The sequence below is a fragment of the Pseudoalteromonas sp. SR43-2 genome (assembly GCF_014163885.1).
In the GTDB taxonomy this organism is placed as follows: Bacteria; Pseudomonadota; Gammaproteobacteria; order Enterobacterales; family Alteromonadaceae; genus Pseudoalteromonas; species Pseudoalteromonas distincta.
The window spans coordinates 1-57,671 of sequence record NZ_JACJED010000022.1 but is presented as its reverse complement, the minus strand read 5'-3'; the positions used below and the strand labels follow the sequence as shown (position 1 = coordinate 57,671).

The 57,671-nt window shown below is 39.8% G+C and carries 54 protein-coding genes (1 of these 54 running past the window's edge); 31 read left to right on the top strand and 23 right to left on the bottom strand.

From position 1 onward, the window contains the following. Positions 1-492 carry the 3' portion of a hypothetical protein gene (locus H5120_RS16845; RefSeq protein WP_182675573.1) on the top strand. Its footprint begins 24 nt before the window's first position, so the window shows 492 of its 516 coding nt (coding positions 25-516); the start codon falls outside the window, past its left edge; it ends in the stop codon at positions 490-492. Between the two features lie 10 nt (positions 493-502). Here the strand turns inward: H5120_RS16845 and H5120_RS16840 are convergent, their stop codons facing one another. The 7 genes from H5120_RS16840 to ampD all read right to left on the bottom strand — a co-directional run bounded on the left by H5120_RS16840 (position 503) and on the right by ampD (position 10,140). Next, the gene (locus H5120_RS16840) at positions 503-1,183 is read right to left on the bottom strand and encodes a tRNA-uridine aminocarboxypropyltransferase (RefSeq protein ID WP_182675572.1); all 681 of its coding nucleotides are present in this window, start codon (positions 1,181-1,183) and stop codon (positions 503-505) included. A gap of 136 nt (positions 1,184-1,319) precedes the next feature. Next, on the bottom strand, positions 1,320-2,744 hold the full coding sequence (lpdA, locus tag H5120_RS16835; protein ID WP_002957761.1) for a dihydrolipoyl dehydrogenase: 1,425 nt from the start codon (positions 2,742-2,744) through the stop codon (positions 1,320-1,322). A gap of 205 nt (positions 2,745-2,949) precedes the next feature. Then, positions 2,950-4,851, bottom strand: a complete 1,902-nt coding sequence (aceF, locus tag H5120_RS16830; RefSeq protein WP_182675571.1) for a pyruvate dehydrogenase complex dihydrolipoyllysine-residue acetyltransferase — start codon at positions 4,849-4,851, stop codon at positions 2,950-2,952. A 10-nt stretch (positions 4,852-4,861) separates the two neighbouring features. Beyond that, the gene (gene aceE, locus H5120_RS16825) at positions 4,862-7,528 is read right to left on the bottom strand and encodes a pyruvate dehydrogenase (acetyl-transferring), homodimeric type (RefSeq protein WP_182675570.1); all 2,667 of its coding nucleotides are present in this window, start codon (positions 7,526-7,528) and stop codon (positions 4,862-4,864) included. A gap of 90 nt (positions 7,529-7,618) precedes the next feature. Next, a complete protein-coding gene (gene pdhR / locus H5120_RS16820) occupies positions 7,619-8,368 on the bottom strand; it encodes a pyruvate dehydrogenase complex transcriptional repressor PdhR (protein WP_002957764.1) in 750 nt (249 codons plus the stop codon). A 352-nt stretch (positions 8,369-8,720) separates the two neighbouring features. Beyond that, positions 8,721-9,572: a beta-lactamase regulator AmpE gene (gene ampE / locus H5120_RS16815; protein WP_182675569.1), complete on the bottom strand. Its 852-nt coding sequence runs from the start codon at positions 9,570-9,572 to the stop codon at positions 8,721-8,723. Between the two features lie 13 nt (positions 9,573-9,585). Continuing rightward, complete coding sequence (gene ampD / locus H5120_RS16810; RefSeq protein WP_182675568.1) at positions 9,586-10,140, bottom strand: 1,6-anhydro-N-acetylmuramyl-L-alanine amidase AmpD; 555 nt, start codon at positions 10,138-10,140, stop codon at positions 9,586-9,588. Positions 10,141-10,466: 326 nt separating this feature from the next. On the opposite strand from ampD, the gene nadC reads away from it, so the two are divergent. The 7 genes from nadC (at position 10,467) to yacG (ending at position 17,467) form a co-directional block, all read left to right on the top strand. Further along, a complete protein-coding gene (nadC, locus tag H5120_RS16805; protein ID WP_182675567.1) occupies positions 10,467-11,312 on the top strand; it encodes a carboxylating nicotinate-nucleotide diphosphorylase in 846 nt (281 codons plus the stop codon). Positions 11,313-11,800: 488 nt separating this feature from the next. After that, positions 11,801-12,259, top strand: a complete 459-nt coding sequence (locus H5120_RS16800) for a pilin (protein WP_220487123.1) — start codon at positions 11,801-11,803, stop codon at positions 12,257-12,259. A gap of 159 nt (positions 12,260-12,418) precedes the next feature. Continuing rightward, entirely contained in the window at positions 12,419-13,648 is a 1,230-nt protein-coding gene (locus tag H5120_RS16795; protein WP_182675566.1) for a type II secretion system F family protein, read from the top strand. Between the two features lie 147 nt (positions 13,649-13,795). Next, on the top strand, positions 13,796-14,689 hold the full coding sequence (locus H5120_RS16790) for an A24 family peptidase (RefSeq protein WP_182675582.1): 894 nt from the start codon (positions 13,796-13,798) through the stop codon (positions 14,687-14,689). A 1-nt stretch (position 14,690) separates the two neighbouring features. Further along, positions 14,691-15,332, top strand: coding sequence for a dephospho-CoA kinase (coaE, locus tag H5120_RS16785; protein WP_182675565.1), 642 nt, complete (start codon positions 14,691-14,693; stop codon positions 15,330-15,332). A 126-nt stretch (positions 15,333-15,458) separates the two neighbouring features. After that, positions 15,459-17,135, top strand: coding sequence for a type IV-A pilus assembly ATPase PilB (pilB, locus tag H5120_RS16780; protein ID WP_182675564.1), 1,677 nt, complete (start codon positions 15,459-15,461; stop codon positions 17,133-17,135). A gap of 101 nt (positions 17,136-17,236) precedes the next feature. Continuing rightward, positions 17,237-17,467, top strand: coding sequence for a DNA gyrase inhibitor YacG (gene yacG / locus H5120_RS16775; RefSeq protein WP_024597564.1), 231 nt, complete (start codon positions 17,237-17,239; stop codon positions 17,465-17,467). Positions 17,468-17,538: 71 nt separating this feature from the next. Here yacG and H5120_RS16770 read toward each other — a convergent pair whose 3' ends face one another. Beyond that, positions 17,539-18,027, bottom strand: coding sequence for a periplasmic heavy metal sensor (locus H5120_RS16770; protein ID WP_182675563.1), 489 nt, complete (start codon positions 18,025-18,027; stop codon positions 17,539-17,541). A 428-nt stretch (positions 18,028-18,455) separates the two neighbouring features. Here H5120_RS16770 and H5120_RS16765 point away from each other — a divergent pair, with 428 nt between their 5' ends. The 3 genes from H5120_RS16765 to H5120_RS16755 are packed head-to-tail and all read left to right on the top strand — an operon-like array spanning position 18,456 to position 21,489. Continuing rightward, positions 18,456-19,145, top strand: a complete 690-nt coding sequence (locus H5120_RS16765) for a response regulator (protein ID WP_182675562.1) — start codon at positions 18,456-18,458, stop codon at positions 19,143-19,145. Continuing rightward, a complete protein-coding gene (locus H5120_RS16760) occupies positions 19,123-20,538 on the top strand; it encodes an ATP-binding protein (protein ID WP_182675561.1) in 1,416 nt (471 codons plus the stop codon). Before H5120_RS16765 ends, H5120_RS16760 begins: the two co-directional genes overlap by 23 nt. Positions 20,539-20,541: 3 nt before the next feature. Continuing rightward, positions 20,542-21,489 carry an alpha/beta fold hydrolase gene (locus H5120_RS16755; protein WP_182675560.1) on the top strand — a complete coding sequence of 316 codons (948 nt, stop codon included), beginning with the start codon at positions 20,542-20,544 and terminating at the stop codon, positions 21,487-21,489. On the opposite strand, the gene H5120_RS16750 is transcribed toward H5120_RS16755, so the two are convergent. Then, on the bottom strand, positions 21,452-22,315 hold the full coding sequence (locus tag H5120_RS16750; protein WP_076914922.1) for a cation diffusion facilitator family transporter: 864 nt from the start codon (positions 22,313-22,315) through the stop codon (positions 21,452-21,454). The genes H5120_RS16755 and H5120_RS16750 overlap by 38 nt on opposite strands. Before the next feature lie 160 nt (positions 22,316-22,475). Between H5120_RS16750 and trmL the strand changes: the two genes are divergently transcribed. Further along, complete coding sequence (gene trmL, locus H5120_RS16745; RefSeq protein ID WP_182675559.1) at positions 22,476-22,940, top strand: tRNA (uridine(34)/cytosine(34)/5-carboxymethylaminomethyluridine(34)-2'-O)-methyltransferase TrmL; 465 nt, start codon at positions 22,476-22,478, stop codon at positions 22,938-22,940. A 68-nt stretch (positions 22,941-23,008) separates the two neighbouring features. Here the strand turns inward: trmL and gpsA are convergent, their stop codons facing one another. From gpsA to H5120_RS16725, 4 genes are read right to left on the bottom strand one after another with little or no spacing between them, the layout of a single operon-like run. Further along, positions 23,009-24,016 (bottom strand): NAD(P)H-dependent glycerol-3-phosphate dehydrogenase, encoded by a 1,008-nt coding sequence (gene gpsA / locus H5120_RS16740; protein WP_024597561.1) that lies wholly within the window; start codon positions 24,014-24,016, stop codon positions 23,009-23,011. A 3-nt stretch (positions 24,017-24,019) separates the two neighbouring features. Then, the gene (gene secB / locus H5120_RS16735; protein ID WP_002957782.1) at positions 24,020-24,505 is read right to left on the bottom strand and encodes a protein-export chaperone SecB; all 486 of its coding nucleotides are present in this window, start codon (positions 24,503-24,505) and stop codon (positions 24,020-24,022) included. Between the two features lie 34 nt (positions 24,506-24,539). Next, the gene (grxC, locus tag H5120_RS16730) at positions 24,540-24,797 is read right to left on the bottom strand and encodes a glutaredoxin 3 (protein ID WP_002957783.1); all 258 of its coding nucleotides are present in this window, start codon (positions 24,795-24,797) and stop codon (positions 24,540-24,542) included. Positions 24,798-24,828: 31 nt separating this feature from the next. Then, on the bottom strand, positions 24,829-25,260 hold the full coding sequence (locus H5120_RS16725; protein ID WP_182675558.1) for a rhodanese-like domain-containing protein: 432 nt from the start codon (positions 25,258-25,260) through the stop codon (positions 24,829-24,831). 338 nt (positions 25,261-25,598) lie between these two features. On the opposite strand from H5120_RS16725, the gene gpmM reads away from it, so the two are divergent. Genes gpmM through H5120_RS16705 form a run of 4 tightly spaced genes read left to right on the top strand, consistent with a single transcriptional unit; the run spans position 25,599 to position 30,397 of the window. Further along, the gene (gpmM, locus tag H5120_RS16720; RefSeq protein ID WP_002957786.1) at positions 25,599-27,143 is read left to right on the top strand and encodes a 2,3-bisphosphoglycerate-independent phosphoglycerate mutase; all 1,545 of its coding nucleotides are present in this window, start codon (positions 25,599-25,601) and stop codon (positions 27,141-27,143) included. Positions 27,144-27,146: 3 nt separating this feature from the next. Beyond that, on the top strand, positions 27,147-28,286 hold the full coding sequence (locus tag H5120_RS16715) for a murein hydrolase activator EnvC (RefSeq protein WP_182675557.1): 1,140 nt from the start codon (positions 27,147-27,149) through the stop codon (positions 28,284-28,286). A 34-nt stretch (positions 28,287-28,320) separates the two neighbouring features. Next, a complete protein-coding gene (locus tag H5120_RS16710; protein ID WP_182675556.1) occupies positions 28,321-29,586 on the top strand; it encodes a S41 family peptidase in 1,266 nt (421 codons plus the stop codon). Between the two features lie 49 nt (positions 29,587-29,635). Then, positions 29,636-30,397, top strand: coding sequence for a divergent polysaccharide deacetylase family protein (locus H5120_RS16705; RefSeq protein ID WP_024597557.1), 762 nt, complete (start codon positions 29,636-29,638; stop codon positions 30,395-30,397). 343 nt (positions 30,398-30,740) lie between these two features. Here the strand turns inward: H5120_RS16705 and rpoH are convergent, their stop codons facing one another. The 4 genes from rpoH to ftsY form a co-directional block, all read right to left on the bottom strand. Then, a complete protein-coding gene (rpoH, locus tag H5120_RS16700) occupies positions 30,741-31,604 on the bottom strand; it encodes an RNA polymerase sigma factor RpoH (RefSeq protein WP_002957791.1) in 864 nt (287 codons plus the stop codon). Between the two features lie 314 nt (positions 31,605-31,918). After that, positions 31,919-32,905: a permease-like cell division protein FtsX gene (gene ftsX / locus H5120_RS16695; protein WP_182675555.1), complete on the bottom strand. Its 987-nt coding sequence runs from the start codon at positions 32,903-32,905 to the stop codon at positions 31,919-31,921. Then, on the bottom strand, positions 32,902-33,579 hold the full coding sequence (gene ftsE, locus H5120_RS16690; RefSeq protein WP_002957793.1) for a cell division ATP-binding protein FtsE: 678 nt from the start codon (positions 33,577-33,579) through the stop codon (positions 32,902-32,904). Before ftsE ends, ftsX begins: the two co-directional genes overlap by 4 nt. An 87-nt stretch (positions 33,580-33,666) precedes the next feature. Then, the gene (gene ftsY, locus H5120_RS16685; protein WP_182675554.1) at positions 33,667-35,733 is read right to left on the bottom strand and encodes a signal recognition particle-docking protein FtsY; all 2,067 of its coding nucleotides are present in this window, start codon (positions 35,731-35,733) and stop codon (positions 33,667-33,669) included. 207 nt (positions 35,734-35,940) lie between these two features. Between ftsY and rsmD the strand changes: the two genes are divergently transcribed. From rsmD to H5120_RS16615, 14 genes are all read left to right on the top strand, one after another. Continuing rightward, positions 35,941-36,546 carry a 16S rRNA (guanine(966)-N(2))-methyltransferase RsmD gene (rsmD, locus tag H5120_RS16680; protein ID WP_182675553.1) on the top strand — a complete coding sequence of 202 codons (606 nt, stop codon included), beginning with the start codon at positions 35,941-35,943 and terminating at the stop codon, positions 36,544-36,546. A 145-nt stretch (positions 36,547-36,691) separates the two neighbouring features. Continuing rightward, the gene (gene rpsU, locus H5120_RS16675) at positions 36,692-36,907 is read left to right on the top strand and encodes a 30S ribosomal protein S21 (protein ID WP_002957797.1); all 216 of its coding nucleotides are present in this window, start codon (positions 36,692-36,694) and stop codon (positions 36,905-36,907) included. Between the two features lie 19 nt (positions 36,908-36,926). After that, positions 36,927-37,373, top strand: a complete 447-nt coding sequence (locus H5120_RS16670; protein WP_007376027.1) for a GatB/YqeY domain-containing protein — start codon at positions 36,927-36,929, stop codon at positions 37,371-37,373. A gap of 244 nt (positions 37,374-37,617) precedes the next feature. Further along, positions 37,618-39,369 carry a DNA primase gene (dnaG, locus tag H5120_RS16665; RefSeq protein WP_165744708.1) on the top strand — a complete coding sequence of 584 codons (1,752 nt, stop codon included), beginning with the start codon at positions 37,618-37,620 and terminating at the stop codon, positions 39,367-39,369. A 124-nt stretch (positions 39,370-39,493) separates the two neighbouring features. Then, complete coding sequence (gene rpoD / locus H5120_RS16660) at positions 39,494-41,344, top strand: RNA polymerase sigma factor RpoD (RefSeq protein ID WP_002957800.1); 1,851 nt, start codon at positions 39,494-39,496, stop codon at positions 41,342-41,344. A gap of 67 nt (positions 41,345-41,411) precedes the next feature. After that, positions 41,412-42,293 carry a 50S ribosomal protein L11 methyltransferase gene (prmA, locus tag H5120_RS16655; RefSeq protein ID WP_182675552.1) on the top strand — a complete coding sequence of 294 codons (882 nt, stop codon included), beginning with the start codon at positions 41,412-41,414 and terminating at the stop codon, positions 42,291-42,293. A 282-nt stretch (positions 42,294-42,575) separates the two neighbouring features. After that, on the top strand, positions 42,576-43,547 hold the full coding sequence (gene dusB, locus H5120_RS16650) for a tRNA dihydrouridine synthase DusB (protein WP_024603689.1): 972 nt from the start codon (positions 42,576-42,578) through the stop codon (positions 43,545-43,547). Positions 43,548-43,566: 19 nt separating this feature from the next. Continuing rightward, entirely contained in the window at positions 43,567-43,857 is a 291-nt protein-coding gene (fis, locus tag H5120_RS16645; protein ID WP_002957804.1) for a DNA-binding transcriptional regulator Fis, read from the top strand. Positions 43,858-44,182: 325 nt separating this feature from the next. Further along, positions 44,183-45,769, top strand: coding sequence for a bifunctional phosphoribosylaminoimidazolecarboxamide formyltransferase/IMP cyclohydrolase (purH, locus tag H5120_RS16640; RefSeq protein WP_024603688.1), 1,587 nt, complete (start codon positions 44,183-44,185; stop codon positions 45,767-45,769). Between the two features lie 106 nt (positions 45,770-45,875). After that, on the top strand, positions 45,876-46,697 hold the full coding sequence (locus H5120_RS16635) for a class I SAM-dependent methyltransferase (RefSeq protein WP_182675551.1): 822 nt from the start codon (positions 45,876-45,878) through the stop codon (positions 46,695-46,697). A gap of 15 nt (positions 46,698-46,712) precedes the next feature. Next, positions 46,713-47,996, top strand: coding sequence for a phosphoribosylamine--glycine ligase (gene purD, locus H5120_RS16630; RefSeq protein WP_165744701.1), 1,284 nt, complete (start codon positions 46,713-46,715; stop codon positions 47,994-47,996). A gap of 112 nt (positions 47,997-48,108) precedes the next feature. Beyond that, the gene (locus H5120_RS16625; RefSeq protein WP_182675550.1) at positions 48,109-50,649 is read left to right on the top strand and encodes an EAL domain-containing protein; all 2,541 of its coding nucleotides are present in this window, start codon (positions 48,109-48,111) and stop codon (positions 50,647-50,649) included. Positions 50,650-50,671: 22 nt separating this feature from the next. Then, positions 50,672-51,481 (top strand): DUF2797 domain-containing protein, encoded by an 810-nt coding sequence (locus H5120_RS16620; RefSeq protein WP_182675549.1) that lies wholly within the window; start codon positions 50,672-50,674, stop codon positions 51,479-51,481. A gap of 6 nt (positions 51,482-51,487) precedes the next feature. After that, the gene (locus H5120_RS16615) at positions 51,488-51,781 is read left to right on the top strand and encodes a hypothetical protein (RefSeq protein ID WP_182675548.1); all 294 of its coding nucleotides are present in this window, start codon (positions 51,488-51,490) and stop codon (positions 51,779-51,781) included. 13 nt (positions 51,782-51,794) lie between these two features. Here H5120_RS16615 and H5120_RS16610 read toward each other — a convergent pair whose 3' ends face one another. From H5120_RS16610 to H5120_RS16585, 6 genes are all read right to left on the bottom strand, one after another. Next, on the bottom strand, positions 51,795-52,712 hold the full coding sequence (locus tag H5120_RS16610; protein WP_182675547.1) for a histone deacetylase family protein: 918 nt from the start codon (positions 52,710-52,712) through the stop codon (positions 51,795-51,797). Between the two features lie 118 nt (positions 52,713-52,830). Further along, on the bottom strand, positions 52,831-54,372 hold the full coding sequence (locus H5120_RS16605; RefSeq protein ID WP_182675546.1) for a serine hydrolase: 1,542 nt from the start codon (positions 54,370-54,372) through the stop codon (positions 52,831-52,833). 15 nt (positions 54,373-54,387) lie between these two features. After that, positions 54,388-54,882: a gamma-glutamylcyclotransferase family protein gene (locus H5120_RS16600; protein ID WP_039488239.1), complete on the bottom strand. Its 495-nt coding sequence runs from the start codon at positions 54,880-54,882 to the stop codon at positions 54,388-54,390. A 27-nt stretch (positions 54,883-54,909) separates the two neighbouring features. Next, on the bottom strand, positions 54,910-55,548 hold the full coding sequence (locus tag H5120_RS16595) for a LysE family transporter (RefSeq protein ID WP_182671445.1): 639 nt from the start codon (positions 55,546-55,548) through the stop codon (positions 54,910-54,912). Between the two features lie 11 nt (positions 55,549-55,559). Beyond that, positions 55,560-56,333 (bottom strand): hypothetical protein, encoded by a 774-nt coding sequence (locus tag H5120_RS16590; RefSeq protein ID WP_002957816.1) that lies wholly within the window; start codon positions 56,331-56,333, stop codon positions 55,560-55,562. A 47-nt stretch (positions 56,334-56,380) separates the two neighbouring features. Then, positions 56,381-56,866: a CreA family protein gene (locus H5120_RS16585; protein ID WP_002957817.1), complete on the bottom strand. Its 486-nt coding sequence runs from the start codon at positions 56,864-56,866 to the stop codon at positions 56,381-56,383. Between the two features lie 207 nt (positions 56,867-57,073). Here H5120_RS16585 and H5120_RS16580 point away from each other — a divergent pair, with 207 nt between their 5' ends. Further along, on the top strand, positions 57,074-57,403 hold the full coding sequence (locus H5120_RS16580) for a 5-carboxymethyl-2-hydroxymuconate Delta-isomerase (RefSeq protein ID WP_002957818.1): 330 nt from the start codon (positions 57,074-57,076) through the stop codon (positions 57,401-57,403). Positions 57,404-57,671 lie beyond the last annotated feature (268 nt).

The following is a 57,671-nucleotide window of genomic DNA, read 5'->3' as shown; positions in this document are numbered from 1 at the left end:
CAAAATAATACCTTTTTATGTAAAGTATCAGACGCAATTACAGCAAAACCAATTGGTGTTTTTAGTGCCCGAACTCCCGACGAAAATCCCTATAAAGCTTTATTTAACCCCAAAGGTTATAACTTTTTAAATATGCCAATGAGTGAGTTTAAAAATATACTTAACGAAATTATTCAGTTAGAACGCGACATTCGTATTAGCAAGTGGGGTGAAGGTGCTCGACCTGATGAGTTTAGTTATCAACTTAATAGAATAGCAGACGCAATTGCAACGACTCAATTTAATGGCAAAATAGACATTAGCTGCTACTTTTTAAAACGAGTTGAAGAAGCAAAAGAAATGATTGGTGCAGACTGTATCTCGTTTATTCAAGTGCATAATAGTATAAGTCAATTGTATAATACTGTTTTACAATTAACATCTGAAGAAGGCTTCAGAGCAATTCAAAATAAAGCACTTGCTCACTTAAAAAATCAGCAAGCATTTGCTTAACTTCGTAAAATTAACCTTCTAGCGGTCGGCCTTTATTGCGCTTACCCAATAAATACGCATCACGAAACTTAATAAAATGCTGCTCTAATTTTGTCGATGCATCCATTTCGCCCGCAAGTGCTAATACCATAATAGCCACTTCAGCGGTGCCTAGTTGATGTGCATGAGGGGCTACACGTAATCGGTAATCAGATAGTTTATCAGCAGTAACAGAAAGTACAGGCAAGTTATCTAAATAAGGGCTTTTGCGAATCATTTTTTTAGCTTCGCGCCACGTACCATCTAAGAATATAAATAGCGGCTTTTTACCTGATTCAATACTCACTTCTGTAATGGCTCTGCCCTCTTCTACATCTTCTGCGGGAAAGACGACCATAGGCTGATACTGCGAATCACTTATTAAAGCTAAAAGAGCGGGGTTAGGATCTGTTCTATCCCATCTAAATGCGTGGTTATCTGGCACTATTTCAGCAATTAAACGCCCTGTATTAGAAGGTTTAAAGCTTTCATTATGATACATCAGTAAGCATACAGCGGCCTTACAATCTGCATGCTCAACACCTTTACAAATACAGTAGTGCTTAGCAATCAGGCATTGTTCACAGCGATCTAATTTACCGCCTCGAGCATTAAACTCTCGACGAGATTCACTTATTTGTTGAGCGCGTAATGCTAAAACTGAGTTTTTCACTGTATTTACCTTCAATTAATTAAGCGCGCATTGTAACGACTTCTTGTTATTTAATCTTATATTTATCTAGGTTAAAAATAGACATAAAAAAACCCAACCGAAGTTGGGTTTTTCAAGCAAATACTAAAAAGTTAAATTACTTCTTTTTAGCTGCTTTTTTGTTTGGTAAATCAGTGATTGAACCTTCAAAAATTTCAGCTGCAAGGCCGATTGATTCATTCAATGTTGGGTGAGCATGAATTGTAAGCGCTAAGTCTTCTCCATCAGCACCCATTTCAATACCTAAACCGATTTCGCCAAGCATTTCGCCTGCGTTAATACCGATCATAGCACCACCGATTATACGGCCACTTTCTTTATCAAAGATAAGTTTAGTAGAACCTTCAGTACGAGCAGATGCAATTGCACGACCAGATGCTGCCCACGGGAATACCGCAGTTTCAACTTTTAAGCCTTGCTCTTTTGCTTCTTTCTCAGTAACACCTACCCAAGCGATTTCTGGGTCTGTGTACGCTATTGAAGGAATACATTTAGGGTCGAAGAAATGTTTCTGACCAGAAATAACTTCTGCAGCAACATGACCTTCATGAACCGCTTTATGCGCAAGCATAGGTTGACCAACTAAGTCACCAATTGCAAAAATATGGCTTACGTTAGTACGTAATTGCTTATCAACATTAATAAAGCCACGCTCATCAACGTTTACGCCCGCTTTTTCAGCATCAAGTAAGTTACCGTTTGGAGTACGGCCAACTGCAACTAGTACTTTGTCGTAACGTACTGGTTCTGCTGGTGCGTTTTTACCTTCAAACGTTACGTATAAGCCGTCTTCTTTAGCTTCAACACCAACAACTTTAGTTGAAAGCATTACGTTGAATTTTTTGCTTACGTATTTTTGGTAAATTTTGATAATGTCTTTATCAGCTGCTGGTACTAATTGATCAGCAAATTCTACAACATCAATTGCAGAACCTAGCGCACGGTAAACCGTACCCATTTCAAGACCGATAATACCACCACCAAGTACAAGTAGCTTTTCTGGTACGTCTTTAAGTTCTAATGCACCAGTTGAATCAATTACACGGTCATCTTCTGGGATGAAAGGTAAGTTAACTGGTTTAGAACCTGCTGCAATAATCGCGTTATCAAACGTGATAGTTGTAGCGCCGTCTGCGCCTTCAACTACTAAAGTATTGCTGCCAGTGAATTTGCCGTATCCAGATACAACTTTCACTTTACGCATTTTGGCCATGCCTTCTAGTCCACCAGTTAACTGGCCAACTACAGAATCTTTCCAAGTACGAACTTGGTCAAGATCGATTTTTGGTGCGCCAAAAGTAACACCGTGAGATGACATTTCTGCTGCGTCATCAATCACTTTAGCTACGTGTAAAAGTGCTTTAGAAGGAATACAACCAACATTAAGACATACGCCACCTAATGTTTCGCGAGATTCTACTAATGTAACTTCTAAGCCCAAGTCAGCAGCACGGAAAGCCGCAGAATAACCACCAGGACCACCGCCTAGTACAACAACTTGAGTTTTTAATTCGTTGCTCATGCTTTTACCTTAATTGTTTGAACGGGACACTGCCCTAAAATTTAACTGCCATGTTTCTGCAAGGCAGAAAGAGTGAGCAGCGCACAAAGTGATGCAATTCGTACAAAGATTGTATCATTGCAAATGGTAAAAATCCCAGCTAAAAACAACTGGCTGGGATTTGATTCTATTTATTTTATTGCGTATACCAATTTTACTAAACTGGTTACATCACCAACTGGCGAATATCGCTCATGTAACTTGCAAGAGTCACAGTAAAGCGTGCAGCTAATGCTCCGTCAATAACCCTATGGTCGTATGACATAGACAGCGGAACCATTAGTTTTGGTTCAAACTCTTTGCCATTCCATTTAGGTTTCATTTCAGATTTAGATACACCTAAAATAGCAACTTCTGGCGCATTAACAATCGGCGTAAATGCCGTACCGCCGATACCGCCAAGGCTAGAGATAGTAAAACAGCCGCCTTGCATATCAGACGATGTAAGCTTACCGTCACGTGCTTTAACAGATACTTCCATTAGTTCACGTGATAATTCAATAATGCCTTTTTTATCAACATCTTTAAACACTGGCACTACTAAACCATTTGGCGTATCAACAGCAACACCAATGTTAATGTACTTCTTAAGAATTAAACTTTCGCCGTCGTTAGACAGTGAAGAATTAAATGTTGGGAAGTCTGCAAGTGCTTTAGCTGCTGCTTTCATCACAAACACAAGTGGTGTGATTTTAACGCCAAGCTTTTTCTTTTCGCTAAGTGCATTTTGCTCTTTACGGAATACTTCAAGGCTTGTGATATCAGCTTCATCAAACTGTGTAACATGTGGGATTTGTACCCAGTTACGGTGTAAGTTTTTACCTGATAGCTTTTGAATGCGAGACAGTTTTTTCTCTTCAATTTCACCAAATTTAGCAAAATCTACTTTAGGCCATGGAATAAGACCAAGCTCACTACCACCTGCACTACTACCTGCAGATAATTGACCAGATTCAACTTGCTTAACTAAGTTTTTAACGTAGTTTTGCACGTCTTCTTTAACTATACGGGCTTTGCGACCAGTGCCTTTAACGTTAGCTAGGTTAATACCAAACTCACGCGCTAAACGGCGAACAACGGGTGATGCATGAGCATACGCGCTGTTCTCTGTGAAGCTTTCATTACTTGCTTTTGCAGGTGCCGCTTGAGCCGGTGCTGACTCAGTTTTAGCCGCTGCTGCAGGTGCTGATTTTTCAGCTGGCGCACTGCCTGCAACTTCAAATACAAAAATTAATGAACCAGTCGATACTTTATCGCCTGCAGCTACTTTAATTTCTTTAACTGTACCTGCAAATGGAGCTGGTACTTCCATTGCAGCTTTGTCGCCTTCAACGTTTAAGATTGATTGATCTTCTGAAACCGTATCGCCAACGGCAACCATAATTTCAGTTACTTCAACTTCATCGCCACCAATATCAGGTACATTAACTTCTTTAGTGCTTGGTGCTGAACTTGCTGTTGAGCTCTCAGCTGGCGCTTCTACAGGAGCCGACTCTTTAGCCGGTGCTGCAGATTCACTTCCTGCTACTTCAAAAACAAACACTAACGAGCCAGTTTTAACTGTGTCGCCAGCGGCTACTTTAATTTCTTTAACTGTGCCGGCAAATGGAGCTGGAACTTCCATTGCTGCCTTGTCGCCTTCCACGTTTAAGATAGATTGCTCTTCTTCAACAGTGTCACCAACAGCAACCATGATTTCAGTTACTTCAACTTCATCATCTCCAATATCTGGTACCGTTACTTCTTTAATAGAAGAACCTGTAGAAGCAGCTGGTGCTGCATCTTCAGATTTGGCTGGAGCAGCGGCTGATGTATTTTTCTCATCAGTGCCTTCACTCTCGCCTTCAAACAAAAATACTAAAGAGCCTGTTGTAACGGTGTCTCCAACGTTAACTTTAATCTCTTTTACAGTCCCCGCTTGAGAAGCAGGTATTTCCATTGATGCTTTGTCGCCTTCAACATTTAGTAATGATTGGTCAACATCTACTTTATCGCCAACGCTTACTAATATTTCAGTTACTTCTACTTCATCGTCACCAATATCAGGTACTTTAATTTCAATACTCATTGCAAACCTCTTATGCGTACAGTGGGTTAAGTTTGTTAGTGTCGATGTTGAACTTTTTAAGTGCTTCAACAACTACTGACTTCTCAACTTCACCGCGTTTAGCAAGTTCAGATAACGTAGCAACAACAACGTAGCTTGCGTTAACTTCAAAGTGACGACGCAGGTTTTCACGGCTATCAGAACGACCGTAACCATCTGTACCTAACACTTTGTAGTTGCTGCTTGGAATGAATGAACGCGCTTGTTCTGCGTAGTTTTTCATGTAATCCGTTGCTGCAACAGTCACAGAGTCGTTTAATACGCTTGTGATAAATGCTGTTTTTTGCTCGCTTTCAGGATTAAGCATGTTGAAACGCTCAACATCTTGACCATCACGCGTTAGCTCATTGAAAGATGTTACTGAGTAAACATCTGATGCAATACCATATTCTTCGCTTAAGATTGAAGCAGCTTTGCGCACTTCAGTCATAATAGTACCTGAGCTTAATAGCTGTACGTTGGCTTTTTTACCTTCGTAACTTTCAAGCTTGTAAATACCTTTACGAATACCTTCTTCAGCGCCTTCTGGCATAGCTGGCTGATGGTAGTTTTCGTTCATAAGCGTTAGGTAGTAGTAAATATTTTCTTGGTCGTCACCGTACATACGACGAATACCGTCTTGTACAATAACTGCAACTTCAAACGCGTAAGTTGGGTCATAAGAAACACAGTTAGGAACCGTGTTTGCAAGAATGTGGCTGTGACCATCTTCGTGTTGTAAGCCTTCACCATTTAGCGTTGTACGACCCGCTGTAGCACCTAATAAGAAACCACGTGCTTGTTGATCGCCCGCCATCCATGCCATGTCGCCAACACGTTGGAAACCAAACATAGAGTAGTAAATGTAGAATGGGATCATTGGTAAATCGTTAGTGCTGTATGAAGTTGCAGCAGCAACCCATGACGACATTGCACCTAACTCATTGATACCTTCTTGCAATACTTGACCTGAAGTTGCTTCTTTATAGTAAGAAACAATATCACGATCCTGTGGCGTGTAGTTTTGGCCATGCGGATTGTAAATACCGATTTGACGGAATAAACCTTCCATACCAAATGTACGCGCTTCATCTGCAATAATTGGTACGATATTTTTACCAATGCCTTTATCTTTTAATAAGATATTAAGTGCACGAACAAAGCCCATAGTAGTAGATATATCACGCTTTTGCTCTTCAAGTAGTGGCTTAAATGCATCTACTTCTGGCAACGTAAGTTTTTCACTAAAACGTGGGATACGCTTAGGTGTGTAACCTTTAAGCTCATCACGACGCGCATGTAGGTACTTGTACTCTGGTGAACCTTTTTCAAGCTCTAGGTATGGTAATTCTTTTAATTGCTCTTCAGATACTAAGTCATCAAGACCAAGGCGTGAACGTAAATGTGCAACATGCGACATGTCCATTTTTTTCACTTGGTGCGCAATGTTTTTACCTTCAGCGGCTTCGCCCATGCCGTAACCTTTTACAGTTTTAGCAAGAATTACAGTTGGACGACCTTTTGTTTCTTCTGCTTTTTTAAATGCAGCAAATAGTTTTGATGGCTCATGACCACCACGCTTAAGCGCAAAAATTTCGTCATCTGTCATATCTGCAACAAGGGCAGCTGTTTCAGGGTAGCGACCAAAGAAATGCTCACGCACGTATGCACCATCTTTAGCTTTATAAGTTTGGTAATCGCCATCAATTGTTTCGTTCATCAATTGTAGTAATTTACCTGTTGTGTCTTTAGCAAGCAGAATATCCCAACCGCTGCCCCACACTAGTTTAATTACGTTCCAGCCAGCGCCTTTAAACAAGCCTTCTAACTCTTGAATAATTTTACCGTTACCCATAACTGGGCCGTCTAAACGCTGTAAGTTACAGTTAATTAAATAACAAAGGTTATCTAGTTTTTCACGTGCAGCAAAAGAAATAGCACCACGTGATTCTGGCTCATCCATTTCACCGTCACCTAAAAACGCATATACACGTTGGTTTTTAGTGTCTTTTAAGCCACGACCATCTAAGTATTTTAAGAAGCGTGCTTGATAAATTGATGAAATAGGACCTAAGCCCATTGATACCGTAGGGAACTGCCAAAACTCAGGCATTAACTTAGGGTGTGGGTACGATGGTAAGCCTTCGCCATCAACTTCTTGGCGGAAGTTATCTAGTTGCGCAGCCGATAAACGACCTTCAACAAATGCTCGTGCATAAATACCTGGAGAAATATGACCTTGGTAATAAACTAAGTCACCACCGTCTACATCATTTGGTGCTTTAAAGAAGTGGTTAAAACACACTTCATAAAAAGCAGCAGATGATTGGTAAGACGCCATATGGCCGCCTAAGTCGAGATCTTTTTTAGATGCACGTAGAACGATCATAATCGCGTTCCAACGTATAATTGAACGAATACGACGTTCAAGATTTACATCACCTGGGTAAGCAGGCTCTTGATCTACAGGAATAGTATTAACGTAGTTCGTGGTAATACCCGTTGGCATATCAACGCCGTCTAAACGGGCTTGCTCTAATACTTGCTCAAGTAAAAACTGAGCTCGTTCAACACCTTCTTCGCGCACAACTGATTCAAGAGCTTGTAACCACTCTTGTGTTTCTAGCGCGTCTACGTCAATTTTATTGACTTCAGACATATGGAGGTTTCCTTATGTTTAAAATACGAATATTGTTAATTTAATATCACAGCTACTTAATTTGTGTGTTCAAAGTAGTTATGTACTAACTTAATTTTGTTTAGTGCGTCTTAAACTACGTTCAATTCGCGAATGTTCTTTGCCTGCTTCAAGTAGTGCTTCTTCGATAAATGCTAAGTGCGCATTACTTGCTAAACGGGCTTGTTCTGGATTACCGTCAATAACGGCATCCATTAATAAACGCCTGTGTTGGGCTAACTGACTGCTAATATCTGACTTTTTTAATAGAACAGTTAAATTTTGCAATACATTTTGCTCAAGCAGCGCTTTCATACCTCTAACTAAATGCAGTAACACCACATTGTGCGAGGCTTCTGCCACGCTAAAGTGAAATGCATTAATTGCTTTTGCTTTTTGCTGTAAATCATCATTAACTAAGGCAATTTCATCAAAGCTTTGTTTTACTTTGCTAAAATCGTTGCTGGTCCCGCGCAGTGCTGCGTAGTAAGCAGCAATCCCTTCTAATGCATGACGAAATTCGAGTAAATCAAACTGCGACTCAGGGTGCTTACTAATCAAATCAAAAAGTGGATCAGTAAGCCCTTCTTCGAGCTGATTTTTTACAAACGTGCCGCCACCTTGGCGACGCGTAACTAAACCTTTCGCTTCTAATTTTTGAATTGCCTCACGCAGTGACGGGCGAGACACTTCAAACTGCTTTGCTAGTTCACGCTCTGGTGGCAACTTTTCACCTGGTGCTAACGAGCCTTCAAGAATCATATTCTCAAGTTGCTGTAAAATAACATCAGATAATTTTGCTGCTTTAATCTTTAAAGACATGAATCAACGTCCGCGTTGTATAAATACCAAGAGCCCATAAAACGGGGCTTTAAGTAGTATGATTTACCCAAAAGGTAAATTGGTCATACCAAAAATTTTCAATACGGTATCAAAAACACTATTAGCTGTCAATTTACAGGTAGTTTGAGCAATTAAAGTAGCGTAACGCATTTTGAACGAAGATCAAACAATGCGCAATTTGCAAAAATTGTTATAACGTATTTGGGATGAAAACAATTGGTCTGACCAGAATGAATTAGAATATTAGCTCTATTTTATTGAATTTAAAAACTGCAGGAAGAGATTAAAGCACCTTACATTGCATAAGGTACTTTATTAAAAAGGCATCAACTTAAGACAGCCCACCAAATAATGTAAGCAACGCTATAAGTACTAAGTAAAATAATACATTGCGCTTAACAAGTTTAATCATACACGTGGCTTCGTAGGTACAGCCGTAATAACGCTTTTCAACTTGCTCTGCAGCAAGTGCAGTACACGTTACTACTTCGCGATTTGGAGATTTAAAGTTAAGTACGTAACGTAGCCAACAACTTGTGCCTTTATTAAAGTTACCTATTACTAAATAACCAAAGCTGGTGATGCGTGCAGGCAACCAGTCAAGCCAGAACAGTAGTTTATGTATAAGTTTAAAACGCTTAGCAAATATTACTTTATGATCATCTCGTACTAAATCAGCTAAAGTACGTACCAGTGCATATAAAACCGCGCCTGGCGCACCTAAAACAACAAACCAAAAAATCACCGCACAGTAAAATCTAAAGTTTACCCACGCCAATGTTTGCCCAAAGGTTTCGCCACCCTCTTGATCATCAGTACGCTTTTGACCTATTTGCAACGCATATAAAGATGCAGCAGTACCGTCATCTCGCGTTAAGGCATTTAAGTACGACTTATATAAAGCACGCTGCTTGGCACAACCAAAGCAAACCAAAAGCACGGCAATATTAATAGCTAACTGCCATAGTACAAAATCAGATAAACAATAAATAAACGCTATTGCTATTACTGGGAGTAAAAGCCAAATTAAAAAACCCGGTGCAGAACTAAATAAGCCTTTGTCACCTAGTAGCTTACTAGAGCGATTTAAATAACCATTTGTGTAATAGCTTATCTGCCAGTAATTAGACCGAGCCCCTAAACGCTCCAGTATTAATGCAATTATTATAGAAACTAAAATCATGGGAATAACTCTCTTAACTTAGTTGTTCAAGCATATTAAAAAACAATGGCCAATTAAAGCTACTGCCAGGATCGGTTTTACGTCCCGGGGCAATATCGCAATGGCCAACAATACGCGAAGGGGTAATTTTTGGATAGCGCTGTATTATAGATTTACTAAGTGTAGCTAATACTTCGTATTGCGCTAAAGAGTATGGCGTGGTGTCGGTACCTTCAAGCTCAATGCCAATGCTAAAGTTATTACAAGCTGGTACGCCCTCAAACTTAGATTGGCCAGCATGCCAAGCACGCTTTTCAAAAGGCACGTATTGTATAACCTCACCGGTGCGCTTTATAAAGCAATGGGCCGACACACGTAAATTTTTTAAGTCACTAAAACTCGAGTGAGCATTACAGTCAATACTACCCATAAATAACTCATCAACAAAAGAGGTACCAAACTGCCCTGCTGGCAATGATATATTGTGAATAACCAATAAAGAAATATCAGCCTCATCAGAGCGTTCATCAAAATACGAACAAGGCCGCTGCGCTACAGTACTTAAAACACCGTTTAAATCTATTTTCATGATACGTTTATTATATAAATATCAAGATATACATAGCACTGATGCTAAAGGATTTATTAAAACAATGATAGTAACAAACAGGTATAAAACCCTACCTGCAAATAATTCAAACCCACACGTAGGTACTAATTTACGTCCGCTCATATAACGTAAATTTTGAAATTAAAAGCGAGGTATAAAACCTCACCTACAGATAATACAAACCTACACGTAGGTACTAATTTACTATACGCGCTTATCTTTATATTGGTGAAAAGGCAATCCCTTCTCTTTCTTTTATAAACATAGTAAAATTTGCTTAATTTATTAACGCTTATGAGCATTCCATGTCTATTTCGCACACTCTTATTACTCAGCTTGTTACTCTAGCACTTGACGAAGATTTAAATTATCAAACCGCACAAGAAGGCGATATTACCGCGCAATTGATCCCTCAAAATGAGCAAGCAAACGCCAAAGTAATCACCCGCGAAGACTGTATTTTTTGCGGAAAAGACATCATCATTGAAGTATTTAAACAAGTAGACCCAAGCGTTAAGGTTAATGTACTTATTAATGATGGCGACGCAGTTAAAGCAAACAGCACATTATTTACAGCCACTGGTTCAGCTCGTTCAATATTAACTGCCGAGCGCACTGCACTTAACTTTGTGCAAACGTTATCGGGCACAGCCACTACTACAGCACATTATGTAAAAGAGCTAAGCGGCACAACAACGCAACTACTCGATACACGTAAAACCATACCAGGTCTGCGCGCTCTTCAAAAATACGCAGTAAAATGTGGCGGGGGTGCAAATCATCGTATTGGTTTATTTGACGCATTTTTAATTAAAGAAAATCATATAGCGGCTTGTGGCACAATAAACAAAGCAGTAGCTCAAGCTAAACAAAATCACCCAAACAAACCTGTCGAAGTAGAAGTAGAATCACTCCCAGAACTTAAGCAAGCAATTGAAGCTGGCGCCGACATAATTATGCTAGACAACTTTAGCGTAGAGCAAATTAAGCAAGCTGTAATTTTAACCAATAAGCGCGCAAAACTAGAGGTTTCAGGCAATATGACCCTAGAAACGCTCAAAACTTATTCACAAGCAGGTGTCGATTTTATATCAAGCGGAGCATTAACAAAAAACTTACAATCAATCGATTTATCGATGCGTTTTGAGTGATTTTAAAGCAATAATGGGTAATTAATACCGCTAATTAATTGACAAGTTAAGTAAAAAAGCATTAAATAACCCAAAAGGCTTACTTTGTAACAAATTGTTAAATAAAATCGCTTTTTTATAAGAAGATACGTGCTAAACACTAAAATAAAATGGTAGACTAATTCTGTTGTACTATTTTATTAAAAAAGGTAGTCATAAATAACTAGTGCCTTTAGTTTTTAAAGACATAATTAAAAACTAAAGCAACTAAACTACTTACTTTATGCCTATACTATTTGCTGCTACAACATGTAGTGCACTTAGTAAACTTTTATAATTAGTACTAAACATAATGAATCCACATTCGGCTTTTGTGTTTCATACTCTAAAGCTAAAGTGTAATAAAATTAATTTTAAGTAAAACTGTAAAGTAAATCAGTTAAATTAAGTGAGGCATTTGCCGCTTAAGTGATTTAAGTTACAAAAATCTATCCTTTAGGAGAGGAAACATGAAAACAATGACTCAAAAACAACAGGGTTTCACCCTAATTGAATTAATGATTGTAGTAGCAATCATCGGTATTCTTGCTGCAGTAGCGTTACCACAATATCAAAATTACACAGCTAGAGCACAAGCAGCTGAAGCAGTATCTTTAGCAGCAGGTTCAAAAACTGCAATAGCAGAGTTTTACCAATCTAATGGAAGTTACCCAGCAGCAACTACGGCTCCAAAACATACAGAATTATCAGTAACAGGAACTTATGCAAGTTCAGCAGTTACGGCTGCTACTGGTGTTATTGTGGTAACCATGAATACCACAGATGTCTCATCAAAACTACAAGGGAAAAAGTTTACATTTACCCCTGATCTTACAAATAATGCATTCAAGTGGACTTGTACAAATAACCTTGCAACTGGTGACGAAAGTATCGCACCTAAAGGCTGTACAGGAACAACAACTCCTTAATAGTATTAATAGAAAGAGGGGTTCTACCCCTCTTTCTGATACACTCGAAATCTAAGGCTACTTCTTAACCTACTAATACCAGTAACTGTCTTGAAATCCTAAAGTAACAAAAAACCTGTAGTCAAAAGAAAAATCAAACTATTTTTGAGGCTTTATATTGTGGCAAAAAAGCAAGAAAGCAAGGGCTTGGATACTTTTCAATGGGTCGGTGTAAGTGCTCGTGGTAAGAAGCTGGAAGGAGAGTTGACAGGAAATAGCATAGCACTTGTTAAGGCTCAGCTTCGTAAACAAGGCATAACACCTTCTAAAGTAAAGCGTAAGGCAAAGCCTCTTTTCGGTATTCAAAGCGTACAAAAAGTCACCCCTAAAGATATTGCTTTAGTTACTCGGCAAATAGCAACCATGCTAATGGCAGGTGTACCTCTTATACAGGCAATTGAAATGATAGGCTCTGGGTCTTCCAATAAAAGTGTATCCAAATTAATGGAGACTATTGCTGATGAAGTAAAAGCGGGCCAACCATTATCTACAGCTCTTAGAAAACACCCCCGCTATTTTGATGATTTATATTGCGACTTAGTTGCATCAGGCGAACAATCTGGCGCACTCGATAGAATTTTTGACCGTGTCGCAATTTATAAGGAAAAGTCTGAAGCATTAAAATCAAAAATCAAAAAAGCAATGTTTTACCCTGTAGCTGTTCTAGTGGTAGCACTTATTGTGACTTCTATATTACTTATTTTTGTCGTACCACAATTCCAGGATATCTTTAATGGTTTTGGTGCTGAACTACCTGCATTTACTTTATTTGTAATTGGTATATCTGAATTTATGCAAGCATATTGGTGGATGATACTAATAGCGATTGTCGCTTTTGGCTATACCTTTAAAGAAGCTAAATTAAGAAGCTTAAAGCTCAGAGATGCAACTGATCGGTTAATATTAAAAATGCCTATTGTGGGTATGATCTTAAATAAAGCCGCAGTTGCTCGTTATGCACGAACCCTTTCGACCACGTTTGCTGCTGGTGTGCCACTTGTTGATGCGCTTGACTCTGCCGCAGGCGCTTCAGGTAATGCTGTTTATCGTTATGCCATTTTAGATATCAAAGCAGAGGTTAGCTCAGGTAATCAGATGAACTGGGCTATGCGTAACTCTAAAATATTCCCTGATATGGTTATACAAATGGTCGCGATTGGTGAGGAATCTGGCTCACTAGACGGCATGCTTGCTAAAGTAGCGACTATTTATGAGCAAGAAGTTGATGATGCAGTAGATGGCCTTTCAAGCCTGCTTGAGCCACTTATCATGGCTGTACTTGGCGTACTTGTTGGTGGTTTAATTGTTGCGATGTATTTACCTATTTTCCAACTTGGTGCTGTTGTTTAATTATCAAAAATAACAATTTACAAGAAATAAAAGAGAGGCTTACTTTTTGGTAAGGCATAGCTATTAATGTCTTCTCATTTACTCTCTTTCACTTCTCTTTGTGATGAATACTTCACTTAATTTTTAAAAGAATTTTCAGGTAATATGATGCAAAGTATTATTGAAGTAATGCAAAGCCAATTGTGGTTTTATTTAACCACCGTTGGCTTAGTCAGTTTGTGTATTGGTAGTTTTTTAAATGTGGTTATTTACCGCTTACCGCTGATGATGCAACGTGAGTGGCAAAGCGAATGCAGACTACTGTTGGAAGATGAACTTACAGCTAATAAATCTAAACAAGCCAATATCAATAAGCCTTTTAACTTAGTAAAACCCAATTCTACCTGCCCTAAATGCAAAACTGCCATTAAGCCTTGGCAGAATATTCCTATTATTAGTTGGTTAATACTTAAAGGTAAATGTGCAAGTTGCAGTAATCCTATTTCGGCCCGATACCCTGCTGTAGAGCTAATTACTGCCCTATTAAGTTTAATTGTTGCCTACAGCTTTGGTACGACCGAGCAAGCCCTTTTATATATTTTTGTAACGTGGACTTTAGTAGCACTGACCTTTATTGATATTGACCACATGTTACTGCCAGATCAACTTACACTTCCGCTTGTTTGGCTTGCACTTATTACCTCGGTAATGGGTTACACAATTACACCTACCGATGCCATTATTGGCGCAGCTTGTGGTTATTTAAGTCTATGGAGTGTGTTTTGGCTATTTAAGTTATTAACCGGTAAAGAAGGCATGGGTTATGGCGACTTTAAACTACTCGCTGTATTTGGTGCTTTACTTGGCTGGCAGTCATTACTTACTATTATTCTGCTTTCGAGCGTAGTGGGTGCCATTATAGGTATTGCGCTGTTGAGCATACAAGGTAAAGACAAAGCGACCCCTATCCCTTTTGGCCCTTATTTAGCGATAGCAGGCTGGATCACAATGCTTTGGGGCAACCAAATTCAAGGCACTTATTTTAATTTAATTGGTTATTAAAATGAGTGAGCAAATTACTAAAGTAAACAGCTGGGTACTAGGTTTAACTGGTGGTATTGGCTGTGGTAAAACGGCCATAAGTGACATGTTTGAAGGGCTTGGTATTACAATAGTTGATGCCGATATAATTGCGCGCGAAGTCGTACTCCCTAATAGCAAAGGGCTAAAAGCGATTACAGCCCGCTTTGGCAAAGATATTTTATTGCCAGATGGCACATTAAATAGATCAGCGCTGCGCGCAAAAATATTTACTAACAACAGTGACAAAGAATGGCTTAATGCGTTGCTACACCCTCTTATACGGATAAAAATACTAAACGATTTAAATAATGCAACTAGCCCTTATGTTGTTTTAGTAGCGCCTTTATTGTTTGAAAACAACCTTGATAAATATTGCGACCATACCTTACTTATTGACGTACCAACCTCTGTACAAATAGCGCGTACAGCAAAACGTGACAACACAAGTAGTGAGCAAGTTAAAAGTATTATTGCCTCGCAAATGTCACGTGCCGATAAGCAGCAAAAAGCGGATGATATTTTAAATAACGACCGTAGTTTAAACCTAGTGCATATAGAACTTGTTGATCTTCATAAAAAGTACCTACAATATGCATTACGCAACAAAACTAACTCACATTAACACAGTCCTAACTCACACAAACTCGTATTTTAGTTAGTAAAATCACAACAAAGAATGAAAGGTGATGTAATCACCTTCTTTTTTCTGATAAATTGCTTACTATTGAAGGAATAAAACAGGTGCGCAATGAATATTAACTCACCGTTATTGAGAAAATTTATAACCCTTGGCCGCATTGATGCCGACACGGTTAAAAACAAACAAAATGAATTTGCCTCAACAGCTGAGCTTATTTCTAAATGTGGAAAAATCGATAGTAAAGATTTAGCTGAACAATGTATTGATTTGTTTCGCGTACCTTATTTTGATTTAAAAGACTTTGATCCTACAAGAATCCCGGCCGACCTCGTAAAAGAAAAACTCATACGTAAACATCACATTTTACCGCTTGTTCAAAAAGATCGAAAAGTTTATATAGCAGCATCAGACCCAACAGATTACGGCGCATTCGAAAACTTTGAGTTTAGTACCGGTCTTTCATGCGAAATTGTTGTTGTTGATTATATTCAACTCGATACCAAAATTGAGCAGTTGCTAGATGCCACTGGCAGCTTAAATCTAACTGATGACGAGTTTCAAGAATTTGCTGATTTAGATTCAGAAAGCCAAAGAGATACAGCACCACAAGATGACGACAAAGATGATGCGCCTATCATCGTATATATCAACAAAATTTTAATGGATGCCATTAAAAAAGGCGCCTCTGATTTACACTTTGAACCGTATGAGCACAAGTACCGTATTCGCTTTCGTATTGATGGCATTTTGCATGAAGTGGCAAGCCCACCTAATACATTAGCAACCAAGCTTTCTGCGCGTATTAAGGTTATGTCGAGACTCGATATTGCCGAAAAACGCAAACCACAAGATGGTCGTATAAAGCTAAAAATTACTGAACGCAAAAGTATCGACTTTCGTGTAAGTACCATGCCTACCTTGTGGGGCGAAAAAATAGTAATGCGTATCCTTGATTCATCAAGCGCTATGTTAGGCATTGATGTATTAGGCTATGAGCCTGAGCAGAAAAAGCTCTACATGGATGCGCTTGCCCAACCTCAAGGGATGATACTAGTAACAGGGCCAACGGGTTCTGGTAAAACAGTATCGCTATACACAGGCTTAAATATATTAAACCAACCTGAGCGTAATATTAGTACTGCGGAAGATCCGGTTGAGATTAACCTTGAAGGTGTAAACCAAGTACAAATAAATATTAAAGCCGACATGACTTTTGCCAACGCACTGCGCGCATTTTTACGTCAAGATCCTGATGTAGTTATGGTAGGTGAAATACGTGACTTAGAGACCGCAGAAATATCAATAAAAGCGGCGCAAACAGGTCACTTGGTTTTATCAACATTGCATACAAACTCAGCGCCGGAAACAATCACTCGTTTATTAAATATGGGTGTACCCGCTTATAACGTAGCAAGTTCGATTAGCTTAATAATAGCCCAGCGTTTAGCGCGTCGCTTGTGCCCTAAATGTAAAACGCCAGAACAACTTCCGAGTGAAGAACTTGCTCGCCAAGGATTTAGTGCCGAGCAAATTGAAGAAATGACGTTATATATGCCTAAAGGGTGTGATAGCTGTACTGATGGTTACAAAGGGCGTGTGGGTATTTACGAAGTAATGCAAATTACTCCTGAAATTGCCCAAATTATTATGCGCGGTGGTAATTCGCTTGAAATAGCAGAGGTATCACTTAAAGCCGGTTTTAATAATTTACGTTTATCGGGTTTACGCAAAGCAGCCGATGGCCTTACATCCCTTGGTGAAATAAACCGCGTAACCAATTTTTAAAGGCCCACAGTAAAATATATGAGTCTCTAGCTTTAAGCTTAGAGCTAGAGACTCATATTTAAGTAATGTAATATGCACCAAAAATTTGTAGAGAGTAATTTATGCCTACTGTTGTAAACTGCCCAACCTGTAAAACTAAAGTTGAATGGTCAGAGCAAAGCCCATTTCGCCCTTTTTGCTCAAAGCGCTGCCAACTAATTGATTTAGGTGAATGGTCGTTCGAAAATAATAAAATTTCTGCACCAATTACCTCGGCACAAGAGTTTAGCCAAGACATGATTGAAGATATTGAAGCAATGATGGCTAAAAATGAAGATGACTTTTTTAAGTAATTTATCTTCATAATGCCCTAATACAAAAACCAGCATTACGCTGGTTTTTTAGTATTTACAAAAAAGTAAAATTAGCTTTTTTGTTTACGGTGCTTTTTATTCATACGCTTTTGCATTTTAGCAAACTTCTCTTTTTGCTCAGCGTTAAGCACTTGCATTACTTGGTGTTGTGTTTTTAGTTTAATTAAACCAAATTGCTCACCTTTTGCATGACGTTCATTTAATAGCTCTTTTGCTGCATTTTCGTCAAATGTTGCAGCAGAAAGTAATGCATCCATTTTTGCTTTGTGCGCTTCACGCATCGCTTTACGGGCTTCTTTATCGTCGCCACGCAGTGCTTTCATTTGTGTTTTTTTCGCTTCAAAAATAGCCTTTAGCTTAGTTTGCTGCTCATCTGTTAGGTTTAATTTTTCAACGCCTCGCTCAGAAAGTAAAAAACGAGCTTGAGAATGGCCTTGCTTATGTCCGTCGCCTTTAGCTAACACGCTACCAGCACCAAGCGTTGCTGTTGCTAAGCCACAGATAAGTACTAATTTTGAAAGTGTGTTTAATTTAGTCATAATCATTACCTTAATATTGGGTTGGTTGTGGCTAACATACCCAATCAACCGCAAGAAACGAGTTTCAGTTGGAATTAAAAACTATTTAGGCAAGGCATTGATTGTAACCAATGGTTGCTCCCTTGTTAAAATCTATAACGCAGAATAAATCGTTTTAAAACCAACCCTTTGGGCGTTTCACAGCAACTAGCTCTCGGTGTTGTGACTTTTTAAAAGGGAATGCCATTCTTGCAAAGTCACGCCTTGATAGCCAGCTGCTGTGAAACGCTGAACTCTGTATCTTGAGGCTGACTGGGTATACGCCAGTGAGTTAACTATACCTAACTCAACGCAAAGTAACGCAAAGCAGTGTAAAGGTTGTGTAAAGATTCACCTTTGCACTATTTAGCGGGTAAAATAACGCTATAAACAACTCTAAGGGTTTGTAAATGAAACTATTAATGATTGATGACGACACTGGCCTTTGTGAGCTATTAAGTGAATATTTAACTGCCCAAGGTTTTGAAATACAAAGCGTATACGACGGTGAACAAGGCCTTAAACTAGCACAAGCAAATGACTACGCCCTGATATTGCTAGATGTAATGTTACCAACGCTTGATGGTTTTGAAGTACTTAAACAACTTAGGCAAACAAAACTCACACCGGTAATAATGCTTACAGCAAAAGGTGAAGACTTTGACCGTATTTTTGGTCTAGAGCTAGGCGCTGACGATTACATTCCAAAGCCTTTTAATCATCGTGAATTACTTGCCCGCGTAAAAGCGATAACTCGCCGTATAGAGCACATTAATAGCTTAAATGTAGCTACAACGAGTAAGTTACTCGTTAATGGCATTACTGTTAACCTTGCAGCTCGAGAAGCTTCAATAGACGGCTCTACACTAACGCTTACTGGTACAGAGTACGAAATACTCACGCTATTGTGTAAAAATGCAGGTGAAGTGGTTAGTAAAGAGCAAATTAGTGAAGAAGTACTAGGTAGGCGCTTAGCTTCTTTTGATCGCTCTATCGATATGCATGTAAGTAATATCCGCAAAAAAATAGCAGAGCATATTCCAGGTGAGCGAATTAAAACAATGAGAGGTACGGGTTATGTCTTTATCCAAGGCGAATAAAAGCACTTACTTTGCTTGGTTAAAACACCCTGGGCACTACCTGTTTTTTAAAATATTTATTTGGTTTTGGTTAACTATAATCGGCACCGTTGCAGCGCTTATATTTTTAAGTAACATTACCGCTATTAACGCGGTAACTAACGAGCCGCTTTATGGCCCTATGAAAAAAAACTTAATATATACCGCCAAAAGTATTGAGCGCACTGCTATTAAACATAAGCGCAGCCTAAGCGATGTATTAGTACACCCTCGCCTATCAAAGCGTAAGCTTTTATACTTAAGCGCAGCTCAAAGCGAGGACTCTCTTAGCAGTAAAGAGGTGCCAGAGAGCATCGACTTAAGTTTATTAAACTTTACTCAAAATATGTCACCACAAATTATTTTTACTGAAAAATATCAAGCCTTCGGCCCTGTTAATATAAACGTGCCTGAAGGGAGTTTTTATCTTTATGAAATAGATATTAACCATCAACCGCCGCTATTAATGCGCTTTAAGCTTATGCCTAATTGGATGAAAATAGTCATCGCAATTGTTGCCTCTCTTATTTTAAGCTTTGTATTTAGCCGTAACTTAATAGCCCCTATAAATAGTCTTAAAAAAGCAGCTATTAAACTATCAGCGGGCAACCTAAGCGCAAGAGCCGACATTTCTGTAAACCGAAAAGATGAACTGGGAATACTTGGGCGAGACTTTAACAGTATGGCCAATCAGTTAGAGCTTTTAATTAGTTCACAAAAACGCTTATTAGCCGACATATCACATGAGTTACGCTCGCCCCTTACGCGTTTAAAAATGGCTACCGGTCTTGCACAAATGCAAGCTAACGACGCTAGCCAATCGTATTTATTACGCATAGAAAAAGAAGCAAACCAACTTGATAAGATGATTGCCGACGTGCTGCAAGTTTCTCGCTTAGAAGCAAAAAGCCAAGCGCTTTCACTGCAAAAACAATCATTACAAATAATTGTAGATCACGTTATTAACGATGCGCAGTTTGAAGCAAAACAAAATAATAAGCAGCTCAATATAGTGGGCACTGTAGACGTAAATATTAATTGCGACGAAACACTTATTGCCAGTGCGCTTGAAAACCTACTTCGTAACGCTATTAAATATGCAAACAATACAATTAGCATTACTCTAAAGCACACAGATGCCATTTATATAGAAATATGTGATGATGGCTCTGGTGTGCCCGATGACCAACTGAGCAAGCTTTGTGAGCCCTTTTTTAGGCAATCAGATGCGCGGGATCGCGTAAGTGGCGGCACGGGTTTAGGGCTGGCGATTGCTAAAAATGCTATTACTGCGCATGGCGGCAGTTTAGTATTATCAAATAAAGAACTAGGTGGCTTGTGTGCTAATATAACCTTGCCATTAATAAAAGAGTAAAGCATGTTTTATAGTTCAGAAGCCCAGCTTGAGAGCAATCAAGAGGCCATTAATGTTTTTTATACTGAAAATTTAATTAAAAGCTACTTAGATACGCCATCAGGAAAGCTATTTTACGCATACGCAATCCCTAAAAACGCGACAATCGCAATAGTAGTAAGTACAGGGCGTATTGAAGGCCTAGAAAAATATAAGGAACTGCTATGGGAGCTGTATTGTAATAATTTTGCTGTGTTTATTATGGATCATCAAGGTCAGGGTCGCTCTTACAGGCACCTTAAAAATAAACATAAAGGCTTTGTAAAACATTATAATAACTACAGCAGTGACCTAAATAACTTTGATCAGCAAATAGTTTCAAAGCATTGGCAAGGTAAAAAAGTCATGCTGGCTCATTCAATGGGTGGCGCCATTGCTATTGATTATTTAGCAAATTTTGAAAATAGCTATAAAGGCGTGTTTTTGTCTGCTCCTATGTTTGATATTTTTACAAAAGACGTACCAAAAATACCAACGAAGTTTATTGTTAAATTAGCCACTTTACTTGGTTTACACTCTTGCTATGCATTTGGACAAGGCAACTACAACCCGATCCCATTTACCGAAAACGTACTTACTAGCAGCGAGAAGCGTTACACCTACTTTAGGCAAACCTATAAATTAGAACCTAACATACAATTAGGTGGCGTTACGTTTGGCTGGTTAGCAGCTACAATATCGTTTTTAAAGTCTGTTGATAACCTAAACGTACCAATCCCTTTGTTTATAGCAAGTGCAGCTAGCGATACAGTGGTAAACAACGAAGCACAGTACAGTCTTGCAAAAAGGCATGCTCATGCAACGATTGAGAGTTTTGAAGGCGCTAAACACGAGCTACTTTTTGAACGTGACGAAATTCGAAAGCCGCTATTAACTAACTTTTATCAATTTTGTGAGTCGGTGACGGCTTAACAAGTACTGACAAAGGGTCGAGGTGGATCAGTATATCTACCTCAGACTCAAAACGTTCTTTGAGCATTGCCTCTACTTCATCAGCCACATTGTGCGCGCGAATCAAACTTAAATGATCATCAAGTTCTAAGTGCATTTGAATAAACTTAACTTTTCCGCCTTGGCGAGTACGAATATCATGCACGCCATGCACATCAGCATGGGCTCTGGCTATGTCAAATATGCTTTGTTTTTCATCATCAGGGAGTTCTTTATCCATTAAATGATCGGCACTATCGCGAGCAATATCCCAACTGTTATAAAGTAAGTAACCCGCTACACCTATTGCAAAAATAGGATCTGCATACAACACGCCATAATAAGCTAACAAAATAGCTAACAGCACCGCAGCGTTTAATATTAAATCGCCTTTGTAATGTACTGAGTCGGCTTTTATAGCAATTGAATCGGTATACTTAACCACTTTGTTTTGTACAAATACAATGACGAGCGTACACGCAATAGCAAAAATACTTACCCACACACCTAATAAAGAATGGCTTAACTGTATAGGGTTAAATAATCGCTCAATACCATGAAAAGCTAGTAGGCAACCTGAGCCTGCAATAAATGCGGCTTGGCCAAGTCCTGCAAGTGCTTCAGCTTTTCCGTGCCCAAACCTATGGTCATCATCTGCTGGGCGCAGTGCGTAACCCAATACTAAAAAGCTCATAGCGGTGGCAGTAATATCCATTAACGAATCAGTTAACGAGCCAAGCATTGAAGCCGAGCCAGAAGCCAGCCAGGCCCATGTTTTTGCGCCGATCATTAAGCTAACCATGACCATGGTAACAATGCTGGAAGTTTTAACCCAAAATTCGTAGCTACGGTTATGCACGCGTGTATCCATTAATCACTGTATTGAATGTGTTGAGTATATCATTTTTTTAAAAGGTTTCGTGTATACTGCCCTTCGTCAAACTACAGATTATTTTATAAGGCTCATTATGCTGGATATTGTTTTATACCAACCTGAAATACCGCCTAACACAGGTAATATTATTCGCCTATGTGCCAATACTGGCTATGCATTACATTTAATTGAGCCATTAGGTTTTGAATGGGACGATAAACGCGTGAAACGTGCGGGCCTTGATTACCATGAATTTAGCCATGTTCAACGCCATGCCTCATTTGAGGACTACCTTGAAAAATGCAAACCTAAAAAAGTGTATGCCTGTACAACTAAAGGCAGTCAATTTCACCATGAAGCAAGTTACGAAGCTGGCGACTGTTTGGTATTTGGTCCTGAAACACGCGGCCTGCCTGATGAAATGATTCAAGCATTACCAAAAGATCAGCGTGTACGTATTCCTATGCAAGCAAATAGTCGTAGTATGAACCTGTCAAATGCAGTCGCGGTGTTTGTCTACGAGTCGTGGCGTCAGTTGAGCTTCCCTAACGCCCAGTAAATATAATCCGTTAGGCAATAAAAAACCGACATAATGTCGGTTTTTTAGTTAAGGCCTAGCTCAAGCGCTTATTCAGCGCGTTGTTCTCGTCCTAAAAGAGCCATAGCGGCTTCTTTCATGTCTTTATTTTCATAAAGTACTTTATAAATTTGCTCTGTGATTGGCATTTCTACGCCCGCACGCTGCGCTAGTAAATACACTTCTTTAGTGTTTCTAAAGCCTTCAACTACTTGGCCAATAGACTCAATAGCAGCATCAACACTCTCGCCTTTACCTAACGCCAAACCAAATCGACGATTACGTGATTGGTTATCTGTACAGGTTAGTATTAAATCACCAAGGCCTGCCATTCCCATAAAGGTTTCTGGCTTAGCACCCAGAGCACAACCTAAACGAGTGAGCTCTGCAAGGCCTCGGGTAATGAGCGCGGTACGCGCATTAGCACCAAAACCTACACCGTCCGAAATACCGGCACCAATTGCAATTACATTTTTAACCGCACCACCGAGCTGTATACCAATAAAGTCATCATTGTTATACACACGGAATGAGCGACCACAATGAAGTAAATCAGCCAGCTGCTGAGCAAATTCAGGTGACGTTGAAGACACTGAAATAGCTGTAGGTGACCCCATCGCCATTTCTTTTGCAAACGTAGGACCCGAAAGTACCGCAAGTGGAATGTCATCACCCAATTCTTGCAAAGCAACTTCTTGTAACAAACGTCCAGTATTAGGCTCAAGCCCTTTAGTTGCCCACGCTACTTTAGCACCCTCTTGCAGTGCAGGTTTTATCTGCGCAAGCGTGTCGCCAAAAGCATGGCTTGGCACAACAACAAGTACAATAGCACTGCTAGCAACGGCATGTTGTAAGTTAGCTTCAAGAGTAAGAGTATCTGGGAAAGGAGCATCAGGTAAGTAACGTTGATTTTTCCGCTCAGCTGCAAGCGTGGCAACGTCGTCGCTATTTCTTCCCCAAAGTGTCACCTGGTGACCATTTCGGGCTAAACAAATAGCAAGGGCGGTGCCGTAAGACCCCGCCCCTAATACAGTAACAGCTGTAGTTGCTGTACTCATAAGTTATGCGTCTGCTGAAGCCTGGTCAGCTTGCGCAGTACGTTGTTGCATGTATTGTGCAAATAACGCATCAAAATTAACTGGCGCAAGGTTAAGCTGTGGGAAAGTCCCACGGTTAACAAGGTTTGAAACAGCTTCACGTGCATATGGGAATAATACGTTAGGACAAAATGCACCTAGCATGTGCGCAAGTTGCACTTCTTCAACTTCAGCAATAGTAAAAATACCTGCTTGTTGAATTTCACATAAGAACGCAGTTTCTTCACCAATAGATGCAGTTACAGTTAGCGCTAAAACAACTTCAAATACACCTTCGTCCAACTTGTTTGAGCGTGTATCTAGGTCTAGCTTAACTTCTGGCGTCCATTCTTTTTGAAAGATGGCCGGAGAGTTTGGCGTTTCAAACGATACATCTTTAGTGTAAATGCGTTGGATAGTAAATTGTGCGCCAGCTTCTGCAGCTGCTACGTTTTGATTTTCTTCGTTCATTGTTATTCCTAACTTGTTCGTTATTATAATTAAATTAAGCGTTTAGCTTAGCATCAAGTTTACCTTGCGCTTCAATAGCCATCATGTCGTCGCAGCCACCGATATGTTCATCATTAATAAAAATTTGCGGTACTGTGCTTGCACCACCTGCTTTGGCAATCATTTCATCGCGTAGCTCAGGCTGCACACCAATATCATAATTTGTGTATTCAACGCCTTTGCTGTTTAAAAGCGAAAGAGCACGCTGACAAAATGGACAATACGCCTTGGTGTATAAAACAACATTACTCATAATAAATCCTCTATCGGCCTAGCTAAACTGATTAGCGACCTGTTGTAGTTGGTAAGCTGGCAGATTGCCACGCACCCATGCCACCTGCTAATAAGTAAACTCGTTCAAAACCAGCTTTACTCATAGCGGCTGCAGTACCTTGGGCAGTCATACCTGTAGTACATACAACTATAATGGGTTTAGTCTTGTACTTTTCAAGGCTTGAAAAGTCAGATTTTTTCGCATTCTCTGGGCTTAAGTGCTCAGCACCAGAAATACGCCCTGCATTAAACTCTTTTTGCGCACGTATATCGATTACTTGACCGTCATCACGGTTAATAAGTAACGTAAGCTGCTGGGGATTTATTTGACGAACAGCTGAAAGCTTACTTTTTATCCAGCCACTAACAATAAGGAAAACAATACCAACCCAAGCAAGGCTTAAAATGGGATGATTTGTAACAAATTCAATATATTGATCCATTCTACTTCCACTATGAAATTATGTTTTAAAACGTGATGTTTTAAATGTTTTGTACTTTAGCCACGCAAGTATACCCAAACCAACCTAAAATGCGAGTTTAGGAGCACTTAGAGACGTTTAAAAAACGATAAAGCCCCCCATATATAGTTAACAGAACTCTGGATAATAAATCTATCTCAAGCAGAGTTCATGTTAGTCAATAAGGTATAAGTAAAAATATTTAATATCTTGTTTTCAATGCTGATCCTAGCTTAAAAACACGGTATGCTAAAACCACGCTAATAAACCTTTTTAGGTGCACAGTATCCATCAACAGATACTAATTTTCAGGAGCTATTATGACAGAGCATAAAAAACCACTGGTATTAATGATTTTAGACGGTTGGGGACACCGCGAAGATACGCAAAGTAATGCTATTCTTGCAGCTAACACACCTGTATTAGACAACTTATGGGCCACCCGCCCACACACATTAATATCTGCTTCGGGTTTAGATGTTGGTCTTCCTGATGGTCAAATGGGTAACTCAGAAGTTGGCCATGTAAACTTAGGTGCTGGGCGCATTGTGTATCAAGATTTTACCCGTATCACCAAGGCAATTAACGATGGCGAGTTTGATTCAACCCCAGCCTTAGTTGAAAACATAGACAAAGCAGTAAGTGCTGGTAAAGCGGTTCACATAATGGGTCTTTTAAGCCCAGGTGGTGTGCATAGCCATGAAGATCATATAGTTGCAAGTATTGAGCTGGCGGCAAAACGTGGTGCTAAAGAAGTCTATTTCCATGCATTTTTAGATGGCCGTGACACACCTCCACGTAGCGCAAAAGCATCAATAGAACGAATTGAAGCGTTATTTAGTAAACTTAAGTGCGGACGTTTAGCATCACTTATTGGCCGTTACTACGCAATGGACAGAGACAACCGTTGGAACCGTGTAGAAAAAGCTTACAACGTAATGACGCTCGCCGAAGGCGACTTTAATTTTGATAATGGTGTTGAAGCACTTAATGCAGCGTACGAGCGCGACGAAAACGACGAGTTTGTAGCAGCTACGACTATTACGCCAACAGGTGCCACTCCGGCTTCAATAAACGATGGCGACACCGTTATTTTTGCTAACTTTAGAGCAGATAGAGCCCGCGAAATTACCCGCGCTTTTGTTGAGCCTGAATTTGATGGTTTTACTAAAAAAAGAACGCCAGAGCTTAGCGCATTTGTAATGATGACAGAGTATGCAGCCGATATAGACGCACCTGTTGCATTTGGACCTACACCACTAATAAACGTACTTGGTGAATGGTTTGAAAAAAATAATAAAACACAGCTTCGTATTTCAGAAACCGAAAAATACGCACACGTTACATTTTTCTTTAGTGGCGGACGTGAAAGCGAATTTAAAGGTGAAACACGCGAGCTAATTCCTTCGCCGCAAGTAGCAACCTACGACCTACAACCTGAAATGAACTCAGAAATGCTAACCGACAAACTAGTAGAAGCAATTAAAAGCGGTAAATACGATGCTATTATTTGTAACTACCCTAATGGCGATATGGTTGGTCACTCAGGTGTATTTGAAGCCGCGGTTAAAGCTTGTGAAGCTGTAGATAGCTGTATCGGACGTGTTGTTGATGCACTTGAAGAGTTTGGTGGTGAAGCACTAATTACAGCCGATCATGGTAATGCTGAGCAAATGGCTGATCTCAAAACAGGCCAAGCACATACTGCCCACACTAGCGAACCGGTGCATTTTATTTATGTTGGTCGCGATGCAGAGCCAATGCAAGGTAAAGCCTTGAGTGATGTAGCCCCAACAATGCTTCACTTAATGGGTATGGAGCAACCAAAAGAAATGACTGGTACGCCTATCATGATGTTGAAATAACACATGAACAAACGTATTAACCGGTTAATTAAGTGCGGTTTGATACTAACTTCATTAGTGGCTGCATCTGCAGTTGCTAATGAAGATCGTACTAAAAAAGACTTATCAGAGGTTCAAAATGCACTTGAGCATAGCCAAGCTGAATATAACGCCCAAAGAAAAAAAATAGCGTCGCTACAAAAAAATCTAAAGAGCCATGAACTCGATATAGCTAAAAATGCTAAAGCACTTAACATGGCAGAGCAATCCGTAAAAGAGACCAAAACACAGCAAAAAGAGTTACAAAGTAAAGCCGATGAGCTTGATAAAAAGCACACTCAGTTTCAGAAAATTTTAGCCGCGCAACTCAAAAGTGCCTATATGGCCGGTGGCGACGACTACTCTAAAATGCTGTTGAATCAAGAAGACACAGCCAAGTTTGAGCGCACACTTAGCTATTACAATTACTTAAATAAAGCCCGTATTGAACAAATCGAAGATCTAAAAGCTCTTCAACAGCAAATAGTACAAAACCAAGAAGAGCTCGTTAAAACACAAGAAAAACTAGAGCTTTTATTTGATGAACAAAAAAGGCGCCAAACTGCATTACTTAATGCACAAAGTGAACGCCAAGCTAATCTTAAAAACTTACAAGCTCAGCTCAACAGCACTAAAAGCTCGATAAATTATTTAAAAGAAAACCAACAGACTTTAGTAACAACGATTAAAGAGCTCGAAAAAGAAAAAACACAAAAAATAGAATTACTTGGCCTAAATAAGAGTAAGGGCAAATTAGACTGGCCGAGCAAAGGCAAGTTAGAGCACACATTCGGCCAACGTAAACATGGTGGTATTGATTGGAAAGGCGTATTAATTGGTGCAAAAGAAGGCACTAATATTAATAGCGTGCAGAACGGGCAAGTTGTATTTGCCGATTGGCTAAAAGGTTATGGATGGGTAATTGTTGTAGACCATGGTGAAGGTTTTATGAGCCTATATGGCCACGCTCAAACGCTACTAAGAGATGTAGGGGATATGGTACGTGAAGGCGAAACCCTCGCTTTGGTAGGCCAAAGCGGCGGACAGGCAAGTTCTGGTCTATACTTTGAAATACGCCACAAAGGACGCGCAGTAAATCCTGTAAAATGGTGCAAACGTATTTAATTAGATAAATCGCTGCACCGCCCTGGAGCAGCTGATGACAACTAAAAAACACACAATATATACAGTTAATAAAAAAAGTGCAGGCTTTTATATAAGTCTGTACTTACTTGTGTTACTAACCCTAATTACCTTTACTAGTAATGCACTAGCAAGCTCAATTAAAGATCTTAAAAGACAACAAATAGACGAAATACTCTTTAACATTCATACCTATTACGTTGAAGATCTCACCTTACAAAATAGCCACCATATTAAATATAACAACCAGCAGTTTGAGCGTTTATATTCAAAACTTGACTCCTATTCTAAGTACTTAAATGAGTATGAATTAGCCTCATTATTTGATAACACAAATGGTCGTTACACAGGTATTGGTATAGAAGTTAAGAACATAGACGAGAATATGACTATTGTTAACGTGGTTAATAATTCGCCCGCAAAAGCGGCAGGTATTTTACCAGGCGATATTATTGTAAGTGTAAACAACAACGCAGCCCAAAACCGTACTATCGACGAAGTAGCAACACTAATAAGAGACAGTAAATTTTCGAATATAGATATAATTGTAAATCGCGATAACAATAAAAACCCACTCACTTTTCATGTTACACGTCGCCAAATAAACCTCGAAAGTGTAACAAGCGAACTTTTAGATTTTGGAACTGGCTACATAGCTATCAATAACTTTTCTAACCACACATTACATGAAGTTGCACTACAAGTTGCCGCCCTGCAAAGCCATTTTGGCTACCCACTTAAAGGCTTAGTAATTGATTTACGTGATAACCCAGGGGGGACATTACAAAGCGCAGTGGCGGTATCAGACCTATTTTTACAAAGTGGCACTATAGTGACGACTAAAGGACGTTTTTACGATGCCAACCAAGCATTTTATGCAAAGCGTGGAGACATTCTAAAAAATGCGCCCATAGTTGTGCTTATAAACGAAAATTCAGCCTCTGCAGCCGAAATACTTGCAGCAGCACTTAAAGATAATAAACGAGCAACCATTGTTGGCAGCCAATCTTTTGGGAAAGGCTCTGTACAATCACTCATTCCACTCGGTGATGGCAATACCGCATTAAAGCTCACCACAGCGAAATACTTCACACCGTTAGGTAAATCGATTGATGGAATAGGAATAACCCCAGATGTGGCGGTTAATCAAACAAACCTTTCACAAAGTAATAAAGCCGTTATAATAAAAAATGAACACACTAACAATAATGCGCAATTACTTACCGGTAATCTAACCGATTTACAGTTGGTTAAAGCAAAACAATTACTCAGCATGCAGTAGCTTGTATAAGCTGTTAAACAAAGCTAAAAAGATAATAAAAACTATAAACGTGAAAATAATAAAATGGCTAACATTAGCTATTTGTTTTAGCTCTGCAACCATTAGCGCCAAACAAATAGCAATAGTGATAGACGATATAGGCTATCATCAACGGGACTTAGAGTTCCTTTCCTTACCTGGGCAATTGTCGTATTCAATTTTGCCCCATACCCCTTATTCGCAAATTTTTGCAACACTTGCCAGTCAATCAAATAAAGAGTTATTGCTTCATGTACCTATGCAAGCACTTAACGGTAAAGAACTAGGGCCTGGTGCGCTTACTTTAAATATGAATAAAGAGCAGCTTCAGCAAACTCTTGGAACCGCTCTCGCTAGTTTACCGCAAGTTAAAGGCGTTAATAACCACATGGGCTCAGCGCTTACGCAAAAAAGCCAAGCTATGAAGTGGACAATGGAAGTACTTAAAAAGCGTCATTTATATTTTTTAGATAGTCGCACAACCGATTTGAGCCAGGCACAAAATGCCGCTAACTTTTTGGGTGTTGCTAATATTAGTCGCCAAGTGTTTTTAGACAACATAACTACACCAGAACAACTGCAGCTAAGGCTTGAAGAGTTAAAACAATTAGCCATTTCCCATAGCTTTGCCATTGCAATTGCTCATCCCTACCCTGAAACCATCGAATTTTTACGCCATGCCTTACCAGAGCTAACTAAGCAAGGTTTTGAACTCGTACCGGTTTCGCAATTAGTTGAACGTAAATACATTCAGTTAGCGCATGCTGAGGGAAAAGGAGTGAGTGCTCGGTAATATAAGCTTTAAATAATGCTATATCCGAATAATAAACTAATACCAATTCGCTTAATTAAGTGGTCTATTTTAAGGGCGGAAAAACGTGTTGATAGCTAGGCAAAAATTCGCTATTTAGTTGCTCTAAATGAGAATTTTTTAACGCAGGTAGCGACACGTTTAGCCCCGCAAAATGATTAAGTATTATTGCGGACTGGTATAACCATTCAATAATGCAGAGTATCGGTATTACTTAATTAGATATTTTATCGTTGGGTTTCGCTTCGCCCAAACCAACCTACTCAAAAGCAAAAAGCCCCGCATTTTCATGCAGGGCTTTTTAAATTTTGCTGCTTGAGCAATATTAGCTCATAGCGCTTTGTAATTTTTTCATCGCTGTTTTTTCAAGCTGACGAACACGCTCAGCAGATACACTGTACTTTTGTGCAAGCTCCTGAAGGGTCGCTTTATCATCAGACAACCAACGTGCGCTAACAATATCTTGTGAACGCTCATCTAGTGTTTTAAGTGCGCTAAATAAACGAGTATGCGCTTGTTCTTTCCACTGCTCTTGTTCAACGTCGTCAGCTAAGTCAGCTGCGCCATCTGTTAAATACTGTACTGGAGAGTATGTACTTGTTGGTGCATCGTCGTTATCGTCACCAGTTAAGTCAAAGCCCATGTCTTGGCCGCTCATGCGCGATTCCATTTCACGTACTTCTTTTTCACTCACACCTAGCTCGCTAGCAACAGTGCTAACCTCAGCTTGGTTGAACCAGCCTAAACGCTTTTTGTTTTTACGAAGATTAAAAAACAATTTACGTTGCGCTTTAGTGGTTGCAACTTTAACTATGCGCCAGTTTTTAAGAACAAACTCGTGAATTTCGGCTTTAATCCAATGCACTGCAAACGACACTAAACGTACACCCACTGTAGGGTCAAAACGTTTAACCGCTTTCATCAGGCCTATATTACCTTCTTGAATAAGGTCAGCTTGTGGTAAGCCGTATCCCGAGTAGCTTTTAGCAATATGTGCTACAAAGCGTAAATGCGACATAATGAGTTGCTTGGCAGCACTAAGATCGCCTTCTTCCTGAAGTCTTTTAGCAAGTTCTTGCTCTTGTTCAACTTTAAGCATAGGAATAGTGCTTACCGCTTGAAGGTAACCGTCCATGCTTGCGCTTTGTTGTCCGACTGTAAGTGCCATTGCGTATAAATCTTTACTCATTTTTCACCTCGGTGATAAACATTTGAAACTATCTTAGCACTCTTTCTCTAAGAGTGCTAACCCCAATTTAAAACTTTTTAAAAGTATAAATCAAGCAGTTTTTAGTATGTGTTTAGTCTACTACAAGCGACTGAATAAGTGATGAATTGAGGGATTGCAGCCAATTAACCTAACCGCATCACCTTATTTACAACTCATTACTTTATGGGAGGATAGTACACAAATATGACAGTTTTAATAACGGGAGGTACAACCCAGTCCGATACGGTACGCATATCAAGCTGGGTTGGTTCACTTATAGTTTGCAGGGGTTTTTATACTTTATCGGGTTCTATTTCTTTAATATATCGATTTACAGAAAGGTACGATCCTACAAATCCTAAGCTTGTTGCTAGTAACACTAAAAAGCCGAGTTCATTAAGCGATAATCCTATTAACGAAAAACTGGTTTGATACACCCCCGCCACACTGCTCACTGCGCTTGAAAGCCACCACATCATCAAACCTACGCATATAAAGGCAAACAAACCACCTATTACACCATACCAAATACCGGTCCACAAAAATGGGGCATGTATAAAGGTGTTCGTAGCGCCTACTAGCTTCATTACTTGTATTTCTTCTTTTTTATCCATGATCGACAAACGAATGGTGTTACCAATAATAAGTGTCACTGAGGTAAGTAGTAATAATGCGATGGTTATTACACTTTCTTTAAGTAAATCTAGTAATGCATTTAAACGCTCTAACCAGGCTATATCGAGCTTACCAAAATCAACTTCACGTTCACTTTCTAATTTAGTTAGCAGTACTTTAGCGGCATTTGTGTGTCTGTGACGTTTTGTTGGAGTAACGAGCACCACATCCGGTAATGGATTTTTATCTAAATACTCCAAAGCTTGCCCAAAGCCAGATACGTCTTTAAATTCAGTTAATGCCTGTTGTTTTGAAATAAACTCAACACTTTCCACTTCTGGGTAAAGTGCTAAACGCTTTACTAATGTTTGCGTTTCTTGCTCGTTCATACTTTCTTTAACGAACAACGATATTTCACTCGCCTCTTCAAAGCCACTACTCACTTGCTGTACGTTTTTAACGACTAAGTAAAGTGTTGCAGGTAACGTTAGGCTCAAACCAAGTACAGCGATAGTCATCATAGATGCAAGCGGCGTGCGCCACATTTCACCTAAGCTATGCACACCTTGGCGAAAAATATTAATAATAAAAAAATAACTGCCAGCTAATATTGATTTTTTTTGCTTGTCGTTACTATTTTGGCGACCTTTAAAAAGTAAACTCATAGTGCCCCCTCAGCAAGCGGGTCTTGAAGCATACGGCCATCTTTTAAGGTTAAACTACGATACTTCATACGTGCAACCAAACCCAAATCATGCGTTGCGATAAGAACAGTGGTACCGTGTTTATTAAAGTCTTCAAACAACTTTAGTATTTCCATTGAAAGCTCTGGGTCAAGATTACCTGTTGGTTCATCAGCTAGTAAAATTGGTGGGGAGTTTACAATAGCTCTGGCAATACCAACACGTTGTTGCTCGCCTCCAGAGAGCATTGAAGGATGACATTTCACTTTGTCAATTAGGCCTACCTTGTCAAGCGCGCCATGGACCCGTTTAGCTATTTGCTTATGGTGAGTCCCCTCAATAATGAGAGGTAATGCCACGTTATCAAAAATAGTGTAGCGCTCTAATAACCTATGATTTTGAAAAATAATACCTATATCACGACGAGCATAAGGAATTTGACGCGAGTTTACTTTGTTTAAATCAACACCGTTGATAAATACACTACCTGCTGAAGGACGTTCCATTAAGCTAATTAACTTAAGCAACGTACTTTTACCCGCACCACTGTGGCCAGTTAAAAAGGCAAGTTCACCCGGTTTAATATGAAAATTAACTTTTTCGAGGGCGCGGTGCCCTCCAGGATAGGTCTTACTTACTTGCTGAAAATTTATCATCTTTTTATTATGCCAACTCCATTAACACATTAATGAAATTAGTATTCCTCGCAATTAAAAAGGGAGCTAGCTCCCTTTTTTGGTAAATTAAACGTCGTCCTCATCTTGGCTAAATAACGCATCAATAAAATCATCGCTTTTAAAAGCGCGTAAATCATCAATACCTTCACCAACACCAATGTAACGAATTGGAATATTAAACTTATCTGCAACCGCAAAAATAACACCACCCTTTGCAGTTCCATCAAGTTTTGAAAGCGTAATACCAGTTAAACCAACACATTGATTAAACAGGTTTACTTGGCTAATTGCATTTTGCCCTGTGCCTGCATCGATAGTTAACATCACTTCGTGCGGCGCATCAGGATCAATCTTTTTCATTACACGAGCTATTTTTTCAAGCTCTTGCATTAAATTATCTTTATTTTGCAAGCGTCCAGCTGTATCAGCAATTAACACGTCTATATTACGTGCTTTAGCCGCTTGGAATGCATCAAACACAACTGATGCACTATCTGCACCTGTATGCTGTGCAATAACGGGAATGCTGTTACGTTCACCCCAAACCTGAAGCTGCTCAACAGCTGCCGCTCTAAACGTATCACCAGCAGCCAGCATAACCGACTTACCTTCGTTTTGAAATTGCTTAGCCATTTTACCAATAGTCGTTGTTTTACCAACACCATTTACGCCTACCATTAAAATAACAAACGGCTTTTTATCTTCGCTTATGACTAAAGGCTGTTCTGCCGTTTTAAGCATCGCAGCCATTTCTTGTTTCATTAACTCATAAAGCGCATCACCATCTTTTAACTGTTTACGGTTCGCTGCATCAGTTAAACGATCAATCAACTTCATGGTGGTATCAACGCCTAAATCGGCGGTGAGTAATTGAGTTTCAAGATCTTCAAATAATTCGTCGTCTATTTTTTTTCCACTAAAAATAGACGCAAAACCAGAACCTATATTAACGCGAGTCTTTAACAAGCCTTTTTTAAGACGAGAGAAAAACCCTTCTTTTTTTGGCTTTTCGGCTTTTTTAGCTTCTTCAATTGCAAGTTCTGCTGTGATACGTTCTTGTTCTAAACGCTCATTTTCTGCTTTTTCAGCTACAATACGTTCTTGCTCTAAACGCTCATTTTCTGCTTTTTCAGCCGCAAGGCGTTCTTGCTCTAAGCGTTCATTCTCTGCTTTTTCAGCTGCAAGGCGTTCTTGTTCTAAACGCTCGTTTTCTGCTTCTTCAGCTGCAATACGTTCTTGCTCTAAGCGTTCATTCTCTGCTTTTTCAGCTGCAAGGCGTTCTTGCTCTAATCGTTCATTCTCTGCTTTTTCAGCTGCAAGGCGTTCTTGCTCTAATCGTTCATTCTCTGCTTTTTCAGCTACAAGGCGTTCTTGCTCTAAGCGCTCATTTTCTGCTTTTTCAGCTGCAATACGTACTTGCTCTAAGCGCTCATTTTCTGCTTTTTCAGCCGCAATGCGTTCTTGCTCTAAAAGCATCTGCGCTTCTTGTTCTGCTAAGCGCTTCGCTTGCTCTTGCCTTTGAGCTTCAGCGTCCGCTTGTTCTTTTGCTAATAACTCAGCATTCGCTTGCTCTATTGCAAGCTTTTCGGCTTTGATCGCCTCATCTTGTTTTTCAAGGCGTATTTGCTCTAGTCGCTCAGCCTCTACTTTTTCTGCCGCTAATCGTTCTTGCTCTAAGCGCATCTCTTTTTCTTGATCGGCTAAACGTTGCGCATGTTCTTGTCTTTGCGCCTCGGCATCTGCTTGCTGTTTTGCAAGCAATTCAGCATTGGCCTGCTCAATGGCAATTTTTTCCGCGTTTTCAGCACGCTGGCGTTCTTGTTCTAAACGCTCTGTTTCAGCCTCTGCTTTTAACCGTTCAGCTTCAGCTTGCTCCTGCGCTAGTTTTTCTTGCTCTAAACGTGTTGCTTCAATTTTTTCAGCAGCGATACGCTCTTGCTCTAAGCGCTCTGTTTCAGCCTCAGCTTTTAAACGATCAGCTTCAGCTTGCTGCGCTAGTTTTTCTTGCTCTAGCTTCTGCGCCTCTTCTTGCGCTAATACTTGTTGTTTATCAGCTGCTGCTTTTTGCTCTGCTTCTTTTTTATCTGACTTGCCAAAACCGAGCCACGACATGAATTTACTTTTTTTTGTCATACTTGCTAATAACCACTTATAAAAATCTGATAAACTAAAATTTGAAATAGCTTGGCAATGCCCAGCAATAGTTGCTAATAAATACAACCATTCAAAACGTAAGTGTTCAATAGTAACACTTTTAATGCGGTTGAAAAATGAAGCTACACGTAATCGCCCATAATATTATCTGAGCTAGATACCATATACCATTTTTTAGTGAGCTAAATGAGAAAAAAAACAACGCAAAATAAAGCTACTAACAAGCCCAGCGATGGCTTTATTAGAGTGATTAGTGGTCAATTTAGAGGCCGAAAACTCCCGGTTAAAAACGTAGAAGGCTTGAGACCTACTACCGATCGAATTAAAGAAACTGTATTTAATTGGCTAATGCAAGATACGAGTGACGCAAATGTACTTGATTGTTTTGCAGGTTCTGGTGGATTGGGATTTGAAGCACTATCTCGATTTGCTAAAAGCGCTACATTTATCGAGCTCGACTCATTAGCTGCTAAGCAATTAGAACAAAATATTAGCACTTTAAAGCTCGATAACGCATACGTTAAACATACCAATTCGCTCTCCTTTTTAGAGCAAAAAAACACAAACGAAGCCTTTAATCTTGTATTCGTTGACCCACCATTTCGTAAAGATTTAGCGCAAACAACCTGCGATTTATTAGAAAAAAACCAATGGTTAAGCAACGACGCATTAATTTATGTTGAAGTAGAGGCAGAGCTAACCGCCTTAGAAATATCAAACAACTGGTTGTTAATTAAAGAAAAAAAGGCGGGACAAGTACTTTGCCAACTGTACCAGCGACAAGCAAATTAATACTGTTTAACGTAATGCGTTTCTGTTAATATTGTCCTTTACATGTGGTGTTGCTTCGGATTACAATACCGCACCATTTTTGAACCACTTGATCAATGTTTGATCAACTTGAGCAACGCTCATAATTTAGGTAGGTGAATTTTTAATGCCAGTAATTAAAGTAAGAGAGAACGAACCGTTTGACGTAGCACTTCGTCGCTTCAAGCGTTCATGTGAAAAAGCAGGAATCCTTTCAGAAGTTCGTCGTCGCGAGCACTATGAAAAACCAACAGCTGAGCGTAAGCGTAAAAAAGCTGCTGCAGTTAAACGTCACATGAAAAAACTTTCTCGTGATAACGCTCGTCGCGTTAAATTATACTAATATATTAGGTCTTGTATAAATGAGCCTTTTAATAACGCTAAAAGATGCGCAAAAAGATGCGATGAGAGCTAAAGACAAGCAACGTCTTAACCCTATTCGTATGGTACTTGCTGCAATCAAGCAACGTGAAATTGACGAGCAAATAACGCTAGACGACGCAGGTATTACCTCCGTTATAGTGAAGCTTGTTAAACAACGTCGTGACTCTTACACTCAGTACAAAGATGCTGGGCGTGATGATTTAGCTGATATTGAAGCCAATGAAATAGTAGCGCTTGAAACTTTTTTACCTCAACAATTGAGTGAAGAAGAAATAATTGCTCTCATTGACGCGGCTATTGCTGATACTAATGCAGCAGGTATGCAAGACATGGGTAAAGTAATGGGTATAATCAAAAGCAAAGCTGAAGGTCGAGCCGATATGGGTAAGATTTCTGGTTTAATTAAGCAACGATTAACTGCCTAATACTCCCACATACATTAAAGTATGATTGAAGTAAACCGAGCCTAGCGCTCGGTTTCTTTGTTTTTAACTTTAATAAAAAGTACACCGATTAGGTTACTTTGAAATGAAATTTTTTATAGCTTCCCTATTTATTTCGCTGTCATTTTGGTAAGTTAAAGCACACTATATTTTGCATCAAGCAAGTATAAAAAAGTAAATTTCATATTCGTTCTTCTTCTTATTATTTCAGGACTGTATTTTACTAATGGCCGGAAAGATCCCACGTAACTTTATAGACGATTTACTTGCCAGAACCGATATTGTCGACCTGATAGACTCAAAAGTAGGTCTAAAAAAAGCAGGTAAGGATTATCAAGCTTGCTGCCCATTTCATAACGAAAAATCTCCCTCATTTACTGTATCGCAAGACAAACAGTTTTATCACTGCTTTGGGTGTGGCGCTAATGGTAATGCAATTTCGTTTGTAATGGAGTACGAAAAGCTAGAGTTTGTAGATGCTATTGAAGAAATAGCTAGCATGCTTAACTTAGAAGTACCTCGAGAACAAGGCGCAAATTCAGCACCAGAGCGTACGGCTGCGCAAAAGCGCTCCGATTACGACTTAATGCTTCATACTGCTCGCTTTTATCAGCACCAATTAAAACACCATAGTAATTCTGCTGCTGTTATTGAGTATGTTAAAGGCCGTGGTTTAAGCGGTGAAACTGTTAAAAAATTTATGATTGGCTACGCTCCCAGTGAATGGGATGGGCTATGCTTACAGCTTGGTCGTAATAAAGAACAAAAAGAGCAATTAGTTGAGCTAAAGCTAGCTTCAGAAAAAACACCAGGCAGACAATTTGATTTTTTCCGCGATCGCCTAATGTTCCCTATTCGCGATAAACGCGGACGCGTTATTGCATTTGGTGGGCGTGTAATGCAAGCCGACCAAGGGCCAAAATATCTAAACTCGCCAGAAACCCGAATTTTCCATAAAGGCTTTGAGCTTTATGGACTTTACGAAGCAAAGCAAGCCCATAAAAAACTTGACCATGTAATGATTGTTGAAGGTTATATGGATGTGGTGGCTCTTGCTGAGCAAGGGATTGAATATGCAGTTGCATCACTGGGGACAGCAACAACAAGCGAGCACATGCACACTTTATTTAGAACTACTGATAAAGTAATCTGTTGTTACGATGGCGACAGGGCTGGCCGTGATGCAGCTTGGCGGGCACTTGAAAATGCACTCCCTTATTTAAACGATGGTAAAGCACTACAATTTGCATTTTTACCAGATGGCGAAGACCCTGACTCGCTTGTACAAAAAGAAGGTAAGGAGCAATTCGAATTGCGCCTAAGCCAAGCAGATGACTTTACCAAAGTATTGTTTAATAAATTAAGCCAAGAGGTTGATTTAACACTCGATTCAGGAAAAGCTAAACTTCTTAGTGCAGCACTTCCACTAATTGAAAAAATTCCAAGTGAGTTTTATCAAGAAAACATTCTTGAACAATTAGGACGCTTAATTGGCAGAACGCGTGAGCAGTTGAATAGCCGTTTAAAAACGCCTAAACAGCAACACTCTATTGAACGTAAATTTAAAATAACACCTATGCGCCAAGCTATCGGTATATTGATCCAGCACCCTAATTTAGCTAAAAGTGTGCCGTATTTACCTGAGCTTGCACAAATGAACATTGCTGGCATAGGGCTGTTATTACGATTACAAGAACAAGCTTTAGAAAAAGAAAATGTGACCACTGCGCAACTGCTCGAGTTTTTTCGAGGAACTGAAGATTACGAGCCATTAATCAAGCTTGCAACGTGGCAACATGAGATAAATGAAGAACGTTTAGAGACGGTTTTTAAAAATACTTTCAAGTTTATTGAAGATCAGTGTTTAAATTATCGACTCGAGACCCTATTAATAAAGGACAAGACACAAGGCCTTAGTAGCGATGAAAGGCTTGAGTGTCATTTGTTAATGACAGCGTTAAAAGCGACTAACAGCTAGTCAAAATTGATTTAAACTGTTATACTGTGCTATTCACTGCGTCACATTATTCTAGTTAGCTTTAATGCAAGCTACATGATGGCGCCTGTTGTATCAACTTATCAGAGTGGAAGAAACAATCTCTATGGATCCAACTCCTCAGTCACAATTAAAACTTCTGATTCAGAAAGGTAAAGAGCAAGGCTACTTAACTTTTGCAGAAGTAAATGATCACCTTCCACAAGACATTATAGACTCAGATCAAGTAGAAGATATCATAAGCATGATTAATGACATGGGTATCAAGGTTAGCGAAAACGCGCCTGATGCTGATGAATTAATGATGCAAGAAACAACGACAGACGAAGACGCAGCTGAAGCTGCCGCTGCAGCCCTTGCGACTGTAGAAAAAGAAATCGGCCGTACAACGGATCCAGTTCGCATGTACATGCGCGAAATGGGTACTGTTGAACTTCTTACACGTGAAGGCGAAATTGTAATCGCTAAACGTATTGAAGAAGGCATTAATCAAGTACAGATTTCTGTTGCAGAGTACCCTGAAGCAATCACTTACCTACTAGAGCAGTGGGATAAGTTTGAAGCTGAAGAAATGCGTTTAAGCGATATTATCGTTGGCTTTATCGATCCTAATGAAGATACAGCGCCAATTTCAGCAACTAACATCGGTTCAGAATTAAGTGCTAAGCAACTTGAGGACGACGATAAAGATGACAAAGATGATGCTGATAGCGATGATGAAGATGAAGAAGAGATAGACACAGGACCAGATCCTGAAGAAGCTCGTATTCATTTTGAAAATTTACGTGATTTATATAATAAAGCACGTGATACGTTTGAAGCTAAAGGTCGTTCGCATCCTGAATCACAAGCAGCCATTTTTGAAATTGGTGAGCTTTTCAGAACATTTAAATTAATACCTAAACAGTTTGACCGCATGGTAAATAACATGCGTGAAATGATGGATCGTGTTCGTGTTCAAGAACGCCTAATCATGAAGCAAGCTGTTCAAATTGCTAAATTACCAAAGAAAACATTCGTTAAGCATTTTGCTAATAACGAAACTGACGCTTCTTGGGTTGATTTAGAAATTTCAGGTAACGAAAAGTATTCAGCTAAACTTGAAGAAGTTAAGCCAGAAATCATTCGTAGCATTAATAAATTATCTGTTATTGAACAAACAACAGGTTTAAGCATTGAGCGTATTAAAGACATCAACCGTCGAATGAGCATAGGTGAAGCTAAAGCACGCCGTGCGAAAAAAGAAATGGTTGAAGCTAACTTACGTCTTGTAATCTCAATTGCTAAAAAATACACAAACCGTGGCTTACAATTCTTAGATTTAATCCAAGAAGGTAACATTGGTCTGATGAAAGCGGTTGATAAGTTTGAATATCGCCGTGGTTATAAGTTCTCTACTTATGCTACGTGGTGGATACGTCAAGCAATCACACGCTCTATTGCTGACCAAGCAAGAACAATCCGTATCCCTGTACATATGATTGAAACGATTAATAAACTTAACCGTATCTCTCGTCAAATGTTACAAGAAATGGGTCGTGAGCCAAATCCAGAAGAATTAGCAGAACGCATGATGATGCCTGAGGATAAAATCCGTAAGGTACTTAAGATTGCTAAAGAGCCAATTTCAATGGAAACACCAATCGGTGATGATGAAGATTCTCACTTAGGTGACTTTATCGAAGATACCACTATTGATTCGCCAATCGATTCGGCAACAATGGAGTCTCTTCGTGGCGCAACTAACGACGTACTTGCAGGCTTAACAGCTCGTGAAGCTAAAGTACTACGTATGCGTTTTGGTATTGATATGAATACCGACCACACCTTAGAAGAAGTAGGTAAACAGTTTGACGTAACACGTGAACGTATTCGTCAAATAGAAGCGAAAGCGCTGCGTAAATTACGCCACCCTTCTCGCTCAGATTTACTGAAAAGCTTTTTAGACGCTAAATAATTTAGCGCTACTATATAAACTAAAAAGGCCGCTATAGCGGCCTTTTTTCTATTTGAAGGAAATAACCATGGCTTGGATCCAAATTCGTATTAATGCCAATGCTGCAACAGCTGATGCCGTAAGCGATCTATTAATGGAAGCTGGTAGTGCTTCAGTAACCTTTATTGACGCAAAAGACACCCCTATCTACGAGCCTAAAATTGGCACCGTTGTGTTCTGGGCTGATACCACAGTTATTGGCTTGTTCGAAGCTAATCATGATATGAACGCAGTCGTTGCGTTATTAAAGCGCCATGATGAGCTAAAAGACAATTTAGTATACAAAATCGAGCAACTTGAAGATAAAGACTGGGAACGTGAATGGATGGATAACTTCCACCCTATTCAATTTGGCGAAAAACTATGGATTTGCCCAAGCTGGCGCGATATTCCTGACTCTGATGCTGTAAATGTATTGCTAGACCCTGGCCTTGCTTTTGGCACGGGCACACATGCAACAACGGCCTTGTGCCTTAAATGGTTAGAAAGCCAAGATCTGACGGGTAAAACGGTTGTTGATTTTGGTTGTGGTTCAGGCATTTTAGGTATTGCAGCTATAAAACTAGGTGCAGAGCGTATGATTGGGATAGATATTGACCCTCAAGCGCTTGAAGCAAGCCTTGATAACGCGAACCGAAATGGTGTTGCAGACAAACTCGAAGTATACCTTCCAGAAAACCAACCTGAGTTTAGTGCAGATATAGTAGTGGCTAATATTTTAGCCCAGCCACTTCGCGAATTACATAGTGTGATTTTAGGGTTATTAAAGCCAGGTGGTAAAATTGCCATGTCGGGTATTTTAGAAGAACAAGCACAATCGGTTGCTGACATTTATGCACCGTTTATTGAACTAGATGACATTGCCGTTGAAGGTGATTGGACTCGAGTAAGTGGCACTAAAAAAGCGTAATAAATCGAACAATCAAATCTAGAGCATTAACTCAAAACATGCATGTAAAGCCTGTATTTAACAGGCTTTACTATTTTTTTACATATCAAAAAATTTTCTAGTTATCTTGTAAAAAATAAAATCTGTATGAATTTCAAACAAATCAACCTACTTGTCATGTGGTTATCAAATGTCAATACGAAAAGGGCAAAAAAAAGTTACTTTTGTTCAATTTATAGCCTTTGATTTTTGTGAAAAAAACCGTAAACTTAGCGCCCCTTGAAAAGAGGCCTATTGAATATAGTGCGTATCGGTAAATACCAACTTGAGAATAATGTAATTGTCGCGCCAATGGCAGGCATTACAGACAGACCATTTAGACAACTTTGTCGACGCTTAGGTGCGGGCTTAGCTGTGTCTGAAATGCTATCGTCAAATCCTAAGGTTTGGAAAACAGAAAAGTCGATGAACCGTATGGATCACAGCGGTGAGTCGGGTATACGCGCGGTGCAAATTGCAGGAGCAGATCCTGAGCTTATGGCGCAGGCCGCACAATTCAATGTTGCTAATGGTGCACAGATCATAGATATCAATATGGGGTGCCCAGCAAAAAAAGTGAACAAGAAACTCGCAGGCTCTGCCTTATTACAGTTTCCTGAACTTGTGGAAGAGATTATTGATGCAGTCGTTAATGCTGTTGATATACCTGTGACACTTAAAATCCGTACAGGATGGGATCCGGATAACCGTAATGGTGTAGAGATTGCGAGAATAGCTGAACGTTATGGCATTGCATCACTTGCTGTACATGGGCGTACGCGCGCATGTATGTACAAAGGTGATGCTGAGTACGCCACGATTAGGGATATAAAACGTTCAGTGTCGATTCCTGTTGTTGCCAATGGTGATATTACATCACCAGAAAAAGCAAAACAGGTTTTAGACTATACGGGTGCAGATGCCATTATGATTGGCCGAGCCGCCCAAGGTCGCCCTTGGATATTTAGGGAGATAGACCACTATTTGCGAACTGGGGAACATTTACAGCCACCTGCTATTGCAGAGGTGCGCAGTATATTAATGGAGCATTTAACAAACCTCCATATGTTTTACGGTGAGCCAATGGGAGCGCGAATTGCTCGCAAACATGTATCTTGGTATTTGCAAACCCATGACAGTGATGGTCAGTTTAGGCGAGTATTTAATGCGCTCGACAACCCACAGGCACAGGTCGTCGCATTAGAGCAATACTTTAAAACACTAGCAGCTAACTAAGAAAGAAAGAGACTTAATAATGTTCGAACAAAACGTGACTTCTCCATTTATCACTAACCCTCATGTTCAGTCACACGAGAAACCGCAGCCATTGCGTGATGCAGTAAAAAAAGCTGTTCACCACTATTTAAAGCAGCTTAACGGTCAAGATGTGCAAGACGTTTACGACCTTGTTCTTTCAGAGCTAGAAGCGCCATTACTTGAAGAAGTAATGACATATACACGTGGTAACCAAACTCGTGCAGCAATTTTACTAGGTATCAACCGTGGTACTTTACGTAAAAAGCTTAAAAAATACGGCATGAACTAATACCAATTATGTTGAAAGCGTAAGTATTCTAACGAGCTAAACAAGCCCATAACGTCGTCAAAAGTTTTTTATGTAGAATAACTACACTGCAAAATTTTTGCCTTGTTATAGACTTGTTTTTCTATCGTTATTACTACTTACTAATCCAATACAACTGGTATTATGCAAAAAAAGCACCTTAGGGTGCTTTTTTTATGCCTACAGTTTATTAACTAAATTGCAAAATGCTCACGCTTATTGAGCCTTTATAAGTCGTTTTTTGAGTAGTAATCAGTTAAAATGCCCGCTTCTAAGCTAGCTCATTAACTGAGGAAATCAAACTACAATGGATACTCATCGTCCCATTCGTCGCGCACTATTAAGTGTGTCTGATAAAACCGGTATTGTTGAATTTGCCCGCGCACTTGAAGCGCAAGGCGTTGATATTTTATCAACTGGCGGCACATGTAAACTACTTGCTGATAACGCCATAAAAGTGACTGAAGTATCAGATCACACAGGCCACCCTGAAATCATGGATGGTCGCGTAAAAACTCTTCACCCAAAAATTCACGGCGGCATATTAGCCCGTCGCGGACAAGATGAAAGCGTAATGGCAGATAACAACATTTCTGCTATCGACATAGTTGTAGTTAACTTATACCCCTTTGCGAATACAGTCGCTCAAGAAAACTGCAGCCTTGAAGATGCCATTGAAAATATTGATATTGGCGGCCCTACAATGGTTCGTGCAGCAGCTAAAAACCACAAAGATGTAACAATCGTGGTAAACGCGAGCGACTACGACCGTGTTATTAGCGAAATGCAAAACAACAATGGTTCAACAACGTACAAAACACGTTTTGATTTAGCGATTGCCGCCTACGAGCACACTGCACAATACGATGGCATGATTGCTAACTACTTCGGTAAAATGGTGCCTGATTACACCGAGGAAGCTGCTGTAGAGACTAAATTCCCACGTACTATCAATATGCAGTTCACTAAAAAGCAAGATATGCGTTACGGTGAAAACTCACATCAAGATGCTGCTTTTTATGTTGAAAATGACATTGCTGAAGCATCAGTTGCAACAGCAACTCAATTGCAAGGTAAGGCCCTTTCGTTTAACAACATTGCAGATACCGATGCCGCACTTGAATGTGTTAAAGAATTTGACGTACCTGCGTGCGTAATTGTAAAACATGCTAATCCGTGTGGTGTTTCAATTGGGGACAATATTCTACAAGCATACGAGCGCGCTTTTAAAACAGACCCTACATCAGCATTTGGTGGCATTATTGCCTTTAACCGAGAGCTAGATGCAGCAACTGCACAAGCAATTGTTGACCGTCAGTTTGTTGAAGTAATTATTGCACCTAGTATTTCGAGCGACGCTGCAAAAATTGTTGAAGCTAAAAAGAACGTTCGTTTATTAGAATGTGGACAGTGGACAGGTAAAGCAGCTGGCCAAGATATTAAACGCGTTAACGGCGGTATTTTAGTTCAAGACCGCGACTTAGGCATGGTAACGCAAGGCGACTTAAAAGTTGTTTCTAAGCGCCAGCCTTCTGAGCAAGAACTTAAAGATTTACTGTTTTGCTGGAAAGTAGCTAAATTTGTTAAATCAAACGCAATTGTTTATGCCCGTGACGGTATGACCATTGGTGTAGGCGCAGGCCAAATGAGCCGCGTATACTCAGCTAAAATTGCAGGTATAAAAGCCGCCGACGAAAACCTTGAAGTTAAAGGTTCAGTTATGGCGTCTGACGCATTCTTCCCATTCCGTGATGGCATTGACGCAGCCGCAGCCGCTGGCATTACTGCGGTAATTCAGCCTGGTGGCTCAATGCGTGATGAAGAAGTGATTGCAGCTGCTGATGAAGCTGGCATGGCAATGGTACTAACTGGTATGCGCCATTTCCGCCACTAATCACACAAAGGGTTAAACGTTGGTTTAACCCTTTTTGTTTGCTATAAATTCACGTATTCTGATTATTCAATAACCTATTTAAAATTATAATGTGAAGGAACAAACAATGAAATTTGCGCTAAAATCGCTACTTGTAGCCACACTAACAATGACATCGACTATGGCGCTTGGCCATAACCACGAATCAAGCTTTGAACATGCACTTCAATCAAGCGAACGCAGTGCTAAAAACAGCGCTCGTGATGAATATCGTCACCCAGCTCAAACACTTGCATTTTTTGGCTTTAAACCAACCATGACAGTTGTTGAAATTGCACCCGGTGGTGGTTGGTATAGTGAAATTTTAGCGCCAGCATTAAAAGAACAAGGCACTTATTATGCCGCGCACTTTCCTGCTGATTCATCAGTTGGCTACTACCAACGCTCTCTTGCAGGCTTTAAACAAAAAGTAGCTGAAGATGAGCGCTTTAGTAGCGTTAAAATTACTGAGTTTGCACCTGTAACACATTTAGATATTGCGCCAGCTGGCAGTGCCGATATGGTTTTAACATTTCGTAATGTACATAACTGGTATATGGGCAAAGATAAAAGCGGTGCACTAAGTGCATTCCAAGCTTTTTATAAAGCCCTTAAACCAGGTGGTACATTAGGTTTAGTTGAACACCGTTTAGCTGAAGAACGTGCTGATGAAGATCAAAAAACATCAGGTTATATGAAGCAGAGCTACGTAGTAGACCTTGCTGAACAAGCTGGGTTTGAATTAGTAGCAAGCAGTGAAATAAATGCAAATCCAAAAGATACAGCCGATCACCCTAAAGGTGTATGGACGCTACCACCAAGCTTAAGACTCGGCGAACAAGATGCTGACAAATATAAAGCCATTGGTGAAAGCGACCGCATGACGCTGAAATTTAAGAAACCGCTTTAAATAGGAATTTTCGCCATGAATGTTTTAGTCATTGGCAGCGGCGGCCGCGAACACGCACTTGCGTTTAAAGCCGCTCAAAACACCAAAGTAAATACTGTATTTGTAGCCCCTGGTAATGCAGGTACTGCACTTGAACCAAAACTTGAAAACGTAGCAATAAACGTTGACGACTTAGATGGTTTACTTAATTTTGCACAGCAAAATAAGGTAGAGCTTACTATTGTAGGTCCAGAAATACCGTTAGTACTGGGTGTTGTTGATAAGTTTCGTGAACATAACATGGCTATTTTTGGACCAACGGCGGGCGCAGCTCAGCTTGAAGGTTCGAAATCGTTTACTAAAGACTTTTTAGCACGTCATAAAATCCCAACGGGCGACTACCAAACGTTTGAACAAATTGAGCCTGCCCTTGCTTATTTAAAAGAGAAAGGCGCGCCAATTGTTGTAAAAGCAGATGGTTTGGCTGCGGGTAAAGGCGTAATTGTAGCCATGACGGAGGCCGATGCCGAAGAAGCGATTCGCGATATGCTTGCGGGTAATGCTTTTGGCGATGCGGGAAGTCGTGTTGTTATTGAAGAGTTTTTAGACGGTGAAGAAGCGTCTTTCATCGTAATGGTTGATGGTAAAAACGTATTACCATTTGCAACCAGCCAGGATCATAAACGCGCTTACAATGGCGATGCGGGTCCTAACACGGGTGGCATGGGTGCATACTCACCTGCACCAGTTGTTACTGATGAAATCCACCAGCGTATTATGAACGAAGTGATCTACCCTACGGTAGAAGGCATGGCAAGCGAAGGCCATCCGTACACCGGCTTTTTATATGCAGGTTTAATGATTGACGAAACAGGCACCCCTAAAGTAATTGAGTACAATTGTCGCTTTGGCGATCCTGAAACTCAACCAATGATGCTACGTTTGCAATCAGATTTGGTTGAATTGATTGAAGCTGCTAACCGTGTAGAACTTGATAAAACAACAATTGAGTTTGACCCACGCGCAGCCGTTGGTGTTGTACTTGCCGCTAAAGGCTACCCTGGTGATTACCCTAAAGGTGACGCTATTTCGGGGCTAAAAGTGGATTACCCTGCAGGTGAAAAAGTGTTTCATGCGGGTACTAAACAAAGTGGCAATGACGTTGTAACCGCAGGCGGTCGCGTATTATGCGCAACAGCACTTGGTAACACTGTTACGCAAGCGCAGCAACGCGCCTATGAGCTTGTTAAACAAATTAGCTGGGATGGTATGGAATATCGTACAGATATAGCTTACCGTGCTATTGCACGCGAGCAATAGCCTATAATACCTATTCATTGGTATAACCAATTAATTTAACTAAAAAAGCGCAGTTTCCCTGCGCTTTTTTAGTGCTACACTAATTAAAAGGTTTTTTAAAAGTAAATTAACGTTGGAACTAAGAACTTTACGTTACCATGCAATTGCTGTTGCCATACTGATTTTTATATTTTTTATAATCAGTACATTGGCATCAAACTTAGTCGTGCCTACACGATATACAATTGATAAAACGGCTCCAATGTACCTCGATTACGCCTACTATATTGACAAAACCAAAACTAAAACATTCGATACCATCATTAACCAACCTGAATTACTTACTCATCAACCATTTTCAGATGTTCCATGGAGCTTTAGCCAACAAAATTATTGGTTGTTTCTTGATTTAGAAAATAAAAGCCTTAACAAGCAAAATGTTGTGGCACATTTTGACAACCCTATGGTCGATCACCTTACGGTTTATCGCCTCGATAAAAATAACAAACTAGTTGAAACATACAAACTCGGCGATAAAGAAGAAGCCCTCTCTTTGTTTGAATACAGCGTACCGCATATTCGCTTTTTAGTAGAAAGAAAATCATCACAACGCCTAGTAATAAAAATAGACACAATAGGCATAAGTAAAACACCTGTAAACTTGTATCGTGATAAAGAGTTTATTGACTTAGTGCGATCTCAAACTGGGATCTGGGGTATTTTTGTAGGCGTGCTATTGATGGCTGCGCTTTATAACTTGGTGCTTTATTTTGGTATAAAAGACCGTGTTTATTTAATTTATATTGGCTACATCGTCAGCGCTATTACACTAATGGGTGCTGTACTGGGCTTTGGTTTTTATATATGGCCTAAGCAATGGCAGCTCTTTATTCACGAACAAATTGTGTTTAGTAATTATGGGGTCGCCTTTTTCACCCTTGCTTTTTGCACCATGTTTTTGCGCTATCATAAAGATAAGTGTTGGCGTTACAAAATGAGCATAGCTCTACTTTGGCTTATGTTTACCCTTGCTGTATGTAGCTTGTTTATTCCTGAAAATATAGCGGCTCCTATATTTTTTGGTGTAATGGTACTACTTTATATTACTTGTATTATTTTAATATATAACAAGTTACGCAGTGGTTTTAGGTGGGCTAAGTTTTATGTTTTATCATGGATACCGCTAATTTTTGGTGCGGCAATTCAACCTATGGAACTCACTGGTGTTTTACCGTATACCTTTGCAACCCGCCATGCCTTTTTAGTCGCTATTTTGTGTGAAGTTATTTTAATGGCGATGGCATTAGCAGACAGGGTAAGGTATCAGCGAGAACGTGCGCTTTATCATGCCACGCATACACAACAAACACGATTACTTAATAGCTCCAAGCTAAAACAAGCATTTATGGCACTACAGAGCCAAAATCGCTCAACAACGTTGTGTTTAATAAAAATACGTCACTTTAATTCACTCAATACGATTATTACCTCTTCTCAGGGCTACACACTTATAAAGCATATAGCCAAAGAGCTTGAATTAGAACTCAGCCATGAACGTGAATTTACAAACCTCGAAACAGATTTAAACACCAGTCCTCGCTTAGCCGATTTAAGCAGTGGTGTATTTGCCTGTATTTCTACAAAAACACAAAACCAAGAAATGCTAGAAGCACTACTGACTAAAATAATTAGTAGCCTACCAAAACAATATGAAATTAAAGGGCTAAACCTGCAGCTTAGTTACAGTATAGGTATTAGTAGTGCAGGCAAGACTAACGACTTTGAATATTGGTTAAAGCGTGGTTATTTAGCGCTTAAAAAAGCAAAAGGTAGCGTTAATCAAGTTGGGTCATCGTCAAACGGTAATAATCTGATGATGGACGTTGCTCTAGCCGCTAAGCTGCAACAAGCAATCAAAACAAATCAACTGGCGCTTTATTACCAACCTCAAATAAACTTATTAAGTAACCACGTAAGTGGTGCTGAAGCTTTATTACGTTGGCCCGACCCAACTTACAGCAACTTATCAATTGAAGAGCTAATAACACTTGCTGAACACACAGGTATTATTAACGAGCTAACACTGTGGGTAATAGAGCAAGCCTGTAAAGACATAGTTGAGCTTACAAAAAATGGCTATAACGAGCACACAATTAGCGTAAATTTAAGTGCTAAAAACTTAACCATAAATAATTTAGCCGAAAAAGTAGAAAATATTTTAATTAAATACCAAGTGCCGGCACACTTACTTAAACTTGAACTAACCGAATCGGCCTTCGTAGATAGCCAGGATGCACTTATAAAGTTAGTTGATGAGCTAACCTCATTAGGTATTAAAGTAGTACTGGATGACTTTGGGACAGGCTACGCGTCACTTAGCTACTTAGTTAATTATCACTTTAGTGAGCTTAAAATAGATAAGTCATTTGTTTTTGATTTGCCTAATAACCCAACTCACCAAGTTATTGTACAAACTGCCATTGATATGGCGCATAACCTCAATTTATCAATAACAATTGAGGGAGTAGAAACCCAAGAAATCCATCACTTGCTCAAAGATATGAACGCTGATTCCGCCCAAGGTTATTTATACGCAAAAGCACTGCCTTACACCGACTATTTACACTTCTTAAAAAGCCAATATAGCTTAAAAATGTTAGACTCCTCTTTTTAACATCTTTAGGGGCCAAGTAAAGATGCAAGGCACACTGCGTAAACTAAAATCGAGCTTAACCGAACCAGTACAATATCACTTACCTGTAGGTGAACACTTAGTAGACTTAAATGCATTTATAGGTAAGGAGCTTACGCTTACCTTTAGTGGCACTATTTTATGTTCTAACTGCGGTAAAAAAACCAAAAAAAGCTATTCTCAAGGTCACTGTTTTGTATGCATGCGCAAGCTCGCTAGTTGCGACATGTGTATTATGAAACCAGAAACTTGCCACTACGATCAAGGCACTTGCCGAGAGCCACAGTGGGGCGAAGAAAACTGCATGATCCCACACTATGTGTATCTCGCTAATACCTCTGGATTAAAAGTAGGTATTACCCGCCACACACAAATACCGACTCGCTGGGTTGATCAAGGCGCGACTCAGGCATTACCTATTTTTAAAGTGCAAACTCGCCTGCAATCTGGTTTAGTAGAAGTTGCATTGGCTGAATTTATTGCCGACAAAACTAATTGGCGCAATATGCTAAAAGGTCAAAACGACGCAATTGACTTAAAGGCAGCGGCAGCCGAGCTGATACCACAAATTAGTGAAAAGCTAAACGAGCTCAGTGAATTATTTGGCGCAACAGCAATAGAGCAACTTGATGAAGATGTGGTTAATTTAAACTTTCCAGTAACCGAATACCCAACAAAAATTAGCTCATTTAACTTTGACAAAGACCCTGTTGTAAGTGGTGTTTTACAAGGTATTAAAGGTCAGTACTTAATCTTTGAAAAGGGCGTTATTAATATACGTAAATTTACGTCTTATGAAGTCACCGTAGGCTAACGGGCCATGTTAAACAGCTACCCACAATTATTGGTTATTTATAATGAGCTTGAGATAGCCCATAACCAACAAGAGCAACAAGAGTGCTTGCACAGCGTTACGCAAAGTGAGCTAAGCGATGTGCGAGTACTTAACAAGCAAGGTGACTACCTTAATTTACAAGGCACTGTTTGCCCTAAATTGAATGGCGAGCAACTAGCACAGCTTGTTACAGCTTACTTATTAAATGAAGGACAATGCTGCCTTGGTAAAGTCAAAACCCTAAGCACAGCGCAGGCGTTTGATTTACTAGGGCTATAAACACTCTCTTTATTTAAACCTCAGTAAGCACTTTTATATGCGCTACAGCACTGCGACCTAAAGCTGATAGCGCATAGCCACCTTCCAAATACGAAATAACCCCTTTACAACCGCCCTCTTTAGCAACACCACATAGTTGCTCGGTAAGCCAAATATAGTCATCTTCAACAAATTTTAAGCTTGCCATATCATCTTCTAGGTGAGCATCGAACCCTGCGCTTATAAAAAGTAATTCAGGTTTAAACGCTTTTAATTTTGGTAGCCATTGCTGAGCAAACACCTCTTTTAAATCGTCGCCATTACTGGCAATTGGCAGAGGTGAATTAACTATATGACTATTATTTTTAACCGCTGTATTTGGATAAAACGGATACTGAAATAACGAACAAAGGAGTACATTTTCGTCATCAATAAAAATATCTTGCGTGCCATTACCGTGGTGTACATCAAAATCCGCAATAGCAATGCGCTTAACCCCTTTGCTTTGTGCGTACTTAACAGCAATAGCTAAGTTATTAAACACACAAAACCCAGATGATGAGTTTTTATTAGCGTGATGCCCTGGCGGGCGTACTGAGCAAAAAGCAGCATCTAGTTTATCGGCAAGTATTTCATCAACAGCTAACAATCCTGCACCGACTGCCCGCTCAATCGCTTTAAACGAATCGGGGCACAGCCACGTATCGCCATCTAAATTAGCGAGCCCTTCTGTTGGTAGCGTATTTTCTACGTGTTTAAGTAAAGCTTCATCGTGAGCAAGTAGATAATGTTTACGCTCGGCCTTGGGTGCTTGTAGGTGTGTTAAGCCAACATCTACGCCGCTGGCAAGTAATCTATCGGTTATGGCATCTAGACGCTCTGGGCACTCGGGGTGGTCGTCTATCATTTTATGCTTACGGCAATGAGGATGAGAAATAACAGCGGTACGCATAAAAAGTCCCTTACAAGGTGTAAAAGCTTAATATAGCAAAGCCACCGATGGGTGGCTTTGCGACTTTGGTTTATATCAATACTTTAAATATCGATACCTTGAATATCAATATTATTAGCTATTTTGCTTTTAAATGTAGGTTTCTAAAGTCAAAGCTAAAGTCGGTAACTTGTGTTGATACTGCACGCATTTTAGCGCTGTTTACACGGTTTTGTGAGCTCATTTCAAAACGAATAAACGCATCCGCTTCAAGCAGTTTTTCATCCCACTTAACTATAAATGTATTACCAGTGTAATGCTCAAGTGTGCCTTTTAAGCGCTTGGTATGCGTAAAATCAATATGCAATTTACTATCAAGCTGCTCAATAATTACATCGCCATACCAATCATCATGTAATGTACCGGTGTAATTAATGTTTGGTAATTGTGGTTGGTAGTCGGCGGGGGCTTCTGGTTTTGCATTAGCGTACGCTTGTTGTTTGCCTTCAAAATGACTTTTAGCTAAATCCTCTACCCAGTCTTTATCTTCGAGCTCAAGTGCATCTTCAAGTACTTCATGGGTTACTGCCGAAAGTGCACCAAAAGCTTGTTGATTAGATAAAATAACAATACCGAGGTTTTTCTCTGGCAATAAAGTAACTTGCGATACCATTCCTAAAATACCACCGCCATGACCTAGCTTTTTAAAGCCGTGGTAGTCTTCAATACTCCAACCTAACCCATAACCCCTAAACTGCTGATGATACGATTCAAACGCACTTTTAGACGCCATAGACGTAATATGTGGGTGCCACATTTGCGCTTGTTGCTTTTCGCTAAACAGCTGCTCGCCATTAGGCATTTTACCGCCCGCTAATTGCGTACGAAGCCATTGGCTCATGTCGCTTACACTTGAAGCAATGGCGCCTGCGCCTCTAAAGTCCTCAAGGTAGTTCACAAAAAATGGATGAAGCGTGCCATCCATAGGAATATGACCTGTCGCCCAGTTTTTATTACTTTTAGGAATACGTGAAAAGCCCGCGCGTGAGTTATCCATGTGCAGCGGCTGTAATATATTTTTTTCGATGTAATCGTTCCAGCTCATACCCGACACACGTGCAACCACTTCACCAGCGGTAACAAACATCAAGTTGTTATAAGCGTACTTACTACGAAAGCTGCTCGCTGGTTTTAAATACTGTAATCCCGCTAAAATTTCATCAACTGATTTATCGGTACTTGGCCAAATCATTAAATCGCCTTGCCCAAGCCCAAGCCCACTGCGATGGCTTAATAAGTCACGAATACGCATTTCGCGTGTTACGTACGAGTCGTACAATCTAAACTCTGGTAAATGATCAATTACGCGGTCATCCCAGCTTAATTTACCTTCATCAACCAACTTTGCCAGTGCCGCAGTAGTGAATGCTTTTGTGTTTGAAGCAATACCAAATAAAGTGTCTTTGTTTACTTTTTTGTTGGTATCGAGATTAGTTACACCAAAGCCTTTAGCAAATATTACTTTATCGTTTTCAACAATGGCAACTGCCATACCGGGTACGTCAAAACGTGCCATTGACGCTTTAATTACGTCGTCAATTTTGTTGGTATCAACTTGTGCCCAGCTGCTAAACGTAGTGCCTGCTAATAGTGCAATTGCGGCAAGTTTGGTTAATTTCATATCAATCCTATTTTATTATTTTTGATGAACTGCAAATTCAATTGCTGCGCGCTCTTGATTGGTGTCGCTTTTTTGTGCGCGATTTAATATGGCATCACTGTATTCTTTTGGTACGCCCGCTTCAAGTGAACCGCGATGAACGTGTTTTATATACCAATCATATGGGAGTACATCGCTGTCATGGGTATTAGCTATATAACAATGTGCGGCTACAGTCTCACCCGTTAAAAGCGTTGGGGCTATATCTACACAATCGTAACCTGGCCCTTCAATACTGTCTAAAATAGCTTTTTCTTCTTCATTGAGCTCATAAATAACGCCGTAAACCAATGCATCTTCTTTATCGCTTGGACAAATACTGCATTTACCTGAGCCATCTTTAAATAGCATATCAAAAGTAAGCTCGTAGCCTTTAAGTACCGCAGTTCCTACACGCTTTACATTGGGCAAGCGCGCTAACAAACGGTTAGATGACATATTAGAACCAAACGAGAAATTATATAGCGGCATTTTTATCTCCTGCGCTTTTTGAATAAGTTAAATAACAACACGTACTGCAAGTGCAATTAAAATAATGCCAATTCCACGGTCAAACCAATAACCGCGTTGTTGGAAAAAGCCCCTTACATTATCGCGAGAAAGCATCATTGAAAGCATTGAAAACCACGCCCAAGTAGCCAATGCCATGTACACGCCGTAGCCGACCTGTACGCTAGTAGGTGTTGTTGGGCTAATCACGAGTGTAAATAACGACATAAAAAATAACGTGGCTTTTGGGTTTAATGCATTGGTGAAAAAGCCGCGCCTAAAAGCCACCCAAACGGGTTCCTCTTGAACGGTTTTGTTTTCAACATCTTTTACAGCCTCGCCTTCATTACTTTCAGGCGGTTTTGCAGCTCTAAGAGCTTGTACGCCTAAGTAAGCTAAATATGCACCAGCAAGGTACTTGAGCGCCATAAATAAACTAGGCGATTGCGTTAAAATAAGCGCAACACCTAAAACGCAATAGGCAACGTGCAGTAAAATAGCAGCGCCAACACCTGCGCTTGTCCACAATGCATTGCGCCTTCCTTGTTGCACACTTTGCTTAAGTACTACGGCAAAGTCAGGCCCTGGGCTTGCTACTGCAAAAAAATGAGCAATAACAATCAGTAAAAATTCATCTAAGTATTCCACGCAGATCCTTGCTAGTTTGGCGAATAAGCTAATAACAGCGGGTTGGCCGAGTTATTTACCAATGCTTTAATTTCTTTTTGTGCTTTTTTAAACTGGCCACGTAAATGCGGCTTTAAATGCTTTTTAGACACTTTATCGTTTTTAAAGTAACTAATTAGGGCATGCATAAATACCGTATGCGTTTCACTTAACTTAGCTTCACGGTTAGCGTATGGGTTATAGCAAGAGCCACACCCGCCTTTAAACTGATACACCGTATTACTCATCATCACACCAAACCCTAAAAAACAAGCAAGTGCATCAGCAGCTTGTGGTAAATACTCCCTACCACCTGGCGGTAGCACCCCAACGTGATGAATAAGTATGGTAGCTAGAGTACCTGCATAACTTGCCACTAAATCTTGTGGCTGATTAATCTGGTTAGGATTAAAAGAAATATTAATCGTATGGCTTGGCGGCACAATTAGATGGCTGCCTTCGCCACGTATTTCATTGCTAAATTCAAAGTGTGGAAAAACTTGCGGTTGTAATTGCTGCGGTGCAACTAGCTGGATAGGCCATGCGTTCATACCCGCGTAATTAGTAACGCGGTTAAAAACATTACTCGCCATTTCTTCAATGCTCGATACCGAATCAGGGAAAAAAGTGGCCGTTGGCAGTATTATTTGAGTGTGCTTTGTAAAAAACTCAGCATCAAAGTTTTCTACAGCCCAAATAAATGTATCAATAAGCCATTGCTGTTCTTGCTGCTCTAATAATGGCTTTGATTTAAATAAAGCTAACATAGTGTGCTCTTTTAGGTTTTAGTTTAGGTGCTTACGTAGGTGCTAACTTAGTCTTTTTGTGTAAGCGCCCAGTCCCACGCTTGAGTATTGTATAGCGGCACTGTTGATAGCGCATGGTGGTGGCTTCCACTGGACTCTTTAGTTGAGTACGATAAGTACAATAAAGTACGATTTTCAGCATCGTAAATACGACGCACTTTTAGTGATTTAAATAATATACTTTTAGATGATTTAAAAATCACCTCGCCCGACTTGCTACGGTCTATTTTTTGTAGCTGCTGCGCTGTAATTGGCCCCGTTTGACGACACGCTATAGACATATCAGAGGGATCAGAAAAGTCCAAATTAGCCTCTATGTGACTAATATGACAAGTAACGCCCTCAACAATAGGATCTTGCTGCGAATTTACCACAACATCCTTAGTTGTAAATAGCCCAAGGCTTACCGACGCAACATCGTCAGAGCAAGCACTTAACGTAACAATTGCACCTGCAAGTAAAGCTAAACGTTTAAATTTTTGTGGTAATTTCATACTTATCCTTAATCAATATATAGGTAACTTAGTAGATAAGTTACTAAGCGAAGGTTCACCTGTTTCTTTTTATACTAACATCAAAAATAAATACGACTAAATTAGTTTAAAGTAAAGATTTTAGATAGCTCAGGGTTTAGTGACCCCTCTTGTATTTGGTACAATTACCTCTCGCTCATGTAGTAACTCATAATAGGAAACGCCTAAATGCCGCACATTATTATTGAACACTCAGAAGACCTCCCCGTTTTACCTCAAGTACTGGTAGAAAAAATTCATACAACCGCTTTCGAAAGTAACTTGTTTGAATTAGAAACCATAAAAACACGTGCTATTGCTTATCAGCAATATCAACTTGGCGCAGGAAAATCAGGGTTTATACATATCGCGGTACATATTTTGGCAGGGCGCTCAATTGAGCAAAAACAAATGTTAAGCGAACTGCTACTTTCATGTTTAAAAACATATTGCAGAGCATCAGACAGTCTAAGCGTAAATATTTACGATATTGAGCATGAGATATACCGTAAAAATTAGTTAACTCTTGTAGTTTTGAGCAATAAAAGTAAACACTAGTAAGTAAAAAGCCCCAATAGGGTAATGCCGATCAGTTAAGAAAATGACCGGTTGACCGATCCAAACGATCATGCAAAATCCGTAGTTAGGAAACTAACTACGGATTTTTTGTGAATATAGAACAAGCACTGCAAGCAACACTTGAAGAAAGCAGCCGATACCATACCTTTGAAAAATTATCAGAAATTCTTGACCCTGAAATCATTGAACAAGGTTTTCAACAAGCAGG

Excerpts from the sequence above, each read along its gene's own strand:
- grxC (WP_002957783.1), bottom strand. The coding sequence starts at position 24,797 with ATGAGTAATGTTGTTTTATACACCAAGGCGTATTGTCCATTTTGTCAG.
- H5120_RS16760 (WP_182675561.1), top strand. The coding sequence starts at position 19,123 with ATGTCTTTATCCAAGGCGAATAAAAGCACTTACTTTGCTTGGTTAAAA.
- nadC (WP_182675567.1), top strand. The coding sequence starts at position 10,467 with ATGTCTATTTCGCACACTCTTATTACTCAGCTTGTTACTCTAGCACTT.
- rpsU (WP_002957797.1), top strand. The coding sequence starts at position 36,692 with ATGCCAGTAATTAAAGTAAGAGAGAACGAACCGTTTGACGTAGCACTT.
- purH (WP_024603688.1), top strand. The coding sequence starts at position 44,183 with ATGGATACTCATCGTCCCATTCGTCGCGCACTATTAAGTGTGTCTGAT.
- H5120_RS16670 (WP_007376027.1), top strand. The coding sequence starts at position 36,927 with ATGAGCCTTTTAATAACGCTAAAAGATGCGCAAAAAGATGCGATGAGA.
- gpmM (WP_002957786.1), top strand. The coding sequence starts at position 25,599 with ATGACAGAGCATAAAAAACCACTGGTATTAATGATTTTAGACGGTTGG.
- lpdA (WP_002957761.1), bottom strand. The coding sequence starts at position 2,744 with ATGAGCAACGAATTAAAAACTCAAGTTGTTGTACTAGGCGGTGGTCCT.
- secB (WP_002957782.1), bottom strand. The coding sequence starts at position 24,505 with ATGAACGAAGAAAATCAAAACGTAGCAGCTGCAGAAGCTGGCGCACAA.
- H5120_RS16770 (WP_182675563.1), bottom strand. The coding sequence starts at position 18,027 with ATGACTAAATTAAACACACTTTCAAAATTAGTACTTATCTGTGGCTTA.
- H5120_RS16605 (WP_182675546.1), bottom strand. The coding sequence starts at position 54,372 with ATGAAATTAACCAAACTTGCCGCAATTGCACTATTAGCAGGCACTACG.
- ftsE (WP_002957793.1), bottom strand. The coding sequence starts at position 33,579 with ATGATAAATTTTCAGCAAGTAAGTAAGACCTATCCTGGAGGGCACCGC.
- H5120_RS16715 (WP_182675557.1), top strand. The coding sequence starts at position 27,147 with ATGAACAAACGTATTAACCGGTTAATTAAGTGCGGTTTGATACTAACT.
- rsmD (WP_182675553.1), top strand. The coding sequence starts at position 35,941 with ATGAGAAAAAAAACAACGCAAAATAAAGCTACTAACAAGCCCAGCGAT.
- coaE (WP_182675565.1), top strand. The coding sequence starts at position 14,691 with ATGAGTGAGCAAATTACTAAAGTAAACAGCTGGGTACTAGGTTTAACT.
- H5120_RS16790 (WP_182675582.1), top strand. The coding sequence starts at position 13,796 with ATGCAAAGTATTATTGAAGTAATGCAAAGCCAATTGTGGTTTTATTTA.
- prmA (WP_182675552.1), top strand. The coding sequence starts at position 41,412 with ATGGCTTGGATCCAAATTCGTATTAATGCCAATGCTGCAACAGCTGAT.
- H5120_RS16580 (WP_002957818.1), top strand. The coding sequence starts at position 57,074 with ATGCCGCACATTATTATTGAACACTCAGAAGACCTCCCCGTTTTACCT.
- ampE (WP_182675569.1), bottom strand. The coding sequence starts at position 9,572 with ATGATTTTAGTTTCTATAATAATTGCATTAATACTGGAGCGTTTAGGG.
- gpsA (WP_024597561.1), bottom strand. The coding sequence starts at position 24,016 with ATGAGTACAGCAACTACAGCTGTTACTGTATTAGGGGCGGGGTCTTAC.
- H5120_RS16585 (WP_002957817.1), bottom strand. The coding sequence starts at position 56,866 with ATGAAATTACCACAAAAATTTAAACGTTTAGCTTTACTTGCAGGTGCA.
- H5120_RS16750 (WP_076914922.1), bottom strand. The coding sequence starts at position 22,315 with ATGGTCATGGTTAGCTTAATGATCGGCGCAAAAACATGGGCCTGGCTG.
- H5120_RS16610 (WP_182675547.1), bottom strand. The coding sequence starts at position 52,712 with ATGCGTACCGCTGTTATTTCTCATCCTCATTGCCGTAAGCATAAAATG.
- fis (WP_002957804.1), top strand. The coding sequence starts at position 43,567 with ATGTTCGAACAAAACGTGACTTCTCCATTTATCACTAACCCTCATGTT.
- H5120_RS16765 (WP_182675562.1), top strand. The coding sequence starts at position 18,456 with ATGAAACTATTAATGATTGATGACGACACTGGCCTTTGTGAGCTATTA.
- ftsY (WP_182675554.1), bottom strand. The coding sequence starts at position 35,733 with ATGACAAAAAAAAGTAAATTCATGTCGTGGCTCGGTTTTGGCAAGTCA.
- H5120_RS16590 (WP_002957816.1), bottom strand. The coding sequence starts at position 56,333 with ATGTTAGCTTTATTTAAATCAAAGCCATTATTAGAGCAGCAAGAACAG.
- aceE (WP_182675570.1), bottom strand. The coding sequence starts at position 7,528 with ATGTCTGAAGTCAATAAAATTGACGTAGACGCGCTAGAAACACAAGAG.
- trmL (WP_182675559.1), top strand. The coding sequence starts at position 22,476 with ATGCTGGATATTGTTTTATACCAACCTGAAATACCGCCTAACACAGGT.
- rpoD (WP_002957800.1), top strand. The coding sequence starts at position 39,494 with ATGGATCCAACTCCTCAGTCACAATTAAAACTTCTGATTCAGAAAGGT.
- yacG (WP_024597564.1), top strand. The coding sequence starts at position 17,237 with ATGCCTACTGTTGTAAACTGCCCAACCTGTAAAACTAAAGTTGAATGG.
- H5120_RS16600 (WP_039488239.1), bottom strand. The coding sequence starts at position 54,882 with ATGCCGCTATATAATTTCTCGTTTGGTTCTAATATGTCATCTAACCGT.
- H5120_RS16755 (WP_182675560.1), top strand. The coding sequence starts at position 20,542 with ATGTTTTATAGTTCAGAAGCCCAGCTTGAGAGCAATCAAGAGGCCATT.
- ftsX (WP_182675555.1), bottom strand. The coding sequence starts at position 32,905 with ATGAGTTTACTTTTTAAAGGTCGCCAAAATAGTAACGACAAGCAAAAA.
- ampD (WP_182675568.1), bottom strand. The coding sequence starts at position 10,140 with ATGAAAATAGATTTAAACGGTGTTTTAAGTACTGTAGCGCAGCGGCCT.
- H5120_RS16710 (WP_182675556.1), top strand. The coding sequence starts at position 28,321 with ATGACAACTAAAAAACACACAATATATACAGTTAATAAAAAAAGTGCA.
- pdhR (WP_002957764.1), bottom strand. The coding sequence starts at position 8,368 with ATGTCTTTAAAGATTAAAGCAGCAAAATTATCTGATGTTATTTTACAG.
- aceF (WP_182675571.1), bottom strand. The coding sequence starts at position 4,851 with ATGAGTATTGAAATTAAAGTACCTGATATTGGTGACGATGAAGTAGAA.
- H5120_RS16615 (WP_182675548.1), top strand. The coding sequence starts at position 51,488 with ATGTTAAACAGCTACCCACAATTATTGGTTATTTATAATGAGCTTGAG.
- purD (WP_165744701.1), top strand. The coding sequence starts at position 46,713 with ATGAATGTTTTAGTCATTGGCAGCGGCGGCCGCGAACACGCACTTGCG.
- H5120_RS16725 (WP_182675558.1), bottom strand. The coding sequence starts at position 25,260 with ATGGATCAATATATTGAATTTGTTACAAATCATCCCATTTTAAGCCTT.
- pilB (WP_182675564.1), top strand. The coding sequence starts at position 15,459 with ATGAATATTAACTCACCGTTATTGAGAAAATTTATAACCCTTGGCCGC.
- H5120_RS16635 (WP_182675551.1), top strand. The coding sequence starts at position 45,876 with ATGAAATTTGCGCTAAAATCGCTACTTGTAGCCACACTAACAATGACA.
- dnaG (WP_165744708.1), top strand. The coding sequence starts at position 37,618 with ATGGCCGGAAAGATCCCACGTAACTTTATAGACGATTTACTTGCCAGA.
- H5120_RS16800 (WP_220487123.1), top strand. The coding sequence starts at position 11,801 with ATGAAAACAATGACTCAAAAACAACAGGGTTTCACCCTAATTGAATTA.
- H5120_RS16620 (WP_182675549.1), top strand. The coding sequence starts at position 50,672 with ATGCAAGGCACACTGCGTAAACTAAAATCGAGCTTAACCGAACCAGTA.
- rpoH (WP_002957791.1), bottom strand. The coding sequence starts at position 31,604 with ATGAGTAAAGATTTATACGCAATGGCACTTACAGTCGGACAACAAAGC.